The organism is Subtercola vilae, assembly GCF_004923255.1.
GTDB lineage: Bacteria > Actinomycetota > Actinomycetes > Actinomycetales > Microbacteriaceae > Subtercola > Subtercola vilae.
The window spans coordinates 1-47,420 of sequence record NZ_QYRT01000029.1 but is presented as its reverse complement, the minus strand read 5'-3'; the positions used below and the strand labels follow the sequence as shown (position 1 = coordinate 47,420).

The window sequence follows — 47,420 nt, the reverse complement described above, 5'->3', positions numbered from 1 at the left end:
CCCTACGATCCGCGTCGTTAGCGCCCGGACGGTTACCGTCCTCTATATCGGCACGTTTCAACCAGTTCGATAACGTGCCCTCGGAGATCCCGAAGTCCTTCGCGATCTGAGACGCGTTGCCCTGGCCTCGCCGGACCACCGCCACGACATCATCGCGGAACTCTTTCGGATATGCCTTTGCCATGACTGACATCCTTCCAGCGAGAATGAAATCTCACAGGTCAGGTGACAACCAAACCCTGGGCAGACCCAGCGTCAATTGTTGTCATTGCAGTCGAGGGACCCTGGCTTAGCTGGGTAGGCGGTGGCAATCTGGTCGTTATTTCCCCAGGCAACGCAGACAATATAGGTGTTTTTATCCACGACCTGTCCGGTATCCCAACCTGCCCAAAACACATGCGTACTAATAGTCGCAGTGCTTCCGTAGACCCATTTATCACCTGGATGCATTGGGGCGTCTTTCCACTCTGGAGCTAGTAGTGTCTTTGCCATTTGGTGATACATGAGGCTTTCCCAATCGGTTATATCCGGGGGTAGATCTCGTGCGGTTCGAGCTTGAACAAAACGCATCTGCCAGTCGGCCTGATGCTCGGCAACAATATGAGTCAGGGCGCCAGAACGAAGTTGTGTTGTGATGTATCCAAGCGAATTGGGCTCTGCAGTTTTAAAATTTCGGTAGTAGTTGTTATTGCAGGCAGTAGATCCGCAGTCTTGCCGGTTGCCGGTGAGGTCGAACTTGTTGATGGGGTCGCCGGGGTAGTTGTACGAGTCGGAGTTGCCGCCCTCGACGGCGTCGGTGCTGAGGAAACGGCCGAGAGCTGGAACGTATTGGCGGGCACCCATTTCGATGGTTGCGATCGAGCCTTGGTGTTCGTAGAGTTTGCTACTGCCGCCGACCCAGGCATTGTCGGCGGTGCCGGGGAGGTTGTCTGGAACGCTGCTGTCGCTGGTAGTGGTGCCGATGACGCCGGTGGGGCTGATGGGCTGGCCGTAGGGGTCGTAGCGGTAGAGCGCCGACCGGATGCCGGCCTGGGTGGCGGTGACGATGATGTCGCCATGGATGTTCGGATACGACCAGGTTTGGGGCCCGGTTGCAGAGATGGTGACATTGACGCCTCCCGGGAGGCTCAACATCCGGCTCAGCGTGCTCGTCGAACCGTCTTTCACCATGACGGGTGAGCCGCCGGCGGCGTAGAGGTAGTACACGGTAGAGGTACCAGTTCCGGTGCCAGTTCCAGGAACGACCGTTGTCCGGGAAATGACTCGGTCGCTTGAGTCGCGTTGGTAGGTGATGGTGGTGCCACCGGTGAGGCTGGTTTTCATGTGCCGATTCGCGACGTCGTAGCGCAGGGTCTGGTCGGCGAGGGTGGTGGTGTTGCCGTGGGAGTCGTACGCGAGCTGGCCGGCCGGGAGGCCGGCGTTGCTGCTGTCGGCGCCGGTCACGGGGTTGGTGACGGTGCTGGAGGTGAGCATGTCGGCGTTGTCGTAACAGTAGTTCGTGGTCGTCGTCAGAGAGGGGGCGGTGGTGGTGTCGGTGACCGAGGTGCGGTTGCCGTCCATGCCGGCCGCGGTGTTCACCCCGCAGCCACCGGATGCCGCGAACCCGTAGCTGAGCGTATGCCCGGCCGTCTGCGCGCCGGTCAGCCGGCCCGCAGCGTCGTACCCATAGGCCGATGTTTGCGCGGCCGTGGTGCCATCTTTGGTGGTGTCGGTGAGGATCCTGCCGGACTCCGATCGGGCGACCGTGTCGGTGAGGCCGGGCTGCCCGGCGATGAAGGTCCATGCCATGCTGCTGGATGCGCCGACGCTGTTGCGGGTGAGTGCCAGTGCCGATCCGTTTCCGCCCGCACCGGTGCCTGCCGGGTAGCTGACGCCGGTGAGCTGCCCGGCGTTGATTCCTGCGGTTTTGTCGCCGTACGCGGGAACCGCGATGACGGCGCCGTTAGCGGTGATCTGGGTGACTTTTCCGTCAGGGTCATAGGTCGCCGCCTGCACCGACGGGCTTGTCGATCCGTTCGCCAGGGTCGAGGTTGAGGTGACCTGGCCGATTGCGTTGTAGGTCGGCGTCGTCACGGTGTTCCACACGTCGGTGTAGTTCACGGTTCGGCCGAGTAGGTCGGTGGTGGTGCTGATTTTGCCTCCGGTTGTGGTGGAGGCGATGGAGTCGTCGGTGACGGAACCTTTGAGCGGGTTGCCGGTCGCCGCACCGGTGTCGGTGAACGAGACGGTCACCGTTCGCGCGGGCTGACCACCGTACGCGGGATACACCGTTTTGGTGGCCCGGTTTCGGCTGTCGTAGGTGATGCACTGCCAACCGCTGTCGGTGGATGCCTGGCTTCCCGCGATGCGGCCGTAGCTGTCATAAACCACGGAAGAGACAGTATTTCCGCCGCCCGCGGTCGTCGGGGAAGGTGTGCTGGTTGATTGCAGCATCCCGTATTGCGGGGTGGTTCCCAAGGGGACACCGCAGACGGGTGTTGTGAGGGCGGGTTTGTACGAGGTCTCGTACCCGGAGGTGTTCGAGTAGTAGCTGTACGTCGATGCGGCGAAGGCTGCGCCCGTCGCGGTCGCTGCGGGAAGGGTTTTCCCGTTTCGGCGCTGGTACCCCGCAGCAGTTGTCTCGTACGTGGTCGTGGTGGTCAGGTTCAGTTTCCCGGCCCCGGGGTCGATGGTGTTGGTCGCGGCCATGCCGAGCCACGGGCTCGTACCGTACGTCGTCGAGGTCGTGAGGGATGTCACGGCGGTTGTGCTGACTCCGGTTGTTCCGGCGGGTACTGCGTCGTCGGTGGTGCTGGAGGTGGCGAGGCCGTAGTCGGGGCTTAGCGCCTGGTGTGGGATGACGTCGAAGGAGCTTTTGCCGGGCATGATCCACGTCAGCGCGAGGTACGCGCCCGGGCCGGCCTGGTTGGCGTAGTCGAGCCGTACCGGGAGTACGGTGCCGGGGTCCTTGATCGTGACCATTCCAAGGGGTGACCAGTGAACACCGGAGCTGATGTTGTCGTTGAAGAGCAGGGTGTTGTCGACCCACAGTACGGTGCCATCATCAGCCAACGTTTGCAGCGTGTACGTGCCGGCGGTGGGGAACGTGATCGTGCCCGTCATCCGCGCAGACCACGATGCGGCCGGGATCCCGGGCATCGGCGAGCTGGTGTTCCAGTCCATGTTCACGTCGCCCGCGGTCGCCGTGCCGGGGATACCCAACGAATACGCCTTCGGAACACCGGTCCACGACGGGTTGTCGTAGTAGGTGCTGTTCAGGGCTTGCAGGTTCTCGTCGTACCCGGTGTGCGTGTGCGCTGTCGTTGACGCGCAACTGGTCGTGGGCGTGCGGTCTTGGTTGAAGCAATTGGTTGCTGCCGGGCCGTAGCTGTCGGTGGCTCGGTTTCTGGTGTTGTAGAGAGTGGTTGTTTCCAACCCCTGCGCGTTCGTCACAGACTGGGTTTGGTCTTTTTCATTCCATTCGGTTTTGGTGAGGAGACCCATTGCACTGGTACTTGTTAGGGTGTGAAGTCCGCTGTCGTAGGTGACGGTTTCGGCGTGCCCGGTACCGACACGCGTGTTCGGCAGCGGTGTGCCAGCGCTGTCGACACTGTCGACGTACGTGGTGTTGACGACTGCGGGGCTGAGGGTGTCGCCGTAGGTGTAGAGCTTCGTGGGTTGAGCTGACGCGGTAACGCCGTCGGGGGCGGGCAGTGCGACCTTCGTCGCCCGGCCTCGAGTGTCGTAGCTGATTGTCGTCGCGTTTGTTGCTGTCGCTGTCCGCGCCGGGGTGGCCGCGGGAAGCGCGGTGAGCCAGTCGTTCTGCAGCACGTTCCTGATCACGCTGACCCGGCCCTGCGCGTCGTACGCGAACGTCGATTGGGCGTTGCCGGGATTCGTGATTTTCGTGAGTTGCCCGTTGGGGTTGTATTCGATCTCGGTGTAGTCCTGCACACCAGGCAGATGGCCGGGGTAGATGATCCGGCAGAGCAGCGGCCCGACCGTCAACGCTGCGGTGCCCGTGAAACTTTTGGGATCTGTGTTACAGACCTTTCCGTTCACGATGTCGTCGTTCTTTCCGGCTTGGGCGGCGGTATCGGTGGTGTATACGAAAGTTACTTGTCGCCCATAGGTTGTGTCGGATCCTGTAGTGGTCGCGGAGAGCGGGTCGCCGATCAGGTCCATCAAGCCTGAATCGGGCCGGAAATGGACTTTAGGCGCTGCCGGTTTCAGAACTTCCTGCGGTGATGAGATCTGGGCGACGACCCCGGCGGCGTTGAACAGGTACACGGTGCCGGCCTCATCGGTGAGGCTGACTTGCTTCGAGGCGTCGACGGTGAGAATGCCCGCCTCGCCTGCCGGGGGCGTGTAGCTGCCGCCGGGCTTGCTGACGTACGTGTGCACGGCACCGGATGCGTCGGTGAGAACCACCGACGTGTCGTTGACCTGTGCCTTCGAATAGAACCCGGCCGGCCCGGCAATCGGCGTCGACGCCGACCAGCCCGTCGGGAGTGTCGCCACGGTACGGGTGAACCATGATGGGGGTACGACCATCCCGGGTCCGGTGTCGCCTTGTTTTCTGACGAGCAGCACCATGGTCGCGCCGCTGGTGTTCTCGTAATAGTTCACCGTGATCGCTGACGGGGTCGTCGACAGAGCAGTCGCGCTGCCCCAGCTGACCTGCGCGGCGGTGTTCCACTGATCAACGACGGTCGCACCGCCGACGAGTACTTGCGCGCCGTCGTCGCGGGCGTACCCGAACTGATACTGGGTCGCCGCCGCGTCGGGGCTCTGGATGAACCCTGTCCACCGGGCGAGGAAGTGATCGGTATCGACGAGGCCCGGCGCCGGTGAACCGGGTGTGCCGCCGGTGCCGTCGCCCCAGTTGAAGTTGATCTGCGGGTCGACCCTCGAGAGCACCTTCGTCGCCCCAGCGAAGTCCGCGGTGGGATTCGTCGGCGTGGCGGGCATGCCATTGAAGTACTCCGCATTGAGCCCGGCGTTCGAGGGGGCCTCTGAGTTGTAGGTGAACCCCATTCCCATCGCGCCGCCCACAGTGCTGACCGTCGGCGAGCTGAACGACATGTTCACGTTGCCGTTGCCGAGGTTCACCGACACCGGGCCGGCCGCATCAGAGGGCGATGGGCCACCGGTGCCGAGGCGTTTGTTGATGCTGAACGTGTTCACGAATACCGGCCCGTACGTATCGACGCTGTTCTTGATCAGCACGCTCCACGAATAGGTTCCGCCGTCTTGCAACGATGTCGGATCCGGGGTCCAAGTGTTGCTTGATTGCCAGGGCGACGCGATGACTTGGCCGCTGATCGCATCGGTGCTGGTTGTGATCTTGAACTGATACTGAAAGGCCAGGCCATCGGGCGCGGTTGGTACGCCGATAGTAAGGATCGGCTGAGTCGTCGTCACGACGGCATGATCTACTGGTGTGGCGGTGGTCTTGTCTGGTTTGGGCGGGCTGTCGGTGGTGAAGCTGTACACCGGGGTGTTTGGCCACACCGGATAGGCCGGGTAGTACATCGCCGCGTCATCGGCGACCCAGGACCGCCAGTAGTAGGTCGTCGAGGGTTGCAGGAGAGCCTTTGGAACAGTGACCGCACCGTCTTTCACCCAGCCGGTATCAACAATGGGGTTGATTTCGGGGTTCGGGTTCGTGCTCACCCGCGTCCACCTGATCAGTCCCGCCCCATCGGGGTCGTAGCTGTTGCCGACCCCGAGGGTTGGGGTGAGGATGACGTTTGAGGCGCCGGATGCGACGGTCGGCTGATCTCCAGCTGTCGGGTAGTCCTTATATGCGATGTACAGCCGGGAGTCGAAGACTTTCAGGGTGTATTGCCCCGGTGTTTCATCGCCGCCGAACGCGAAACCGTATCCGGTTGTGTTCGTGCGAACCCAATCGGAAACTTGATATGAGATTCCCGTGCCTGCAGGGTCGGTCATGCCGCCCGAATTGTTATCGACGGTGAAGTTGCTAAGTGCCGCTCCGGCGCAGTTCGGGCCATCGCACGTCGCAGCGTTGACCGACACCGAACGCGCGTCTTGGCTATATTCCGCAGAAACGCGGGTAAGAGCGATGTATGCCCCGACGATTTGTTTGCCGAACAATTGTTCGTAGTTGTAGTGCACGACCGAACGCCACACACCGTTGCCGTTGGAATTCCCGACCCACACGTGGTTGTTCGTGTTCGTCAGGTTCGTGTTCACCCCGTCGGTGGTGCGGTACGCCAGTTCCCGGTCGTTGTCAGGTCCGACGCTGGGGTCAACTGATACCGGGTAGACGCGCGCCGGGTCCGCGAGCCATGCTTTGTCGGGGGCGACGGAGACGAGGTAGCTGTCGCCTTCTTTGAGGAGGTTCAACCGGCTGCTGCGGCGGCGTCGGCTTTCTTGTCGGTGCCGGCGGAGTCCCACATGGTGGGTGCGGGGATCGAGAACGCGGTAGCACCAGCAGCATCGCTGAACGTGATTCCGCCGTCGGCGTCTTTGACCGCGGTGAGTCCTGGTGCGTTGACCTGCCACCTCCAGACGGGCGCGGTGTCGGGTTTGCTGTTCAGGCGGAGGAGCTCGTTCACGCCCGCAGTGGTGACGTCGTACACCAGGTCCGTGCCACCGAACACGTTTTTGTACTCGAGGTGGTTCTTCGTATCCGACGACGGTGCGAGGTCGCGTTCGAGAACGGAATGGCTCGCGCCCTGCAAGGTGAACCCGATCGTGTTGGCGTTCTTCGCCAGCTGCAAAACGTTGGCGTCGTCTGCGTATTGGGAGAACTGTGGGTGCAGTGGGTGCTGATCAACTTTCGCACCTCCCTGGCCAAGCCAGGACCACACCCCGGTGGTCTGCAGATCGGTCTGGATCGGCGCCCACCCGTCCGTGGCATCCGGGGCTGCAGCGTCTTGGACGTTGATGGGCGTCGCAGAAACGGAGGAAATCTTCGTACCATTCGGGCCCGCGTAGGTGTCGCTGAACTCAGTCGACGCGATGACCTGTTTCCCGGCAGGGTCGAAGTTCTGCACCGCAGTCTGATCCGCACTCTGGTCGGAAGCTGACGCCGTGGACACAGGCGCCGGCGGGACCGTAATAGAGCCCGAGTCCGTGGTGGGTGCGGCGTCATCGGTGGCAGGCGCGGCGACTTGAGCTGCAGGGACCGGAGATTGTTCCAATGGCGCTTCGACCGGGGTACTCACCACCGGCGGAGGGGTTGGGATGTCGTCCGCGAACGCAGGCACCGAAATCCCTGTCACGAGACCAGCGGTCACGATCATCGATACAAGTACCGTGGAAAAAGGGTGTTTGAACACCATAAGAGCAGCCCAACTGACCCCACGCACGAACCGTGCAAAAGAATCTGCAGAAGAAAAGCCGAAGGTCCCCCCCGGACAACTCACAATCTAGGGTGCCGGGAACCCTCCAAATGACGCTGAGGCGAAAGCGTGTTTCTGAGACGGTTCACCGGACCGGCCCTTCGGACTGGGAATTAGATCCAAAAATGCCCAGAACTACGGCAGAAACCTGTCGAAAAGGTCACTTTCAGGCCGCATCTTTCCAGCGTCCCAAGTGTGAACACTCTCATGAAGATTGTGCCGGAACCGGCCAAAAATGATGATCCAGAAGCATTACAGACACATCGGTCGGCGTTCCGTTCTCGTTGGGGTGGCTCGTGAATTCGTGAAATCTGCGGCGGTAGCGTGGGGGTGCGGGTGAGGTGTTGTGTGTTCGTGTGGGTCTGGTGGGCAGTCGTGTTGAGGTGTGGCGGCTGGTCGAGATCGACGCGAGCTTGTTGTTGGATCGGGTCCATGCGGTACTGCAGGTCGTGATGGGGTGGGAGGACACACATCTTCACGCTTTCGCCGATGCCGACCCCGACACGGGGGTACGGTCGGGTCTGTCGGGTCTGTCGGGGCCGCGCCGATGGGGGCCGGGGTTTCTCCGGGAGGATGACGAGGATCTCCTCCTGGAAGAAAACATCACGCTGGGCGTGGTGCTGAGCGTGGATCGGCCGTTGTTCTACGAGTACGACTTCGGTGATCAGTGGCTCCACCGTCTGGACGTTATCGAGATCCGTTCGGCAGGGCCTGCCGAACGGCGGGTGGTCGTGGTGAGGGGTGCTGGGCGGTGCCCGTTGGAAGACCGTGGCGGCGTCGATGGTTATGAGCAGCTCCTCATGGTCCTCGCTGATCCGGCCCATGAAGAACACGGCGAGTACGCCGAATGGGTTGCAGCAATGACGGGGCAACCGGCATCCCAGTTCAACCCGGCGCTGTTCAACCCTGACGTAGCAAATCGGCTCCTCCGGGAACGGTTCCCCGCATCCGGTCCAGCGGCGCAGTAACGGACGTAGCGTGTCAGCGCAGTGCTTGCACGGTGGAAGCAGCGAGTTTGTCGAGGGAGGTTTGGTGATCAAGCCCTGGTGTTGGTTTCATCATCGGCGGCAGAACACTCATGAAGTCATAGTGCCCGACATTCGGGTGCACGGTGATGGATGTCACGGCAGGTGACGTGCGAAGAATTTCCGCCGTGGCCGGTGGTGTGATGATGTCTGCTGCGCCGACGTGCACGGTGATCGGCGCTGTGATGTCATCAAGTGCGGCAGGAGCCTGAAACCAGCCGACGCTCGGGGCGAACAAGACCAGCCTCGTGACGCGAGGCTCGCTAGTAACAGGGACCGGTTTACCGTCTCTGCCCCAGGGGTGTGCACCGGCAAGGCAAAGAGCCGCCCACCCTCCGATGGAGTGACCGACCACGCTCACTGGCAGGTCACGACCGGGATTATCAGCCAGAGCGTTCCGTAAGTCATCGACGCGGGCTTGGAGTTGCGTTGTGGTCACCGTCTGAGGACTAAACCGCTCTCCTGGAGGGGCTATCACGACAAACCCGGCGGCCGCGAACGCATCCAACAGCACGGAATACCGGCAGGGGTCCCCGCCCGCACCGGCTCCAAACAGAACGATGCCAAGAGGGTTGGCTGGACTGAGCATGCGAGAACTCTATCGAGCCGTCGAGCCTGAAGCTCTCTTCGCGTTACCGTAATGGTGCCGTTGGCCAACGCTGGAACGCTGCTCACATGAAAGCCATGTGTCCAGCAGTAACCCAGACACACCCAACCCCACCGCAATCACTAACGTCGGATATTCCACCAATTCACCAGCCACCCCTGAAGGAACTGGCAGGCGTGATTCTTGACAAACCTGGATGCGACAGACGCCGAGCTGGCCGTGGCCGGTCTGGGAGTATCTGCCGCCCGGCTCGAGATACTTCGCTTCATTTTGTCAAAGCGTGAGGTCAGCGTCACTGCGATTATGGTCGAGGTCGGCATGACCCGGAACGGGGTTCGACGGCATCTGGAGGCCTTGCAACACTCGGGGCTCATTTCGGAGCGGCGAACAACTCATCCTCGCGGTTCCGGACCAATAACGTACTTCAGCGCTAACGAGGATTCCGTAGCCGAAGCCTGTGGAGTTGATCGCTCGGTGGCGGCGTTTTGTGATCGCTTTGTGTCGTTAGTTGCCGATGACGAGGATGCTGGCTGCGGCTTCGATGACGTCGTCGGTGATCGTATCCAGCTGGTTGATCTTGAGCACGCGGTTGATCTGGGGGAAGAGCCGTTCGAGGAGACGGAAGTTGCCGCGGGTGATGCGTTCGATGGCGGCGATGGCCTGTGCGTCGGTGAAGTCGTCGGGGTCGAGGGTCTTGCCGAGTCGTTTCCAGTGGCGGTCGAGGACAAACAGGAGTTCTTCGCGCCCGAGTGCCCGGTAGTGATGTGAGAACCCGAGCCTGCTGTAGAGCTGGGGGTAGTGGCGGAATCGTTCGTCGATGCCGGGCATGCCGATCAGGATCATCGCGAGGTGGGTGCGGTCGTGTCGGTCACGGAGGAGTTCGAGGGCCGTGGGGGTAAGTCGTTCGGCTTCGTCGATGATGAGCAGTTCGACAAAACGAGTCACATCGTGCTGCTTTTCGGCCGCTGCTTCGGGGCTGAGCGAGCGGACATGCTCATCGGCGCAGATTCCAACTTTGATCTGCCAGTGCATCAGCTCGTTCATGAGGTCCTTCGGCCTGCAGAGGACTTCGGGTGTGTAGAAGACGGTGCGGGACCGGTCCGCCATGGCGTAGTGCTTCGCGTCGTGATCGCCTCTTGGTCCCCACTCGTTGATGTAGGGCTCGAGAGCGTCCCAGTTCGCGTAGCGGCGGGCGGAGTTCGTTTTACCGACGCCGGCTGCGCCGTGGCAGATCCCGATGGTCTTTTCTTTCCGCACGGCGTTGGCGAACTCGGTAAAGCGCCGGTGTTCTTTGGTGACGATGAATGCCTGGTTCATCACTCGTCCTCTTCATAGGTGCGGAGCTTCGTCCGCCGCTTGATTGGTTCTGGGGTGCGGGGTTCCTCGCGGGTAGCAACGGTCGGGATACGGTCATTGATCGCCCGTCGCAGCTGCTTGCGTCTGGCCCGGCGAGCAGTCTCGATGTCGCGAAGACTGAGGCGCAAGTTCGGGTGGGCTTCATCAATGGCAGTACAGATGAATGTGTCTCGGTCGTAGACGCGGATCTCGGAGACGTCGCGGGGGTCGTACCGGATCGTGATGGTGTGCCCGACGAAGGGGGCGAGGGTCGGGGCGAGGTAGCGTTGGCCTTGGAAGTGGATGCCGTCGCGTTGCACGACCCGGTGCTTCGGAACAGTGAGAAGGAGCCCGTCGAGTTCTTGCAGACTCTCGGGCATCCGTGGCAGCCATCCGTCGCCAACCCACGCATCTCGGGGCGAGATTCCCAGCTCACTGTGGGTTCGGTCGTTGTAGGTGCCAATGAATTCACTGACCGCACGGTCAAGGCCAGCGAGATCCAGGACAGGCGTCGGTGTCCGATTTCCAGGCCCCAGGTGGCCCGGGAGCGCGGCCAAGAGTTCGGTATTGACAGTTCCAAAGAACCTCTCGATTTTTCCCCGACCCTGAACCGTCCCTGATTTCGTGCCGTTTTCTTTCTTTGGAAGGATTCGGATATGCCCAACAAATACCCTGCGGAGGTTCGGGAGCGCGCAACGAGGATGGTGCTTGATCGGTTGACCGATTACCCATCGACGTGGGCTGCGTGCCAGGACCTCGGCGCCAAGCTCAACGTCGGCGCTGAGACCTTGCGGAAATGGATCGTTCAGGCGCAGGTCGACGCGGGCACGAAGACCGGCCCGAGCACTGAGGAGCTCGAAGAGATCAAACGGTTGAAGAAAGAAAACCGTGACCTCCGCGAAACGAACGAGATACTCAAGGCGGCAGCGTCTTTCTTCGCGAGGGAACTCGACCCTCGCAACCGCGGATAGTCGCTTTCATCGAGCAGATGAGAGCGTACGGCCACGGGGTCGAGTCGATCTGTGACGTCCTGCGCATGCAGGGCGTCCAGGTCGCCCCACGGTCGTACCGAGCATGGAAGACAAGGCCGCCCGCACACCGCACCATCAGCGACGCGACACTCGTCGGGCAGCTGCGCACGCTTCGGCAGCGTGACGCGAAGGGCCGCCAGAAACCCGAGGTGCTCTACGGTCGACGAAAGATGACCGCGTGGCTGGACCGGAACGGGTTCGACGGCATTTCGAAGCACACCGTCGATCGGGTGATGCGTGCCGAGGGGATGACGGGCCTGGTGCGCGGCCGAAAGACTCGCACAACGATCGCGGGGAAGAACGGTGAACGTGCCGGGGATCTGCTGAACCGCGAGTTCACGGCCCCGTACCCGAACCACAGCTGGGTGACCGATTTCACCTATGTGCCGACCTGGGCAGGGTTCGTGTATGTCGCTTTCGCGATCGATTTGTACTCCCGCGCGATCGTCGGTTGGCAGTGCTCGACGATCAAAGACACCCCGTTCGTGGAGGCGTGCCTGCAGATGGCGTTATGGCGGAGGGATCACACCGGCCGGCCCGTGAATCGCGGAATGATCCACCACTCGGATGCAGGATCCCAATACACATCCATCCGGTTTACCGACACCGTCGCGCTGGAAGGCCTCGTCGCGTCGATTGGATCCGTCGGTGATGCTTACGATAATGCCGCCGCAGAGACCGTGATGGGGCTGTACAAGAACGAAGCAATCGCGAAGGGATCACCGTTCCGGACCGGGCCGCTGAAGAACCTCGCATCGGTAGAGGAAGTCACCTTCGACTGGGTCGACTGGTACAACAATCACCGGCTGCACAGCTACCTCGACTACCAAAGCCCAGAGCAGCACGAACAGAAATACTATGCTTCAAATATCGGCGCCCAAACCGGTGACGCCGCCAACAAAAAGGCGGCATGAAAACCGGGACGGTTCACCCTGTGGTCGACCCACGGTCGAGTGGATGATCCTGATGTGCAGGGCGATGGCGGTCTGCTCGAGGTGATGACTGATGAAGTCGGAGCCGTGGTCGACGTGCAGGATGTCGGGAATGCCGCACATCGCCCATGTCGGGTCAGTCTTTCGCCAGATCGCTTGCCGAAGCGCGAGGGCGGTATTGATAGCCGAGGGAGCCCCGGTGAAGACCATGTATCCGCAGATGGCGCGGGCGTAGTCGTCCATCACGGTCGTCAGCCATGGCCGGTCAGGTTTCCCGTCAGCGCCGACGATGAGGATGTCGAGCTCGGTGTGGTCGGACTGCCAGGTTTGGTTCGGGTGTTCAGCGCGGCGCCGGAAGACGAGCTCGTGCTTGTCTCGGTACGAGACCGGACCCTCCAGCGCCAAAGTGACAAGAGCCGGATCGAGGGCCTGGACGATTTGCCGCACGGTTGCATAGCTCGGCGCCGGCAGTCCACGCGCCCGCGCGTCGATGACGGCGAGACGATGCAGTGTGGCGAGACTCGGGCGCGGCCGACTGAGTGCCAGTTGTTCGATGAACGCGACCGTCTCTGCTGAGGTTCGTCGGGCACCTTTGTCTATACGCGCATGGGGGTCCAGGGCTGCGACGCCGCCTGCCCGGTAGAGCTGGTTCCAACGTTGCAGGGTCCGAGCGGAGATCCCGGTCTCCCGGGCAAGGACGGCGAGCGGGATCTGGTCTTCGACATGCAGCCGAAGAACACGCCACCGCTCACCCGCGTCCACGAGACACCTACACGGTGGCGTTTTCGCGCGCTGCGAGGGCCTGCTGGTGGCGGTAGAGAGTTGCGCGGCTCCACCCAACGAGCTTCGCCGCGTCCTCTGCGGTCCGACCCTTCGCTCTCGCCTCGGAAACGAGCTTGAGTTTGTCGGCAATCACAACGGGATCTGACAGCGGCCGGCCAAACTTCGTGCCGCCTCGCCGGGCGGCCGTGATCCCAGCATTTACGCGTTCCGTGATCAGCTCGCGTTCGTATTCCGCCAGAGTCGCGAGCATGTTCAGCATCAGTCGGCCTGATGTTGTCGTCGGGTCGATGCCATCCGAGATGCTCTTCACCTGTATGTCTGTCTGCTGAAGCAGCTTCACCGTGTTCAGCACATCGATCAACGATCGTCCGAGTCGATCGACCCGCCACACAACTACGGTGTCGCCCGGCTGGGCATACTCGAGGAGTTTCTTCATCCCGGGGCGAGAGATCGCGGTCCGACTGCCCGAAGTGACATCGGCAAAAATATCACGCTCCTGCACGCCGGATTTGACCAGAGCATCGACCTGCAACCTCGCGTCTTGGCCTCTGGTGCTGACCCGCGTATACCCAAGATGTCTCACCACCCCATTCTGTCTCAGAAAACGCTAAAAGTGCCGCGCGAAAGACATTTCGCGGTAAGACATGTTTCCGAGACAGACCGTGCCCCGGCAATCCGCCGCTCCTCCGCCCGAGGCGGAAGAGAGTTAGGGCGTCTTGGAAAGCTGTAGTTTTCCGAGACGTCAGTGAGACTGTGCTGCAGATGTGTTTGTGCCGTTAGCCGTGATCATTCGGCAGGAGAACTCACGCGGTAGAGGATCTCGCCGTGGAGGATGGAGCTCCAGCCATCTTCGTCTTCGGCCCATTCCTTCCAGGCGTCGCTGATCCGCTCGAGGTCAGCTTGCGTGGCCAGGTTGGCGCCAATGAGTTGGTGTTCGATCGCGGAGTTGAGCATGCGGTCGGCCCACATTCCTCCCCACCACGCGCGCTCGGCCGGCGCGGCGCAGCAACAGGTGATTAAGGTGGCGGCGACCTCTTCCAAACCAGCGGCGTGCGCCCATAGGGCACGGGTGCCTTCTAGCGGGTTGGGCAGCCTGGGGCGTTGGGTGTTTGGGTGGTCGGGTTCAGCATTGGTGTTCCCTGGATCGTGGGGGTTCCGTAAACGCCTGGGATGCCGGTGAAGGTTGCGGTGACGGTGTTGGTTTCGCCTGGTGCGAGGTCGACGAGGTATCGGGCGACCGGTCGTCCGAGGTCCTCTGACGGGGAGCGGACATCCGCGTTCACGCTGGAGGTGCCAGCGGTCGCATTGGTGAGAACCGCTCCGACGGGACCGTAAACGTATACTTCGGTGCTGAACTTCTTGCCGTGAAAGTTGCCGCCGACGACGAAGTCTGGAAGCGAGTCGGCTTCTTGTTGGGTGATGCTCGAGTGCAGGGTGACCGTTTCGGTGAAGCTCGGGTTCTGTTGATTGGTACAGGCATCGGTGGCCAGGGTTGTGCTGGTGTGTAACCAGTAGTCGGTTTTAGACACCGATACGTCGCGGAAGTATGTGCCGACCAGGGTGGTTTTGGTGTTGTCGTTGGGGAGCACTCCTTGCAGCCGGGAGCCGGTGAGGAGGTTCTCTTCGTCAGGATTCGCGCTCCACGCCAGCAGGTCACCGGATTGGATGCTCTTGTTGACGGCGGTCAGCAACTGGTTGGGGTCGGCGGTGGTCGTTGTCAGGCCGGTGAAGACCGTTTTGGCAGTGTCGGTGAAGAACGGGTTGGTGTCGGTCTCGATATCCGCTGGCGGGTAGCGGAGGTAGATGTCATGAAGCAAGAGAGGAACCGCGTTCTGGGCGGTCAGGACGTCGCCCGAGGCTAACGTCATCGGACCGGTCGCTGCCAGGATGTCTGCGAGTGCGATCGGGTCGACCGTAATGACACCGTCGACGGTGCCGCCTTTATATTTGTCCCAGAACGCTTTCATAGTCAGTGCTGCGGTTGGGAAGTCGGGTCGGCTGGTTGACCAGTTCAGGGTCGACGCGATACCGGGTGAGAACATGTTCAGCAAGTTCTGATCCATCGGACGCACCGGACCGTCGGTGAGCGGGAAATCACCGCTCGTCCCAGAAGCCGTGATGCTGACCGCCCCATCATCAACGGTCACCATCGACAGCGCGGCTGGACCCCCGCCAAGGGCCGTCGTTTCAGCGTTATTCAAAAAGCCCAGGAGGTAATGCCGTGGACCATTCACGCCGAGAATATTTTGGGCCTGACCGATCGCTGTTTGGGCTTTACCAAGCTGCTCGCCAGTTTTGCTCAGCGTGTTGACGAGTTGAGTTTTCGCTGCACCGATCTCTGAGACGGTGCCACTGGTATCGATCTGCTGGACGCTCGCTGAGGCCGTGGTCAGCGCGCCCTGAACGGTGGTGATAGTCGCGCTGGCTTTGGCCAGAACGGCGACGTCCAGTTTGCCGTTCACCGGACGCAACGAATTGATGCTGAGCGTGTTCGCGAAGGTCACAGCAGGGGATACGGCCCCGCTTCCAAGTCCGGCCAGGGTCGCCGAAACCTGTTGCACCGCCTTCAGATTCGGGCCGAGGAAAGGTATCCATTCCGCTGCGACGAACAGCGGCCCGGAGGTGTCGTTCTCGGCCTGCTGGGTCTCGGTTTGGAACTCGGCTGCCGCGTCGGACGCCGCTGCAGCATTCAGCGATGCTGCGGCGGTTTGCAGCGCGACAGCGGAGGTTTGCGCGTTCTGCAACGCTGTTTTCGCGTCCAAGACCTGGGATGTCACGAACGCGGCCCACGCCGCAACGATCAGCACAGTCAGAGCGACCACACCGATGACCACCCGCCGACGCCCAATGGTCCGACGCCGTCGGGCCTGGGGGCGGTGGACTGCATGTTTACCGGCGGCTATCGCACTGTGGCTCATTCCCTGCCGCTCCCACCGACGCGGGGATCGGCCCGCTCATCAGCGGATACCCTACCAACCTTCACCTGAAAGATAATCCGCTTCCTGGCCTCGTTCCCTGGCCGAGTTAGTGGTGACGGTTTTATTGGATGGTGATGGGGGTGCCGAGGGGCAGGAGCGCGGCGAGGGTGCTGATGTCGGTGTTGTTCATGCGGATGCAGCCGTGGCTGACGGCGTGTCCGATGCTGGAGGCATCGTCCGTGCCGTGCAACCCGATTTGGCCTGGCCCGCCTCCGAAGCTGGTGAGAGCATCGGAGAACGCGGAGAGCCCGAACGCGTACGGTCCGTAGCCGCTGTTCGTTGGTGCGAGGAGTTCGAGGAGGTAGAACGACCCGTGCGGGGTGGGCGTTCCGCCTGTTCCGGTCGCCACCGGGTAGGTGTTCAGGACGGTGTCATTCTGATAAACGGTGAGCGTGTTCTGCTCGGTGGATACTTGGACACGGTAGGTGAGGTTCGATTCGGTGACGCTATCGGACTTGATCCAACCGGTACTGCCGTTGGGTCTGACCGGGAGCTGCACTTTCAACCACCCAGGCTTCTCGCCCTCGACGAGGTAGCTCAAGGGGGCACCGGAGGGTCCCGGGTTCGTCATCGTCACCGTGACGGTGCCTTCGGGAGTGTCATAGACATCGACGCTCGTACCGGTAGCGGTCGCCGCTATCCCGACCGATGCTTGCGGGGTCAGTGTAGGCCTGGGTGTCGGGCTCGGAGCAGATGCTGCTATCGATGTTGGTGGTGCTATCGACGTGGGTGTCTGCGCCGCGCAACCAGTGACTGACCCAGCCGCAAGGCAAAAGGTGAGGCACAGGAGGACCGCGAGTCGCCTCGGCCGCACGCCACGGTTGACCAGCGGACCCCTCATCCGGCGTGGACGCGTCAACCGGTGAATGATGCCGTGCCCGTCACAGCTTTCGCCGGTGTCGCTGCGGGCACCGCTGGTGCCGGCACCCCGGTCGAAGTCGGAGCAGGCGTCGGTGTCGGTGTCGGTGTCGGTGTCGGTGTGGGGGTGGTTATAGGTGTGGTGGCGGCGGTGAACAGCAGCCCTTTGGGTTGGATGGCGGCGAGCTCACTGATCGGGCTGAGGCTGCCGTCGGTGAGGCTTAGTGTGGCGAGCGAGTTCGCGCCCGAATCGGGGGTGAGGGCCGAGACGGCTTGGCCGGATGCGAACGGCCCGGTCACAAGGTCGACACTGTTGTTGCTCGGGTCGGTCAGCCAGAGGGTCTGGTTTGTCGCTGTCGCGAACGCGGTGTCATCGATCGGGGTGCCGATCGAGAGAGCGCTGAGACTTTGCGCGGGAGTCCCGACGTTGTGCGCGAAGATCAGCTGCATATCGGCTTGACCGTCGAGCATGAAATCACCGCCGAACGAGGTACTCGTCGCGGGAACGACAGCGTTGGAGTCCGGGTCAGTCAGCGCCAGAGTGATGCTCTTACCGGCTTGGGTTCCGTTCACCGCGGTCGCTTGCGCATCATCGGTGAACACCGGGGTGAGCGCCGCGGTACTGCCAGCCAACGCGACGGAGTAGACCGCCGGTTTGCCTGTCACTGTTGGGTTTGACCCGCTGACCAGGATGACACCGTTATCGATCGAGATCGCATCCGTTCCGCCGCCATGAGTGAGACCGGTGTAGGTGTATTTCGTCAGCGGCGTCGCAGCGCCCGGCACCAGGGTAGAGAAGCTGGAGTTGCCGTCCTCGTTCGCGGTCAGAAGCAGCCGCGAGTTCGTCGGGTCCGCGGTCAGCCCGTCAACCCGGCCCACCACATCCCAGGACTGCCCAGCCGTCCCGTCCAAACCGAATTGCTGGATCGTGCTCGACGTCGTACCGGTACCGGATGCTTCACCGAGCGGGCCGACCCCGTTCTGGAACGTGACATAAATGCTGTCGCCAAGCCGGGTGATGTCATCAGGCTTTGACTCCTTCCCCACCGCTGGGAACGTCTTCACGGTGTATGCCCCGGTATTGCCGAGAGTCATGGGTGATGCCTGCGCGGACAAAGCCGTCAGGGTGATGGCGCCGACGACGAGGGCACTGCCTGCGGCGAGGATCGCCGTACGGTTCTGTGGGCGAGTCCAGTTCATGACATTCTCATCTCGTAGCGGAGGCAGCTGACCTACCTGACATTACGAAACAGAGCTGCCGTCCGTCCGAGCATCTCGTGGCCACCTTGTGGACACCAGACGGCTAGAAGGTGAACAAGCTCGTGGCTCGCGGTGAGGGTTGCCAGCGTTTCCCGGAATCCGAAGATACCGGAACACCACAAGACTCCGGGAATGACTCGGCTCTCACGCTGCGGTATCCACAGGTGGCGGCCGAGTAACCTGGGCTAACTAGTGGGAGGTTGCTATGAAGGTGGTTTGGGCGAAAGATCCGCAGCCCCACGATTACCCGGCAGCGGTCTCATATCTTACGTTGTTGGGCCGCCCTGTTGACGCGGATCGGTTGGTCGCGGCTTTAGCGCGCACCCCGATCGTTTTTCACCCCGCGAAAGATCTTCTGCGAGCATCCCGGCTCGGTCTTTTACCGCTCGATGACCCGTCGGTGGCTAGGGATCTGAAACGGATCCGGAAAGGTAAGCAACTCAGCCCGGTTTTGCTGCTCCGCGGCAACCTCCTGGGCGTTCCGTTAGAAATCCTGGACGGTTACCACCGGGTTTGTGCCTCCTACCATCTCAGCGAGGACACGCCGGTATCCGCTCAGATCATCTCTTTGGATGACGCAGCGGCAATCTAAATAGAGGCTCGTCGGGTTAAGGGTGTGGGCTGAGGGATCCTTGGGCTGCCTTCCGGCCGGAACGTCCGCCGCCGGGCCCGCGCAGAATGTATGCGATACCCACGGCAAGACCGGTACCGATCAGTGGGCCGGCGGTGTAAACCCAGAACCCATCGAAGTTCATGCTGATCAGGTCGGGTCCGAAGGTGCGGGCGGGGTTCATCGATGCCCCACTCACCGGGCCAGCCCAAAGCCCAGCAGCGAGGATGTATGCCCCGACTGCGAACGCGGAAAGGTGTCCGACGTTCTGCGCCCCAGATGCCGTGCCAAGGATAGTGCTGACAAGACCCAACGTGAGGAGGGTTTCGATCACGAATGCCTGCGGGTCGGTGAAACCGGTGCCGGGATGGGTCCTGCCGGTCCCGCCGGTCTGGCCTAACACACCAAGCAGCAGCAGCGACGCGGCCGCCGCGCCGAGGAGTTGGGCGATGATATACGCCGGAACGCGTCGCCAGCTGAAGTCTCGGCGCAGCGCAAACGCGATACTCACAACAGGGTTCAGATGCGCACCAGACACAGCACCCATGAAGAGGATGATCGCGATCACGGTCAAAGCGGGTGCTGCGACCGACTCGACCCGGCCGACCGAGCCGTGGGTGAGGGTGTTGACGATGTCCCCACCTGCCGCGACGAGGACAAGAAGAAATGTTCCGAAGACCTCCGCGAATAGTCGCCGCCATTCCAGGGATGGGTAGTTGAAGTCTCGGATCAGGCGCTGATCATGAACCGATAAGGCCGCATGCACTTGCCGCAACGCAGGTGCACCGTCAGCTCCTCCCGCTTCGTTGGCGCTCATTTTGCTGGCACCCGGGATGTGGGACCGGTCCGCTGAGCGCGACGTCGATGCAGCTCGGGCATCCTGCGCGGAAGTGGATCGCGGGTGTCTGTCTCACGGCTGAGGGAGAGCACGATCCCGATGGCGAGAAGCGAGCTGATCAGTGCTGTGCCGCCTGCCGAGATGAGAGGCAACGGTACTCCCAGCACGGGGAGCATGCCGAGTACCACCGCGATGTTGACCAAAGCCTGCCCGACGATCCAAACCAAAATCGACGCCGTAACAACGCGCGCGAATGGGTCCGGTGTAGCCCGGATGATGCGAAGGAAAGCGACCCCGAGGACGATGATCAGTATCAGCACGAGGCAGCCACCGATCAGCCCGAGCTCTTCGCCGATGACGGCGAAAATGAAGTCGGTGTCCACCGCGGGCAGCCATGACCATTTCGCCTTGGAGTTGCCGAGACCGACCCCGAAGATTCCGCCGTCGCCGAGCGCGAAGTAACCGTTCTGGATTTGCCAGCCGGTGCCGCTGTAATCCGCTGTGCTGGGCTGCAGGAATGCCAGGATCCGGCTGACCCGGTTCGGCCTTGACAGTGCCGTAAGAATCGCGATCGTTGCTGATATCGCGGTGAGGAGGGCGAGGTGTCTGAGCGGTATCCCGGCGAAGAAAAGGGCGCCTAGAACTATTCCGATCAGGATGACAGAGGTACCCAGGTCACCGCCGATAGCCACGAGCACGATAGCGGTCCCTGTGACGAGGATTGTTGGCATGAGGGCTTGGGAAAACTGGGCGATACGGTGTTGTTTTCTGCTCAGGAACATCCCAAGCCACAGCACGACGCCCACTTTGATGAGTTCGGAGGGTTGCAGGGCTGGAAGAGAACCGAGTTGGAGCCAGTTACGGTTCCCGTTCACCGTCACACCAAGCGGGCTGGCGATGACAAGCAGTTGTAACAGGCAGCCGCCGGCGAGAACGATCCATGCGGAGCGTTTCCAGAACGTCGACGGCAACCGGGAAGCAACCAGAAGCAGAGGAATACCGACAAGTGCGTACGTGCCTTGGCGGAGGAAAACCGAAAACGAGCTGCTGTCATCGATTTTGGAGCCAACCGAGGAAGACGAAAGCACCATCATCAGTCCGAACGCGACCATGAAAAGTGTCACTCCGAGAAGAAGGTAGAAATTCGACGACACCATCGGGGCCGCTTTCGCCAAGGTGATTCGAGCTGTGCGCAGACCCACAGATACGGAGGACGGGACGGCCTGGGGTCGCGGCTGGAGGCTACTAATGACCGGGTCGCGGCTTGTTAGCGTCGCGTCTTTTTTGTTCATTCGTTCTCTGTTTCCATCGGTACGGTGTCGTCCGCGCGCACTCGTCCGCGCGCCAAAGCGTCAACGACCGCGTCTTCGGCTGCCGAAGCAGCCTCCCTCGACATGGCGTAATGGCCCGCACGTGCTATCACGCGACCGTAGTGCCGGTAGCCGGCCGCACAGAATGCAGCGAACAGAAGGCTCGCGCCCAGTAGGGCCAGACCGCCCCACGGGGTAGCCGCTCGTACGATTTGTGCCACACTATCGACGCTCATGAGGACGTACGCGATGGTCAGGGCGGCCCAGAGCCAGCGTCCGGACGGTCTAGTGCGTTCCATGAAACATGACCCTACGGGCGGAATGATCAGACGGTTGAAGCCACGCCTAGGGGCGGATCGACCGTGAGTAAAGTGCGATCAATAATGTCCGTATTCACATGAACTTTCGGGGCCGCGGTTGCTAGGTTGCGGGAATGACTTCTGAGTCGACCATGCGCCACGCACGAACCCGGAACGGTAGCACCGTCGGGCGGGTGGTCAAACTGATCGCCCTTGCTCTGACCGTTGCTGTCGTCAGTGGGGCATGCGTGGCCGGGATTGCGGTGTGGCAGCTCACCGGAAACGTAGGTCAAGGAGTGCACCTCGCGCTGCTGCCCGGCCAATCCGCACCCCCCGTGCCGGGCGTGGGTGCCATCGAAGGGGGTGTGAACCTGCTCCTGGCTGGCACCGACACGCGAACCGGGCAAGGTTCAGCGTTCGCTGACCCCGCTGACCTTGCCGGCAGTTCCGGGGCTGGCAGCAACGATGTCACGATGGTGTTGCACATCTCAGCCGATCACAGCAACGCGTCCGTGATCAGTATCCCCAGAGACCTGATGGCCCCGATCCCGGACTGTCCAAGCCCAGACGGGAAAAGCACGATCCCCGCAACCGACTACGGCATGTTCAACACCACGCTGTCCCGAGGCGGCCTGCCTTGCATCGTACTTACCGCAGAGAAACTGACCGGGCTGAGCATCCCGTATGCGGCGCTGATCAGTTTTCAAGGCGTCAGTAGCATGTCCTCCGCCGTCGGCGGCGTCACCGTGTGCCTCGCCACCGATGTCAACGACGACTACTCCGGGCTGCACCTCAGCGCCGGGCAACAAACCATTTCCGGAGACACCGCCCTCGCGTTCGTGCGCAGCCGGCACGGTGTCGGAGACGGCAGTGACCTGGGCCGGATCAGCAACCAGCAACTGTTCCTGTCCGCTTTGGTTCGAAAGATCAAAAGCGGCGACGTGCTGAACAACCCCGTCACTTTGTTCTCGCTCGCCAACGCGGCGACGAAGAACATGACCCTTTCGGACACCCTCACCAACCCCACGACACTCGTTGCGATCGCGTTGGCTTTGAAGAATATAAGCCTGGATAACGTCGTCTTCGTTCAATACCCCACCATCGCCGATCCGAACGACCCCAACCGGGTTGCGCCGAACGACTCTGCGGTCACCGCCTTGGATGCGGCACTGAAAGCAGACCAGCCCCTGCAACTCAGCGGATCCGTCGGCGTCGCAACCCAACTCGATCCGTCCGCGACAAACACCCCAACACCGTCAGCAGGGACGCCGGCACCCACCGTTACCGGGACGGCGACCCCAACGCCAGCTCCGACCGGCGCGCTGCTCCCCGCAGCAGTGACCGGGCAAACCGCAGCCCAGGTCACCTGCACGAAAGGAAACAACTAATATGACCGGCCCTTCCTACAACACCATCAGGTACCGTGCCGGACTTCGCATAGCGGTGATGGCCGCCGCTGGGATCGTTGTCGGCCTCTGCGTTGGATTCTTCGCGTCGTGGACGTACGCGCCGGCGCTCGGCTGGTCTGCCGCGGCGATAACGTTCTTGATCTGGGTCTGGGCGACGATCCGCCCCATGGGCCCAGAAGAAACCGCAGCGCACGCCACCCGCGAAGACCCCAGCAGGTTCGCCTCCCACCTCCTCGTCCTGATCGCCACGATCGCCAGCTTCGGCGGAGTCGGGCTGCTCTTGATCGAAGCCACCAACGCAACCGGAATCGCCAAGGCCGGAATCATCCTCCTGGCACTATTCACCATCGCGCTCTCTTGGCTGATCACCCACACCCTCTTCACCCTCCGCTACGCCGCGCAGTACTACCAAACGGCCAGCGGAGTGGACTTCAACGAAAACGAAAAGCCTCGATACAGCGACTTCGGCTACCTCGCATTCACGATCGGAATGACATTCCAAGTCTCCGACACCGACATCAAAAACCATCTCATCCGCGCAACCATCCTCCGCCACGCCCTGCTGTCCTACATCCTCGGCGCCCTCGTCCTCGCGACCACCGTCAACCTCATCTCCGGACTCACCGCACACTAAAACCGGACTCGACAGCCGCAACGTCGACACGCGGCCGATGGTCACGTCAGGCTTTCACAACACTCGATCACCCCGGTCAGAACCGAAATGCCCTGAAGCTCGACCCAGAAATTTGACACACCATAAAGCTCGGGAGTTGGTGGAAGGTTTAGCTGACCCGTTCGCTCCCATGAGTCCTGATCTTGTGCTTAGCGCTGGTGCAAGTCTTCGACTCCCGGGGTTGTTGGAGCCGAATATGTGCGCCGAAAGCGTGGGAGCGTTGTCGATCGGTGCCCGGGCAGGACCGGGGTAGCGCCGGATGCAGCGCAAAAGGCGAGGAGCTTCGGTGGTGCGGGAGTAGACCCCCGACTGCGAACCGCAAACAGTGAGTCGATCTCGGCAACGTCGATTCCGTGCGCGAAACATGGAGCCTGTCAACCCGTGTTGGCACGCTGAGGGTTAGCGATCTCGCTGAGTCGGGTCATCACGGCGCGGGTTGGGGCGATGACCACAATCGACTGCCGCTGCAGCAGCATTGGCACGATGCGATCTTCGAAGAACTCTTTGAGGGTGGGACCGTCGGTTAGACGATCGTCCACGATGATTTCCTGAGGAAGCTTTTGGAGCTTCTCAAGCGTCCGGTCCGCCAAGACGCTTTCGCGTGAATTGTTACCGATCACGATTATGTCAAGCTGTATCCCGCTCGAGGCGATGGCAGCGGCTAATCTACCTGCGGCCTGGCCTAGATCTGAGTTTTTCAGCGCATCCGAGGTCAGCAGCAGCAGGTATCCGAACGTGCTCATGTGCTTTTTCCCTTCCGAGTTCAGACAAGCACATGCGTGTCCGCTCGGCCAGGCAGGGTAGGCGATCCTCATCCGGCAGTGCCCCTTTGCGCGGGTTTGCGGGAGCTTCGATCACGGCGTATAGTGATCGCCGCAAGGTGCTGTTCGTTAGCTGAGGCTCCTTCGCGGAAATATGCCAGCGACCCTAAACGTCGAGAGACGCCTCGGGTCAGGACAGGCCATCCCGGCTTAAGGGGTAGCCCCGATTGGCTCCCAACCGTAAAGTTGGGTCGACGCCGCGAAGTGCCAAAGGTCTTACGAGGACAGGTTGTCACCAGCCAACAGGTTGGGGTCTGTCGGGTGCCGCCGAAAGTGCGGGAGGTGGACCTGATGAGTCCGAGCCATAGTCCCGCGCGCAGAACACCCTCCAGCTGCCAACGTCAACGCCCTATTCACCCAAGGCGGTTAGCTTCTCCAGGTGAGAGTGTTTCGCGCTGCCCAGCGCCTCGATAGGACCGAACCTTCGCGGCGATTCACACTTGCTCTGACCCCGCTAACAGCGGGAGGAAGTGACCTCTGATGAGCTCACCTATCGACACTGAACCAACCGCGCAGCCGAACTCCGCTCTGGACTCCGCGCACGTCGGAAACATCGAAGGCGCCTTCGGCACCATCGCTCTGGGTGATGATGCGCCTCGCACGAAAATGTCCGCGAAGCTCCGTACCCTGGTCGCGATTGTTGGGCCTGGCCTGATCGTGATGGTCGGCGACAACGACGCCGGTGCGTTTGGTACTTACACGCAGGCAGGCCAGAACTACGGAACCAGCCTGCTTTGGGTTCTGGTGCTCCTGATCCCCGTGCTTTACGTGAATCAGGAGATGGTCCTCCGCCTCGGAGCTGTCGCCGGGGTCGGCCACGCGAGGCTCATCCTGGAACGGTTCGGGAAGTTCTGGGGCGCGTTCAGCGTCATCGACCTATTCATCCTGAACGGCCTCACGATCATCACGGAGTTCATCGGCATCAGTCTGGGACTTACCTATCTGGGGATTCCGAAAGTCCCCGGAATCATCGTCGCCGCACTGTTCGTGATCGGGGCTGTCAGTACCGGGTCGTTCAAACGGTTCGAACGTCTTTGCATGATCCTGATCGCCGGATCGCTGCTGCTCGTACCCCTTGTGATTATCGTTCACGCACCGATCGGTGAGGTCGCAGCCGGGTTCCTGATTCCCGGGTTCCCGCCCGGTGCGGAGCTGTCCACGGTGACCTTGCTGATCATCGGGATCATCGGCACGACCGTCGCGCCGTGGCAGTTGTTCTTCCAACAGTCCTACGTCATCGATAAGCGGATAACCCCCCGGTTCATGAACTACGAAAAAGTCGACCTCTGGATCGGAATCGCCATCGTCATCGTCGGCGCGGCCGCTCTGATGTCCGTCACATCCGGGGCGTTCACCGGTACGCCGCTGTTCGGGAACTTCACCGACGCGGGCGGTGTAGCCACAGGCCTAGAACAGTACGTAGGAAAAACGGCAGGCATCCTCTTCGCCGTCGCACTCATCGACGCGTCAATTATCGGTGCGGCCGCGGTCGGTCTCTCCACCTCCTACGCCCTCGGTGACGTTCTCGGACTGAAGCACTCCTTACACCGGAAAGTCTCCGAAGCGAAAGGCTTCTACGCCGCGTTCGCCGGGATCCTCGTGGTCTCAGCCATCGTCGTTCTAATCCCTGGCAGCCCACTCGGGTTAATCACCGTAGGCGTGCAAGTCCTCGCCGGAGTTCTCCTACCCTCAGCAACCGTATTCCTCCTGCTGCTCTGCAACGACAAAACCGTACTTGGGCCCTGGGTCAACGGTCGGGCACTGAATATCTTCACCGCCGCCGTGATCGCCGTCCTCGTAATCTTATCCATCGTGCTCACCGCGAGCGTCTTGTTCCCCTCGATCGGATCCGCCGCGATCATCGCGATCCTCGCTATCGGAGGCGGAGTCTCCCTGCTGGCCGGCATCGCCTTTGCGGTGTACCGCATCATCCGGCCCGCGGCCCCGTCCCCGGACACGGTCGACCGCCGCGAACGTCCCACCTGGCGGATGCCGCCGCTGTCGCTCTTGAAACCACCGAACCTTTCCGCCGGCAGGCGCCTTGGCCTCACGGTTCTTCGCACCTACCTACTACTAGCCATGATTCTCGTCATTGTCCGTATCATTCAGTTGGCCGCGAACCCGGCGGGCTGACATCGTGAACCCTCACCACCAAACCCACTTATCGTGCTGTAACCCCCTCCGAAAGGCCCTCCGATGACTTCCATCACTACCCAGCCGGGCGTGCCTGCTGTGGTCTATCTCTCCTCGATGCTCCGCGACGCCGTCGTCGATGTCGATGGCAAAGGAATCGGCACCATCGCCGATGCCATCGTCCGCCTCGGCCCCACCGGGCACCCGCACCTCACCGGACTCGTCGCTAAAGTCGGACAAAATAGGGTCTTCGTACCGATCACCGTCGTGAGCAGTATCGTTCCCGACCGGATCATCCTGAACACCAAAACACTTGACCTACGCCCGTTCGAACGCCGGGACGGTGAAGTCCTCCTCAAAGAAGCCGTCCTCGGACACCGCGTCATCGACGTCGAACACGCCAGACTCGTCCGCGCCTACGACGTCACCCTCACCAACACCCCAACCGGATGGGCTGCCACCGGACTGGACGTACACAAACGTAGCTGGCTCCCGGGCAGTAAACACGACCAGCACACCCCCCGCGACTGGAACGAATTCGATGCTCTCATCGGGCACGAAGCATCCGTGAAAGTCCGCACCGGGTTCGGTCGTCTCCGCGGGCTCCGGGCAGCAGAAATCGCGGACATCATCGAAAGCGCGTCCACCAGAGAACGCGACGACCTCCTCGACCACCTCCACCACCACCCCGACCTCGAAGCAGACGTCTTCGAAGAACTCCAAGACACCCACCAAACCCAACTCCTCAAAACACTCAGCACCCCAGAGATCGCCGCGGTCCTGACCCGGATGAGAACCGATGACGCCGTCGACGCGATCATTGACCTCCCCCAAGATCGCCGCCAACCCGTCATCGACGCCCTCCCCACCCTGAAACAGGCCGACGTGATGCGGCTCATGAGATACCAAGAATCCAGCGCCGGCGGACTGATGGGCGTTGAATACCTCGCCCTGGGCGAGAACGCGACCATCGCAGAAGTCCTCGATCAAGTCCGGACGTCGACAACCGTGCAACCGGAGGCGCTCAGCACGGTCTACAGCACCAACACCGACCTGCAACTCACCGGATCACTGAGCCTCGTACGCGCCATCCAGGCAGACCCGAACGACCGTCTCGGAGACATCGCCGACCCCGACCCAGTCCACGCCGACCCCCGCGACGACATGATTGACATCAGCAACATCATGGCCGACTACAACCTCCTCACCCTCCCCATCCTCGACGGCAACCACCGAATCCTCGGCGTCATCACCGTCGACGACGCCCTCGAAGCAGCCATCCCCGAAGACTGGCGACGACGAGCACGCCACCAACACGCAACCAACCAAGAACCCACCAACACCTAAAACGAAGACACCAAGCCCCACACGACAAAAAGCGATCACAAAACGCCGCCACGAAGCGATCAAGTTCACACATTGCCCGTGTCCGAGACCTATGTACTGCCAGGTACCTCAGGGGTACAGTTAGAGAGTAGGTGAGGTCAACACCACCCCCGTTCTTCGCCCACGAATACCGGCCCCTCACCCCAGACGAACTCACCGCCGTCCTAACCAGCCGGCTTCCCGCCAGCGACACGGCAACGGACGGCGGAATCGGTCACGCCACAGCAATCGCTACCATCGTCCGGATCACCGGCGGCAACTTCCGCCTCGTCGACCGGCTGGCCACTCAAATCGAACGAATCCAGGCGCTAAACAACCTCGTCGCACTCACACCCGAGGTCGTAGACGCCGCCCGAGAAGCCCTGCTCATCGGCCACTAAACGATGCGCAAATCACGCCACTTACCGCTGCCACTCACACCCACCAGTTTTTTCGACCGACGAGACGCCTCACAACCGTAGGGATACGAGACAGGCATGATGTTGTGAGTATTAGCGCTTCTGGGGGCCACTGTTATTGACGTTGGGGGCCACTGGTCGATGCGGTCGGTGGCGTGGTTGGGGGTCACCGAATATTGCTGTTGGGGGCCATCTGCTTAGCTCCTTCTGCCGTGTGTAGAGGCACGCGGCAGAAGGAGTAATGAAATGGTACGAAGGATTCAAGCGGGACTGGTGCTTCGACTCCGCGCCGAGGGTATGACGGGGCGCGCGATCGCACTCGCGCAGGGCATGTCGCGCAAGAGCGTGCTGGCCGTATTCGATGCCGCTGACCAGGCTGGGATCGGCGGTACCGATTTGGCAGACCGCAGCGATGCTGAGCTGTATACGTTGTTGTTCCCGGGCCGGGGCGATCACGAGAGCGTGTTCGTGCAGCCCGATTGGGAAGCGGTTCACAACGAGCTCGCCAAGGTCGGGGTGACGTTGAAGCTGCTGCATGGTGAGTACGTCGACGCGTGCGCCATGACGGGGCAGCCGGCGATGGGTTACGACCGATTCTGCAAGACGTATGCCGCGCATACGTTGATCACGGGCGCGGCGTCGCGGGTGGGCCACAAGGCTGGGCGGACGGTCGAGGTCGACTGGTCAGGGCCGACGATGCAGCTCATCGACCCGGTGACCGGTGAGTCGTCGCGGGTGTATTTGTTCGTGGCGTGTCTGCCGTTTTCGCGGTATGCGTTCGTCGAGCCGGCGTTGGATATGCGGCAAGATACGTGGCTGCTCGCGAACGTGGCGATGTTTGAGTGGTTCGGCGGAACGGTTCCCCGAATCGTGCCCGACAACTTGAAGACTGGGGTGATCAAACACCCTCGCGAGGGCGAGATCGTGTTGAACGACGCCTACCGTCAGATGGCTGCGCATTACTCGGCCGCGGTGCTCCCGGGCAGACCTCGGGCACCGAAAGATAAGGCGTCGGTGGAAAATACGGTCTCTCATGTCGCGACCTGGGTCATCGCCGGCTTACGTCTCCAGAGCTTCGGAACGCTGCCTGAGCTGCGGGCCGCGATCCGTGAACGGATGGATGCCTATAACCGGGAACCGTTCCAAAAACGCGCCGGCTCCCGCCTTACCGTGTTCGAGACGGAGGAGAAAGCACTACTGCGGCCGCTGCCGGCGACGCCGTATGAGATCAGCCGGTGGATTATCGGGCGTCGGGTACAAAAGAACGGGCACGTGGTCTGGGGAAAGAACTTCTACTCCGCCCCATACGCCCATGTTGGGCAGAGCGTCGACCTGCGCGTCACCAGCCAGGTGCTGGAGGTCTATCGCAACCATGAAAGGCTCACCAGCCACCTGTTGTTCGGTGAGCATGTCGTGAACGAATACCGCACGAACGATGCCGACCAACCGCAGGGCGAGAAATATCGGGAATGGGACACAGAACGGATTCGGGTATGGGCGGAGCGGGTCGGCCCGAACATGGTGACCGTGGTGAACAGGATCTACGAGGCTGTGGCGGTGGAGGAGCAAGGCTTCGACGCTGCCCTGGCCGCGCTGCGGCTGTCCCGCCGATACTCCGCTGAGAGGTTGGAGAGAGCATGCCAGATCGCGCTCGAGGGTCGAGTCCGCTCGCCCCGGTATGCGCACCTGCAACCGATTCTGGAGACCGGGCAAGACAAGAAGAGCACCCGCAGGATGCCGCGGTTCGAACCCACTGAACCCGAACCCGGCGGCTATATCCGCGGCGCCGACTACTACGCCGGAGGCGGTACCCGGTGAGCCGGATCGATATCGAGACCAAACGCAAACTCCGCGAAATGGGTGTCGCCACCTTGTTGGACGCGTTCGATGCCCAGGACGATGTTCTGACGCTGGGGTTGACGTTCGAGGAAAAGCTCAAAGTCGCCGTCGATGACGCCCACTCCGTCTTCACCCAAACCAAGGTCGAGGGACTGATCCGCCGGGCGAACCTGCGTTACCCGAACGCTGACCTGCGCCGCCTGGACCTCGTCGAGGAACGCGGCCTTGACCGGTCCATAATCGCAGGCCTCGGCACGTGTTCATTCATCGACCGGCAGCAGAATGTCGTCTTCCAAGGCTTCACCGGGTCGGGGAAATCATATCTGGGGTGCGCGTTGGCGAAAGCGGCCTGCTCGCACCGGGTACGAGCGCACTACATCCGAATGCCGGAACTCGAAGAGGCGTGGCAACTGGCCCGCGATAAGCCCTCCGGGACGACCAAATTTCTGAACAAGTACTCGTCGTTCACTCTGTTAGTGATCGATGAATGGCTCCTCGACGAACCCGACGAGTCCACCCGGAGCATGCTGCTAGAGCTCCTCGAACGCCGCTACGACCAAACATCAACAGTGTTCTGCACCCAATACGCCCAACGCGATTGGCACCAACGCCTCGGCTCCGGCGTTCACGCCGACGCGATCATGGACCGCATCGTGCACAACACCATCTGGGTCGAGACCGGCGGCCACAACATGCGAGAACACACCGCCGGACGGGTCACGGCATAACTGCTCGCGCGGTCGGGCGACCGTGGCCCCGACCGCGCGACAGCCCGGCCCCCGAAGGCAATACCCGTGGCCCCCAAAGGCAATATCCACTGGCCCCCACACAAGCAAATACTCAATGTTGCCGTTATCCCTCCGCTTACTGTGCATCGTCACCAGACGAGCCAAACCCGCAGCCTCATGTTGGCAGGCATCGGACCACCCAGACTTCGGAGGTCGTGTGGTGGGCATCGGCCCTTCGCGTCGCTAACTCGAGGGCAGACTGTGCCTTGGTCTACCCACGAGTAATCCGACACCATTGGTTAGCGCCGCGGCAGGCCACCCAGCAGCGATTGGCCGCCACCTCCGGATCGGGCAATCCGACTAGAGAGTGATGATTTCCTTGTCAGAGAACCACTCGTTGTCGATCGCGAATCTGCGCACGGCTTGGGGGTCGCTCGTGTACGCGACAATTGCGAGGGCTTCAGAGGCTCTGCTCGCCGTGACATACATGAGGCGCCTGGTGCGACTCAGGGACGAATCCTTCCCCTTGGCTGCGTTCGAAATATCGGTTGCCGTCAGTCCCTTGGCGCCCAGCAGCTTCTCGTAGCTGAACATGAACCCACCGGCTTCCTCATCACTGATGACGACCATAACGCGAGGGAATTCCAGACCCTTCACGCCCTGATGAGTTGCGAACGGTGTTTCACCGGCAAAGTAGCGCCCGTAGCGCTCAACTTGGCTGAAGGATGAGTTTAGGCACCGTTGCCATGATTCGATGCCAGCAGTTGAGGCTTCGGCCTCACCTTCCACTTGGGCCGCCATCAGTGCCGTTTTGATGGAAGTGGGCAATGGGAATAAGCGAGTTGCTTCTAGAACCCCAGCAACCTGCCCGAGTGTGGGAACCAGGTTTCCACTCCAAAGGTTCGTGAGCTGGTCTACTGCGGCCTGGCACTCCGAAAGGATCGCTCGAAGGATCCCCGCTTCCGAGGAGACTTGATTAAGGCGCTCCCTCGTCATCAGCGGGGAGTTCTCACGCACGATTCGAGCGACGGTAAATTTGTCGCCACGCTGATGGGCTTGAATCAAAGGAACGACCTGATTCAAGAAGACCTGCAGTTCGGGTACTGACCCATCCAGAATGCTTGTGTTGTCTCCTGGTACGGATCTCAGGGCGGCGAATATCTCCGCAAATCCAAATCGTTGGGCGGCCATGCTGTGCTCAAGAATCAGGCGTTTCACTGCCGGATTCTTGCCTGTTCGAACGTCGTCTGTTGCGGAGATGGTCCAGTCGGTGTCGCCGGTGATCTCGGCCATCATTTCGGAGGCGACCGTCTCGACAGTGACGGTGTCCGAGCTAGCCGCCGCGAGGAACAACCTGACGGTCCCAGTTCCTCGATCTTCTCGTGACTGCTGCGCGTGGTCATCTACATCAGCTCGTATGCGATTGCCTAATTCGACGATGCGTTCGGGACTGCGGTGGTTCATGACTTTGGCCGGCGTTGCCCACGACGTCGGGATGGAAGTTTCAATGTCGGTCTTGCCCTCGTTGTAGATGCGCTGCATCGTGTCGCCGAATAGACCCAGCACAAACCGTCCCTCCCATTCCACGGCCACGTGCATGAAGGCCTCCAGAAGGGTCTTGTTCGTGTCCTGACTCTCGTCAATAAAGAGGATCGGATGCCTTGTCACGAGGATGTGAGCAAGTGTGGGTTTGCTTACGAGCAGATGCGCTGTCAGCTTGATCACCTGAGAGTGATTGAGAGCTTCTCTTTCACGATTCTCACCCGCTGGGTTGTATGTAAACCGCCGAATGCGATCGATCGTCGCGGTGCGCTCTAGATCCCGTTCCAGTCGGTCGATTCGGTCCGCCTCTTTCTTTGTGCCGGACTTGCTCGGGGAAGCCTGCAGCGATGCGACTGACGCTTGGAGTTCACGCTTCATCCAGTCGCGGATGTCTTCTTGGAATTCGTTTACGAGGCGCCAGGCGAAAGAGTGAATTGTGGAAACGGTGATCAGAGGATCGAAGTCGAGGCGGCTGGAGATCTCGTCGGCGGCGGCATTGGTGAAAGTGATAACCGCGATCTGTTGCCCCCGAAGGGTCAGGTCGTGTCCTCGCTTTCTTGTTGCATCCTGGAGGGCCAAAACGAGTGATCGCGTTTTGCCCGAGCCGGCACCCGCATAAAGGAAGAACGACCGCGCAGCTTCGGGTGTGAGGTACTCAGCGATCTCAGCATCGACCTTGTCGTCGACCGAGGGGTCACTCGGCATCTGTGTCACCGTTGACGGTCAGTTCCTGCTTCTGCATCCGCTCCTCCAGCCACGTAAGTCCTTCGTCGATGTAACGAGGCGGCGTCATCTTCTCAAAATCGACCGACATCATGATGTCGAGGGCGAATTCCGCCTTACTCCCGGAGGTCAAGGCCGCGTGAAGCTTCGCCGCCGCCGATTTGACATCTGTTTCGGTAGTGAGAATATCTCTGAACTTTCTGGTCAGCCCGGTACCCGCTAGCGTTCGAAAGAAAGAAACGTTTTCGAAGGCAAGGGCATCTTCAAACGTGCTCGGGAGAGCTTCTTCCGTGGTCGTATCAAGCGAGACGGTAACGGCGGTCTGATAAGCGAACCGGACTGCGTACTGGTCGTCGCCCTTTTTGATCTTGGCCTCTGTGTGGGCTTCCAAAAGGGAATCCACGTCGGAATCAAGGTCGGACCAGTTCTTCAGTGTCGGATTGCCGCTAATTTGCTTCACTCCCCGTTGAGTGGGCGCGTTTGGACCACTCTCGAACTTCGGATCGAGATCCGTTACGACCAGAGTGGGGATTTTGAGAGCGTCGATCAAGGGCTGAAGGCGGTGGGCATGGCTGCCACCGATCTCGAGCATCGTTACGTATGCCTGATAAAGGGCCGGGTGACGGTGCTTGATAAAAAGCGGAACAAGCATCTTCTCGGCACTGCCCTCCACCAAGATCAATGCGTCGGCGAAGAATATGTCGGCGTGCTGAACGCGGAGATAACGCTGGACGAAGCGCTGCGTGTCCTGCGTGGTGCCGTAGGCCAGGTCCACGTTGATCACATTGGACGTGGGTACGTTGACCCCATTGGCACCAGCTTCGAGTCTTCGGAAGTAGCGCAGGCTCTCGTACGGTAGTTCGTGAGCGATGTGGCTCGAGTGAGTACTGATGACGAGTTGCGTCGTTAGTTCCGACTTGTCAAGAAGATCAATGTGATTGCGGAGCACGTCGAACGCCTTTTTCGCGAAGACCTGCTGAACCTGGACGTGTAGGTGAGCTTCCGGTTCCTCTACGAGGACGAGATGGATGGGCTGGATCGAAGCATCCGACATGGGTTTGGCGGCCTTGCCCACGTGCAGCCATCGATCTCGGAAACTCATGAGGCGGAAGACCATCGAGATCAAATTCTGATAGCCCAAACCGTTCTGTCCTTCGGGCAGGTACATCTCGCTCGTAGCGAGGCCACCAGTTCCTTTCAGCTCAAAGGAAACTGCGGATTCATGCCTGAGACTTTCTGCGGCACTCAGTTTAGAGGCCACTCGAATCCGGGGGTCGGTTACGCCCGGATAGCTCAGACCCGCCATCTCATCAAAGGCGACCTTGAATGCCTGCTTCAACCTGGCGTCGAAATCCTCTTGGGCCACGGCAATCGTCTGGAGCGCATGGAGGTCTTCCGGCCCAGGATTCTCGGCTGGGTCGAGGTGCTTGGTGTAGTAATCGCTTAACTGCCGAGACAACCTGGCCGTGTCGGAGATCCGACCCGTTGACGCATCCGCCGCGTGCTCTCCAGCGTCGCCGAGTCCTCGCTGAGCGTTGATCTCGTCTATAAGAACGATGTCAGCTAGAGGATTCGACGCCAGCGGTTCCGAATCTCGAGGCAGGTCTTGAACGCATGCGCAGTCTTTCATCGGCGGCTGAAACTTCTCGGGATCCAGTACGTAATGCCGCAGCACTAGGTGAGTCTGAAAGTATTTCGAAAGAAAGTCGATTAGATCATCTGGCCAGAGAGACAAATCGCGCGGTTCTGGCGCACTCAATAGCGGTTGGTCGGTCTGCACAGCGGATACGTGGTCCGCCCCATAGTCCACCGCCTCGTGTCCGACGTTATGGTTGGTCGATGCGCTGGACAATATAACAGGCGCCGTTTCTGCGGGTAAGCGCCAGGCCGCTTTAAGTGCCTGCGTCGCGGTCCAGGCGTCGTGGAAAGTGCGAGCCAGATTCTCTTCATCCTTTGGTTCTAGAGCGAAGCGAACCCCTACTCGGCCGCCGGTCCAGTCAAGGGTAGGGATGAGAGGACTTACGCGATGAACCTCGTCGTCCTCGACATGGAGCCAAACGTCGAGGCTGGGCAAAAGGCCGGCCCAGGTTCCGGGCAATGTGACCGAAGGGTCCACTGCCCAGCCTGCACCAATGTCATTGACTTCTTGCCATCTCGACAGCGTCAAGTCGTTTTTACTAAAGGCCGAGATCCCCTGCTTGAGGAAAGAACGGAGAGCGATCAACGCTGACGTCTTGCCGCTGTTGTTAGCCCCGACGAGGAGCGTCGTTTGTTTGGAAAAATCCAAACGGACGGAAGCCAATTTACGAAAGTTTCGAATCTCTACAGCTTCGATGCGCATGCCCCATGCTGGCATAGCTGATTGGCAAACCTCGTTAAATGCTCGCATCCAGTCGTCGCCGGCTCGACTGATCAATCGACCGCGTCGCTGATCCAGAGCATCGCGTTGTCAGCAACCAGGTGTTTCGTTACCGATGCAACATTCGGCTATTCAGCGCAAAGAATCGTCATTATCGCCGGGTTTTGTTGAGCCGGCGAGACGCCTCATAACCCATGGGCGATCCAAGACGGGTTGGGGCGTTGGGGTCTGACCAGTACAGGAACGATGGTTGGCGGTAAGGGCTGGCTCAGTGGCTCAGGTGGGCAAAATTGAGGACTTAACCGCTAGCTCTGTGTCCAGAACCAATATCAAAACAGCGACAGGCTCGCTAGGGATCCGAGATGGGTTCTGGACACATCACCTAGGGCAGGCGGCTCGTCGCTGCGGTCGTCGCACAATCCAAAGATTTTGAACACGGAACACCAGCCATCGCGCCCCGTTCAAGCCTTACCGCCAATGGCCGTCCCGCTACTGGTCAGACCCCAACCCGGAGACATCAGCGACTGACGCTTTCGGCAAGGTTCACGGCGCTCGACGCATCTACGTCGCCGACGGGTCACTTCACCCCACCAATGGAAGCGTGAATCCCACCTTAACCCTGATGGCGAACGCATTCCGCGTCGCCGAGCACCTGCCCGATCACTCGCCACGGTGAAGCCTTCGAGAGCTGCGGGGTTTCACAACACTGGACCTTCATTCGGCTGAAGCAGGTGGTCCAATAGCGCCAATGATCGACGCGGATCCACTGCCTCAGGATCGACCAGCCACTGCAGCTGCAGGCCATCGGATGCGGCCGTCACCAGCGCGGCGACATCCTCGGAGTCGAGATCGGCTGGCAGGTCGCCCGAAAGCTGGCTCTCGCGAACCTTCTCTGACAATTCTGAACGAACGCGCCGAAACCGATTCAGAATGAATTCGTGGGTCACAGGATGTCGGGCCGCGTGGAGGGCGTCCGTCGTCAGCGTGGCGTAGAGCTCGACGAGTCCTGGAATGCTGGCATTGCGTTCAGCGCTTCTCGTCATTGAGGCCACGGCTGAAGCGTGTCGTGGTGCTGGCTGCTCTCGCCGTTCGTTCTCATGAGAACGGTAGACCTCGACCAACAGTTCGTCTCGCGACGCGAAATAATACCGAAGCGCAGCGTGCGAGACCCCGATGGCACCGCCGATCGCGCGAAGCGACGCATCAGTACCCTGTTCCGCGAAAAGGGTGATCGTGTGTTCGAGAATTTCGGCACGCCGCTCGGCGCTTTTCGTGCGTCGGAGGCCACCTTCCGTCGGAATGTGCTTTGCCATGGTGCCATGGTACGGAGTTCCCACCAGATACCGAATCAAAACTCTTCCAATGTAAGAATTTTGGTAGAATTAGCCATGTAAACCAATGATCATTCGCCGCAACAGGTGCACGTGAAGGAGATCTTCAATGACAAAGCCGTCGGTACAGTCCCTGACAAAGCCATCGGTACAGCTTTACTCGATTCGAGACGCCGTTGACGAGAACATTGATCGGGCAATCGAGCGCCTCGCTGAGATCGGATTCGCCAGCGTTGAGCCGTATGCGTTCCACCTTCGAATCGACGACTACAAGCGAGCCTTTGCCGCTGCGGGCGTGACTGCGCCGTCGGGGCATGCCGCGACGATCGACGCACCCGACGCCAGCGTGATCTTCGATGCGGCCGCTGAGCTTGAAATCAGCCTAGTGATTGATCCGTTCATCCCGACCGAACGCTGGCAGAGCGTCAGCAGCGTTCAGGCACTCGCCGATCGCGTCAATGCTCTGGCAGAGCAGGCGGCGGAGCGGGGGCTGCAATTCGGCTACCACAACCATCAGTGGGAATTCGTGAACCGGATCAACGGGCGCCCGGCATACGAAATATTCCTCGACCTCCTCACACCCAACGTCGCTCTCGAGGTCGATACGTTCTGGGCGACGGTGGGCAGCGCTGATGCTCCAGCGCTCCTGCGTCAGCTCGGTGACCGCGTTCAGGCGCTGCACATCAAAGACGGAAAGATCAGCGAAGACATCGCCACCATCCTGCCGAGCAGCGAAGATGCTCTTGTCGTGCCTGCCGCATTGAAGGCGGCGTTCGAGAACCAGACACCCGCAGGGCAAGGTGATGTCGACGTCATCGGAGTGCTCCGTGCCGCTCCTCACGCGCTGCGAGTGGTCGAGTTCGATGCGTACTCGGGAGATGTCTTCGCCGGAATTGCCGAGTCCTTTGCCTGGCTGAAGCAGAACGACGCCGAGGTGACCGCGTAATGGCCTCGACCTCAGCCGGTGTGGTTGGCGTCGGTATCATCGGTGCTGGCGTCATCTCGACGCAGTATCTCGACAATCTCACCCGCTTCCCCGACGTCGAGGTGCGGTTCATCGCCGACCTCAACCTCGAACGCGCGAGCACCCAGGCGAACACATACGGCATCGCTGCATCAGGAACCGTCGATGAACTCCTGGCTCGTGACGACATCGAACTGGTCGTGAACCTGACCATTCCCGCGGTACACACGGAGGTCGGCCACCGCATCATCAAAGCGGGAAAGCACGTGTGGAGCGAGAAACCGGTGGCTCTCGATCACGAATCTGCCGCCGACCTACTGCGAGCAGCTGAGGAAGCGGGTGTTCGGGTGGGATGCGCCCCCGACACTGTTCTCGGCGCGGGCATCCAAACCGCCCTGCGTTTGATAGCGCGTGGCGATATCGGTGAACCATTGACCGCTACAACGATGTTCCACGTGCCGGGCCCGGAGGCGTGGCACCCCAACCCGGACTTTCTGTTCGCCCACGGTGCAGGGCCGCTCTTCGACATGGGCCCCTACTATGTGACGACGCTGGTGCACGTCTTCGGCGCTGCGAACCGCGTTCAGGCGGTGTCATCGCAGTCGCGCGCAACGCGCACGATTGCGACGGGCACGCGAGCCGGCGAAGAGTTTCCGGTCGAAGTACCCACCCACCATGCTGCACTGATCGAATTCGGCCCGGGGCGATCCGCGCAATCCACGTTCTCGTTCCAGCATGCACTGCCTCGGATGGGTTTCGTCGAAATCAACGGCACCGACGGAACGATCAGCCTTCCCGACCCGAATACCTTCGAAGGAAGCAGCCAACTCTGGCGTTATGGCGACAGCGAACCGACGATCATCGAAGCAGAGGGTGCGACGTATGGTCGTGGCGCGGGAATCGTCGATATGGTGCGTTCTCTTCGGAGAGGTGAGCCGTCGCGTGCTGCAGGCGCACTCGCGTCGCATGTACTCGACGTGCTGTTGGGCATCCGTGACGCGGCCGAGAGTGGCAATGCGGTGAGCATCACGTCGAGCGCGACAGAGATTCCGCCCCTTCCTGTTGGTTGGGACCCAGCCGCTGCCACGTTCTAAGCTGCTGCTGACAGCAGAAATCTGCTGTCGCACGTTTGCGACCGCGGGTTTTCTTTGCCTGGAGGCGCTAGCGACCGGCTAGCGACCCGCCGATACCTCCGACGCTGAAGTACCTGTTCAGCAGTGCGAAAAGGATGACTGGGGGCAACATCATGATGACGGCTACTGCCATGACCAGGCCCCAGTTTGTCTGGTTCTGTTGGAAGAACGACTGCAGACCGATTGGAAGCGTGTAGTTGTCGTTGGAACGAAGGAACACGACGGCGACCAGATAGTCGTTCCATGCGAGCAGGAACGCGAAGATCGCGGTCGAAAGCACGCCCGGAAGGGAGTTCCGCAGCACTATTCGTGTGAAGCCGCCGAAAACCGAGGCTCCGTCCATCCACGCAGCTTCTTCGAGCGTGACCGGGATCGAGTCGAAGTACGCTGCCATCATCCAGATTGCCACCGCCATAGTCGAACCCACATAGATGATCGTGACGCTGGCCAGGGTGTCGACTAGGCCGACTTGGGCGAATAGGAAGAACAGCGGGATGACTGCCGTGACGACGGGGAGCGACTGCACGACGAACAAAATGAGCGAGTAGCCGGAAACGGCCCTACTTCGACCGCGGGAGAGAACATATCCAGCGGGTGCGGCAACGATCACCGCAACTACAACGGTGATGAGGGTGACTATCAGGCTGTTCTTGAGCCAGGTTGCTACGTCTGTCTGGGTGAAGACATTGACGAAGTTCTCGAATGTGAGGCCCGTGGCGGTGCTACCGAGCGCGGGTGACAGGGCGAGAAACACAACGGCCACGATCGGTATCACCACGATGACCGTGATGATCAGGATGGCAAGGAACCGCCACCACTTGCCCTTCTCCTGCATCTGCGTCAGCGTTGGGCGCTTCATCGATCGCGCTTTCGCCTCGGACCGTACACCCGCCTCCGGGCGTACGCCTGCGATGGGTCGACCGGTAATTACGGAACTAGTCTGCGCGGTCATTCGATGTTCACCTTTCGGATCTGGCGGTACAGCAACGTGGAGATGATCACAAGCACGATGGTCATCATGAAGGCGATCGCGACACCCGGGCCCGTCTGGAAGTTCTGGAACACCGTCGTGTACGCCAACACCACGAGTGTCTGGGTGGAGTTGACCGGGCCACCACCGGTGAGCAGGAAGATACTCGGAAAGTCATTTACGCAGAAGATCGTCATCAGGATCCAGCTGATGTACGTTGTGCGCGCAATCATCGGAAGCGTGATTCGAGTAAACGTCTGTACCGCGGTTGCACCATCGACTTTCGAAGCCTCGTAGACGTTCACATCTACTGACGTCAGCGCCGACGCCATCATCATCATCATGAAAGGAAAGCTGATCCACACCTTGAAGACGCAGACCGTGATCTGCGCGAGGAACGGGTTCGCGAGGAACAGAACGTTACCAAACCCAAGTGCCTGGGCGAGCATCGGGAGTGGTGACTGGGGGGTAGCCACGAGCCAGTTCCATGACATTGCCGATACGACAATGGGAACGACCCACGGAAGCAATAGCAGAACCTTGAATACACCGTTAGCCGGGATGCGCGTACGCAACAACAATGCCAGTGATATCCCCACGATCCAGCTGCCGAACACACCGACGATCGTGAAGACGACAGTGAAGATCGCAGCGTGCCAGAACTCCGGGCTCTGCAGAACCGCAATGTAGTTCGCCAGTCCGACGAATTCGCCAGCACTCAGCAGATCTCCGTTGCTCAGCGACTGGATGCCCGCATAGATAACGGGGTACAGGTTGAGCAGGATGACCAGGATCAGTGACGGGAGGAGAAAGAGGAAGAATATGCGTGAGTGAGAAAATCGACGCTTGCTGTTATTCGCCGATCGTCCAGGTCCGGCATTCCCCACGCCGCTCCGCGCCCGCTTGAGGGCTCCGATCGCCGTACCGGTCGTCATCTGTTTCTCCTTTGAAAGATTTTGCTAAGCCTAAAAGGGTGGGCCCGGCTTTCGCCGACCCACCCCGAATTCGTGAGTTATTTCATAAGGCCCGTGATCGAGCTCTGTAGCGTGTTGAGAGCATCCGTTGCCGTCGTGTTCCCCAGGAGGATCGACTGCGCAAAGGTGGTCATCGGTGCGGTTCCATCGACGGTGTTCGCGATGTTGTAGAACAGGCCAGTTCCGCCGGGAGCGGCCCAGGTCTTGAAGATCGGCTGCCATTCCTTGACGATCTTGACGTTGTTCGAGTCTGCCTGGAACTCAGGGGTTGCCGCGATCGACTTCAGCGGTGGCAGGCCGATACCCGTGTTCTTCGTCCACAGCTGCTTCATGTTCTGGTAGTAGTACGTCAGAAACGCCTCAGAATTAGCCTGGTTCGGCGTGTTCTTGTACATCATGATGTTGTTCGGGAGGTACAAGCCCCCGGTCTTGCCGCTATTGCTCTTAAGCGGGTCTCCGACAACCATGTCTTTTACGACGTCGCCTGTCACGCTTGCTGCGAGGCCAGCGCCATCCCATCCGAAACCGAATGTCTTGGCTGCCCACTGCGCCTGCACGTTCGCGCTGGTGTAGGTGGCGGCGGCGGGGTCGCTGAAGCCGCTCTTCACGAGGTCGAGAACGAATTCCATCGCCTCGACATTCTCGGGAGTGTTGCAGGCTGGCTTCTGGTTCTCGTCGAAGAGCCCTCCGCCGTTGTTGATCATGAACGCGGCGAGAATGTGGCTGCCGGTGAAGTTACCGGCACCGGAACCCAGGCCGAAGCCGTACACGCCGTTCTTCTTCAGAGCCGCGCACACGCTGTGGTACGAGTTCCAGTCTGTCGGCGGTTGAACGCCAGCCTCGTCGAGCAGCGCCTTGTTGTACCAAGACACACGCACGTCCAGGTTGTACGGTACTGCTGCGTAGCCGTCAGGCGTCTTCAGCGTGTCGACGAGACCGTCAAAGAAGTCGTCATAGATGCCGTTGCTCTTCCAGCTGGAGAGCAGGTTATCTGCGTACGCAATCTTGCCCTGTTGGGCGAACTGGAACGCCTGCGTTCCACCGCCAGAGCTGACTGCCGGACCAGTGTTGGAAGCTACGGCCGAGGAGAACGTCTGGGTGAAGTTCGCCCACTGAACTTCCTGGTATGTTGCCGCCCCGAGCCCACTGGCGGGAACGTAAGCCTTGGTGATCTGTTCGTCGAGCGGGTTAAACGCGGTGCCACCCCACGGCATATTCCAGAACTTGATAGCCGCTGATGAGCCGCCTGATGATCCCCCTCCGGTGGAACACGCCGCAAGAGCGGCTGTAGCCGCCGCAGCCCCCGCGAGGCCGATAAACCCCCGCCTTGAGAAAGAAGATCCTGTGAATGACGCCATGACATTTTCCTTTCCAGCCGCCGTCGCCTGTGGCGGCGGCCATGATTCTTCTTTGGATGCATGTGTCGCTCTGGGAGTGAAAATGTTTCGTATTGCGACGGCATTATTATTTGACTATTCGCGAGAGTTGTCAACTGATCTCGGCCGGTTGTTAGCGGACTGTATCCCCCGCTCCTACAGAAAGCGACAGCCGAGTCGGCCCCACAGAGCTAGCGAAGCCGCCGAAGGCCGTTACCATGAGCGCATGAGTTCACAAAATGTTTCGTCCGGACGGGCAACTCTCGCGGAAATCGCCCGCGATGCGTCCGTGTCGATGTCGACTGTGTCGAAGGTACTCAATGGTAGAAGCGGCGTCTCAGATGGTGTGCGCGAACGGATCGAAGGGCTGCTTCACACCGCGGGGTACAGCCGGCGCGGCACCGTGGTCGACCAGGAGAGGCTGATCGAGCTGGTGTTCGCCAGCATCGACAGTGAGTGGTCGCTGCAGATCATTCGTGGGGTGGAGAGCGTCGCCCGCGAAAACGGTCTGAATGTCATCTTGACGGAGAGTGGCGGTCGTCCGACCGGAGAACCGGGATGGATCGACGGAATTCTGCGGCGTCAACCTGTTGGCGTGGTTTTGCTCTTCTCGAACCTGCCTCTCGAGTATAAACGCCAGCTGGCTATACGAAATATTCCTTATGTGATACTCGATCCCGCAGGCGAACCTGACGCGGACGTCTCGTCGGTAGGCTCGAGCAACTGGTTAGGCGGCCTCACTGCCACGCGGCATCTGATCGAGCTGGGGCACCGCAGAATCGCCATGGTCACGGGGCCTAGAGAAATGATGTGTTCACGAGCTCGCCTGTCCGGGTATCACTCTGCGCTCGACGAGGCTGGCATCCCGTTCGACCCGACGCTCGTCGATGCCGGACAGTTCGACTACGAAGACGGTGTTGCCGCTGGAACGAACTTCCTGACACTGCCGGAGCGGCCGACGGCCATCTTCGCGGGCAACGACATGCAGGCCTTTGGAATCTACGAAGCGGCGCGCCTACTCAGGCTCGCAGTGCCCGACGATATCTCGGTGGTCGGCTACGACGACGTTCCCAGTTCCGGCTGGATGTCACCCAAGCTGACGACCATTCATCAACCCTTGATCGAGATGGCGGAGGAGGCGACTCGGCTGGTTATGGCATTACGCAATGATCCTGACCGGCGACTCACCCGCATCGAGCTCGCGACCAGTCTCGTGGTTCGGGCGAGCACGGCACCACCACGCCGAGAGAGGTACGAGAATGAACAATACGTTTCTGGAAAGATAGAGAAAACTTGCGCCAACTTTATGGACTGAGTTATGGTACAGACGCGTATGAACGGTCGGAATTCGGCCATGCGGATGAAGGAGTCTGTGCAGATGAGTCAACCCCCGTTGCGTGTGGCGCTCGTCGGCTACGGTTTCATGGGCGCAGCTCATTCGCAGGCATGGCGCGTGGCCCCCCGATTCTTCGATCTGCCTGTCGAGCCGCAGATGGCCGTGATCGTGGGCCGTGATCGCGTCCGTGTCGAAGCCGCTGCCGAGCGATTCGGTTGGGCCGAGAGTGAGACCGATTGGCGGCGGGTCATCGAGCGCGACGACATCGATCTCATCGACATCTGCAGCCCTGGGGTCACGCACGTCGAAATCGCGATTGCGGCGCTCGAAGCCGGCAAGCACGTGCTCTGCGAGAAGCCTCTGGCAAACACTGTCGAGGAAGCCGAACGGATGGCTGACGCGGCGACGCGCGCGGCCACGAGGGGCGTCTACGCCATGGTGGGCTTTAGCTATCGGCGGGTGCCCGCGATCACGTTTGCCCGCGACCTCATCGCTGAAGGCCGAATCGGTGAGCTGCGTCAAGTGCGGGCTCTCTATCTCCAGGACTGGTTGGTTGATGCTGATGGCCCGATGACGTGGCGCCTCGACAAGGATCGCGCAGGCTCGGGATCGCTCGGCGACATCGGGGCGCATGCAATCGATGCAGTCCAGTTCGTGACGGGGCGTCAGGTGCAGAGCGTGAGCGGAATCCTAGAGACCCTTGTCAAGGAGCGACCACTGCTTGGAGAATCGACTGGGCTCAGCGGCACGTCTTCAGAGGAGCGAGGTCAGGTGAGCGTCGATGACGTGGCGTTGTTCACCGGCCGCCTGGACGGCGGTGTGCTCGGTTCTTTCGAAGCGACCAGATATGCGACTGGACGAAAGAACGCATTTCGGCTCGAGTTCAGTGGTTCGCTTGGCGCCATCGCATTCGATTTCGAACGGATGAACGAACTCGAGTTCTACGACAGCACTGACCCTGTCGGCTTGCGTGGGTTTCGCCGTATTCTCGTGACCGAGCCTGAGCACCCCTACATGTCGGCCTGGTGGCCGACCGGGCATGGCATCGGTTACGAGCATCCGTTCTCGCACCAGGTGCGCGACATGCTTGTCGACATCACTGCGGGCGTGCAGCCGCGACCGTCGTTCGATGACGGGCTTCAGGTGCAACGGGTACTCGGTGCCGTCGAGGCTAGCTCGGCGGCTAACAGCTCGTGGATTTTCGTCAACAACCAGGGTTCAGCCCTGAAGTTCAGAACCAGTGAGCGGAAGTAAGGCTCGGATAAGGAGGAGTCGATGACTTCGGAAAATTCAGGTGAGCGCAAAGTGCTCATCGTGCGCGGCGGCTGGGATGGGCATCAGCCCGTCGAGACCACGGACTCGATGATTCCGTTTCTCGAGAGAAACGGATTTTCGGTGCGTGTCGAGGAGTCGACCGGCATCTACGCAGATACCGACTACCTGACGACCGTCGACCTCATCCTGCAGATCAATACCATGGCCTCGATCACCAAGGCCGAATTCGCCGGTCTTCAGGCTGCGGTTGTGAACGGTACGGGCATGGGCGGTTGGCACGGGGGAATCGCTGATTCGTATCGTGACAACGCCGACTATCTGCACATGGTCGGCGGTCAATTCGCGCATCATGCGGGCAAGGATCCGGCCGAACGCACCGGAGAGCAGTCCGACAACTACATTCCCTACATTGTCAACATCACGGAGCTGGGTCGTTTGCATCCGATCACTCAGGGCATAGACGACTTCGATCTCGTGAGCGAGCAGTACTGGGTGCTGAGCGACGAGTACAACGATGTGCTCGCGACCACCACGCAGTCCGTTCGACCGTGGGATGCATGGAACCGCCCCGTCACAGCGCCGGCCATCTGGACCAGGCAGTGGGGAAAGGGGCGAATATTCGTTTCTGCACCCGGACACCGTCTCGACATTCTTGACAACCCGAACGTTCGCACGATCGTAGAGAGGGGCCTGCTGTGGGCAGCGCGCTGAATATCGGAATCATCGGAGTGGGCACGATCAGCGCCCAGTACTTCGCGGAGTTTCCCAAACTCGAAGGCCTGAACCTGGTCGCCGTCGCCGACGTCAACGAGGCCCGTGCGGCAGAGGTCGCCGCAGAGCAGAACGTCGAAGCGCTCAGCGTGAGCGCACTGCTCGCCAACCCGTGTATCGACGCCGTGCTGAACCTGACGATTCCCTCAGCTCACGTCGATATAGCGACGCGCGCGTTGCAAGCAGGAAAGCACGTCTACGGAGAGAAGCCTCTAGCGCTCGACCCCGAAGAAGCGATGCCGATGCTCGAACTCGCGCACCAGCTTGGCCTCCGTGTGGGTAGTGCTCCGGATACCGTGCTCGGCACGGGTATCCAGACTGCACGTGCACTCCTGGATTCCGGAGCCATCGGTGAGCCGGTTGCTGCTGCGGTCCACTGGAGCTCGGCAGGACACGAGCTCTGGCACCCCGCTCCCCAGTTCTACTATCAGCCGGGTGGCGGGCCGCTGTTCGATATGGCTCCGTACTACCTCACCGCCCTCATCACCCTGTTGGGGCCGGTGGTCAGAGTTTCCGGAGTCTTGTCGCACTCCGATCGCGAACGCACGGTAGCTACGGGAGGGCAGGCCGGAAGCATCATTCCAGTCGACGTTGATACGCATGTCAGCGCGATTCTCGAACACGAAAATGGGGTGACTTCGACCCTGACAGTGAGCTTCGAGTTGTGGATCACACGTGCTCCACTGTTCGAGCTGTTTGGCACGACTGGCACGATAGCGGTGCCAGACCCCAACCGGTTCTCTGACCCGGTCGAGGTCTGGACAGTTGAGAAACCGGAATGGACCAAGGCTCCTGCCACCGCTGGATATGCGGACGCCGGCCGCGGATTCGGGCTGGCGGACATGGCGCGTGCGATCGAGACCGGTCGACCACATCGGGCATCCGGAGACGTCGCATTCCACGTGCTCGAGATCATGGATGCCGTACTTCGTGCAGGGCGTGAGCACCGCGTCGTCGAGATCACCAGCACAGTCCTGAGGCCGGAACCGGTGCCGCTCGGTTCCACCCCGAGCACCTGGTAGTTTTCGGGGTCCGAGGAGAATCGGTACAGGATCTGGCGTTATGGGCGGGTTCGTTTGTGCGGGATTGTGGACTTTGCCGCTCTTTGGCGGCGTTCTGTGACCGCTAAATGGCGTGTCGATACGTACGGTAACCATCCCTCAGCGGGCAGTTTGTGGGCCGGCAGCGAACGTGAGCCATTCCTCATCCAGTTCGTATCCGACTGCTCGATTCGCGGCAATGCTTGCAGGGTTGTCCATCGAACCGCCGGTGCGGAAGATCCTATGACCGGCATCAACGAGCGCGATGACGGAGGCTGCTTTGACTGCCGTCCCAAGCCCACGGCCACGCCACCCTCGATGGACCACGGTGAAATGCGTTTCTGCTCCGTGGCTACCGGACTCTACGAATGTCATAGCCACGAGACGGCGGTCGCGCGCGAAGGCACCCCAGCCACGATGGTCGATGGTCGGTGATGCTTGCGCAGGAGTCAAGGCGGAATGAGACGTGGCGACGTCGCCAGGGTAGTCGTCGGCTGTCTCCCGATCCAAAGCGAGGACCGCTCCGGCGTCTGTGGGCCCAAGTTCGCGGATGGTCGCGATGGCATTCACTCGATCAATCAGTATTGCCAGTCGCTCGATGCTCCTGTTATCGGTCTCGAGTCGTGCACCCCATGAGCGGGCAATGACCACCCAACCCGCCGCTTCAAGCTCAGGTCGATCGGGTGAATCCGTTTTGACCACTCTGCGTTCCTGCACCGGCACATTAGATCACGGCGTCCCACCAGGCACAGCATCGCCGGGCACGGATAAGCGGATGCCCGCTCGTGGATCGGCGTAAGGGCACCTCGCCGGTCGCGACGACACAGGCCGGACATCCCAGCTGACGCAACAATCCACCGTTACACGCTCAATTTGGCCATTTGGACCCGCGCGCGACCCGTCCGACGAGACGCCTCGTAACCCATGGGTTGCGAGCCGCCGCGACACCGCAGCATCGCCCGTTCTCGGACAACAGGTCGGTGAGTTGGGGCAGACTCGCCGTTACCAGCCCCAAAATCGT

The 47,420-nt window shown here is 60.8% G+C and carries 38 protein-coding genes, 2 pseudogenes and 1 riboswitch; of the genes and pseudogenes, 18 read left to right on the top strand and 22 right to left on the bottom strand.

Features of this window, described 5'->3' with window-relative positions:
• The 3 genes from D4765_RS13630 to D4765_RS13620 form a co-directional block, all read right to left on the bottom strand.
• A partial coding sequence (locus D4765_RS13630) for a transposase (protein ID WP_161580448.1) occupies nucleotides 1-184 on the bottom strand: 184 nt, incomplete at its 3' end.
• A 71-nt stretch (nucleotides 185-255) separates the two neighbouring features.
• Complete coding sequence (locus D4765_RS13625) at nucleotides 256-6,351, bottom strand: PA14 domain-containing protein (RefSeq protein ID WP_136642852.1); 6,096 nt, start codon at nucleotides 6,349-6,351, stop codon at nucleotides 256-258.
• Nucleotides 6,348-7,004 (bottom strand): hypothetical protein, encoded by a 657-nt coding sequence (locus D4765_RS13620; protein WP_136642851.1) that lies wholly within the window; start codon nucleotides 7,002-7,004, stop codon nucleotides 6,348-6,350. Before D4765_RS13620 ends, D4765_RS13625 begins: the two co-directional genes overlap by 4 nt.
• 689 nt (nucleotides 7,005-7,693) lie before the next feature.
• Here D4765_RS13620 and D4765_RS13615 point away from each other — a divergent pair.
• Nucleotides 7,694-8,320 (top strand): plasmid pRiA4b ORF-3 family protein, encoded by a 627-nt coding sequence (locus D4765_RS13615; RefSeq protein ID WP_136642850.1) that lies wholly within the window; start codon nucleotides 7,694-7,696, stop codon nucleotides 8,318-8,320.
• Between the two features lie 13 nt (nucleotides 8,321-8,333).
• On the opposite strand, the gene D4765_RS13610 is transcribed toward D4765_RS13615, so the two are convergent.
• Nucleotides 8,334-8,966: an alpha/beta hydrolase gene (locus D4765_RS13610; RefSeq protein WP_136642849.1), complete on the bottom strand. Its 633-nt coding sequence runs from the start codon at nucleotides 8,964-8,966 to the stop codon at nucleotides 8,334-8,336.
• 237 nt (nucleotides 8,967-9,203) lie between these two features.
• On the opposite strand from D4765_RS13610, the pseudogene D4765_RS20170 reads away from it, so the two are divergent.
• Nucleotides 9,204-9,350 (top strand): annotated as a pseudogene (locus tag D4765_RS20170) (helix-turn-helix domain-containing protein); the annotation flags it as partial.
• A gap of 138 nt (nucleotides 9,351-9,488) precedes the next feature.
• On the opposite strand, the gene D4765_RS13600 reads toward D4765_RS20170, so the two are convergent.
• Both D4765_RS13600 and D4765_RS20035 read right to left on the bottom strand, forming a co-directional pair.
• On the bottom strand, nucleotides 9,489-10,301 hold the full coding sequence (locus tag D4765_RS13600; RefSeq protein ID WP_136642847.1) for an AAA family ATPase: 813 nt from the start codon (nucleotides 10,299-10,301) through the stop codon (nucleotides 9,489-9,491).
• Nucleotides 10,301-10,699: a Mu transposase C-terminal domain-containing protein gene (locus D4765_RS20035; RefSeq protein ID WP_338054639.1), complete on the bottom strand. Its 399-nt coding sequence runs from the start codon at nucleotides 10,697-10,699 to the stop codon at nucleotides 10,301-10,303. Before D4765_RS20035 ends, D4765_RS13600 begins: the two co-directional genes overlap by 1 nt.
• Before the next feature lie 276 nt (nucleotides 10,700-10,975).
• Between D4765_RS20035 and D4765_RS13590 the strand changes: the two genes are divergently transcribed.
• Nucleotides 10,976-12,264 (top strand): IS3 family transposase gene (locus tag D4765_RS13590; RefSeq protein WP_136642846.1). Its coding sequence is split into 2 segments (ribosomal slippage): nucleotides 10,976-11,246 and nucleotides 11,246-12,264, totalling 1,290 coding nucleotides; the frame shifts between segments, so codons are not numbered across the junction.
• Here the strand turns inward: D4765_RS13590 and D4765_RS13585 are convergent.
• From D4765_RS13585 to D4765_RS19245, 6 genes are all read right to left on the bottom strand, one after another.
• A complete protein-coding gene (locus D4765_RS13585) occupies nucleotides 12,214-13,044 on the bottom strand; it encodes a DDE-type integrase/transposase/recombinase (protein ID WP_338054638.1) in 831 nt (276 codons plus the stop codon). The genes D4765_RS13590 and D4765_RS13585 overlap by 51 nt on opposite strands.
• A gap of 7 nt (nucleotides 13,045-13,051) precedes the next feature.
• The gene (locus tag D4765_RS13580; RefSeq protein WP_136642845.1) at nucleotides 13,052-13,648 is read right to left on the bottom strand and encodes a recombinase family protein; all 597 of its coding nucleotides are present in this window, start codon (nucleotides 13,646-13,648) and stop codon (nucleotides 13,052-13,054) included.
• Between the two features lie 203 nt (nucleotides 13,649-13,851).
• Nucleotides 13,852-14,106: a hypothetical protein gene (locus tag D4765_RS13575; RefSeq protein WP_136642844.1), complete on the bottom strand. Its 255-nt coding sequence runs from the start codon at nucleotides 14,104-14,106 to the stop codon at nucleotides 13,852-13,854.
• Nucleotides 14,107-14,141: 35 nt separating this feature from the next.
• On the bottom strand, nucleotides 14,142-15,899 hold the full coding sequence (locus D4765_RS13570) for a DUF4012 domain-containing protein (RefSeq protein ID WP_161580447.1): 1,758 nt from the start codon (nucleotides 15,897-15,899) through the stop codon (nucleotides 14,142-14,144).
• Nucleotides 15,900-16,104: 205 nt separating this feature from the next.
• Nucleotides 16,105-16,614, bottom strand: coding sequence for a L,D-transpeptidase (locus D4765_RS13565; protein WP_237280436.1), 510 nt, complete (start codon nucleotides 16,612-16,614; stop codon nucleotides 16,105-16,107).
• A 284-nt stretch (nucleotides 16,615-16,898) separates the two neighbouring features.
• Nucleotides 16,899-18,101, bottom strand: coding sequence for a hypothetical protein (locus D4765_RS19245; protein ID WP_161580446.1), 1,203 nt, complete (start codon nucleotides 18,099-18,101; stop codon nucleotides 16,899-16,901).
• Between the two features lie 265 nt (nucleotides 18,102-18,366).
• Here D4765_RS19245 and D4765_RS13555 point away from each other — a divergent pair, with 265 nt between their 5' ends.
• The gene (locus D4765_RS13555; RefSeq protein ID WP_136642841.1) at nucleotides 18,367-18,753 is read left to right on the top strand and encodes a hypothetical protein; all 387 of its coding nucleotides are present in this window, start codon (nucleotides 18,367-18,369) and stop codon (nucleotides 18,751-18,753) included.
• 16 nt (nucleotides 18,754-18,769) lie between these two features.
• On the opposite strand, the gene D4765_RS13550 is transcribed toward D4765_RS13555, so the two are convergent.
• Complete coding sequence (locus tag D4765_RS13550; RefSeq protein ID WP_136642840.1) at nucleotides 18,770-19,588, bottom strand: MIP/aquaporin family protein; 819 nt, start codon at nucleotides 19,586-19,588, stop codon at nucleotides 18,770-18,772.
• Nucleotides 19,585-20,901 carry a putative lipid II flippase FtsW gene (gene ftsW / locus D4765_RS13545; protein WP_136642839.1) on the bottom strand — a complete coding sequence of 439 codons (1,317 nt, stop codon included), beginning with the start codon at nucleotides 20,899-20,901 and terminating at the stop codon, nucleotides 19,585-19,587. The genes D4765_RS13550 and ftsW overlap by 4 nt, the downstream gene beginning before the upstream one ends.
• 511 nt (nucleotides 20,902-21,412) lie before the next feature.
• On the opposite strand from ftsW, the gene D4765_RS13540 reads away from it, so the two are divergent.
• Together D4765_RS13540 and D4765_RS13535 are read left to right on the top strand one after the other, a co-directional pair.
• Nucleotides 21,413-22,606, top strand: coding sequence for an LCP family protein (locus D4765_RS13540; RefSeq protein WP_237280435.1), 1,194 nt, complete (start codon nucleotides 21,413-21,415; stop codon nucleotides 22,604-22,606).
• Between the two features lies 1 nt (nucleotide 22,607).
• Nucleotides 22,608-23,261 carry a DUF1345 domain-containing protein gene (locus D4765_RS13535; RefSeq protein ID WP_136642837.1) on the top strand — a complete coding sequence of 218 codons (654 nt, stop codon included), beginning with the start codon at nucleotides 22,608-22,610 and terminating at the stop codon, nucleotides 23,259-23,261.
• 413 nt (nucleotides 23,262-23,674) lie between these two features.
• Here the strand turns inward: D4765_RS13535 and D4765_RS13530 are convergent, their stop codons facing one another.
• Nucleotides 23,675-24,043, bottom strand: a complete 369-nt coding sequence (locus tag D4765_RS13530) for a hypothetical protein (RefSeq protein ID WP_136642836.1) — start codon at nucleotides 24,041-24,043, stop codon at nucleotides 23,675-23,677.
• 136 nt (nucleotides 24,044-24,179) lie between these two features.
• Nucleotides 24,180-24,353: riboswitch (M-box (ykoK) riboswitch) on the top strand.
• A gap of 248 nt (nucleotides 24,354-24,601) precedes the next feature.
• Here D4765_RS13530 and D4765_RS13525 point away from each other — a divergent pair.
• The 5 genes from D4765_RS13525 to D4765_RS13505 all read left to right on the top strand — a co-directional run bounded on the left by D4765_RS13525 (nucleotide 24,602) and on the right by D4765_RS13505 (nucleotide 30,605).
• A complete protein-coding gene (locus D4765_RS13525) occupies nucleotides 24,602-26,254 on the top strand; it encodes an Nramp family divalent metal transporter (protein WP_136642835.1) in 1,653 nt (550 codons plus the stop codon).
• A 63-nt stretch (nucleotides 26,255-26,317) separates the two neighbouring features.
• Nucleotides 26,318-27,601, top strand: a complete 1,284-nt coding sequence (locus D4765_RS13520) for a magnesium transporter MgtE N-terminal domain-containing protein (RefSeq protein WP_136642834.1) — start codon at nucleotides 26,318-26,320, stop codon at nucleotides 27,599-27,601.
• A 131-nt stretch (nucleotides 27,602-27,732) separates the two neighbouring features.
• Entirely contained in the window at nucleotides 27,733-28,020 is a 288-nt protein-coding gene (locus D4765_RS13515; RefSeq protein ID WP_237280434.1) for an ATP-binding protein, read from the top strand.
• A 264-nt stretch (nucleotides 28,021-28,284) separates the two neighbouring features.
• A complete protein-coding gene (gene istA / locus D4765_RS13510) occupies nucleotides 28,285-29,856 on the top strand; it encodes an IS21 family transposase (RefSeq protein WP_136642833.1) in 1,572 nt (523 codons plus the stop codon).
• A complete protein-coding gene (locus tag D4765_RS13505; protein ID WP_136642832.1) occupies nucleotides 29,853-30,605 on the top strand; it encodes an ATP-binding protein in 753 nt (250 codons plus the stop codon). The genes istA and D4765_RS13505 overlap by 4 nt, the downstream gene beginning before the upstream one ends.
• A 360-nt stretch (nucleotides 30,606-30,965) precedes the next feature.
• On the opposite strand, the gene D4765_RS13500 is transcribed toward D4765_RS13505, so the two are convergent.
• Complete coding sequence (locus tag D4765_RS13500) at nucleotides 30,966-32,852, bottom strand: UvrD-helicase domain-containing protein (protein WP_136642831.1); 1,887 nt, start codon at nucleotides 32,850-32,852, stop codon at nucleotides 30,966-30,968.
• Nucleotides 32,842-35,211, bottom strand: coding sequence for an AAA family ATPase (locus D4765_RS13495; RefSeq protein WP_136642830.1), 2,370 nt, complete (start codon nucleotides 35,209-35,211; stop codon nucleotides 32,842-32,844). The genes D4765_RS13500 and D4765_RS13495 overlap by 11 nt, the downstream gene beginning before the upstream one ends.
• A 535-nt stretch (nucleotides 35,212-35,746) precedes the next feature.
• Between D4765_RS13495 and D4765_RS20165 the strand changes: the two are divergent.
• Nucleotides 35,747-35,905 (top strand): annotated as a pseudogene (locus D4765_RS20165) (GMC oxidoreductase); the annotation flags it as partial.
• A gap of 22 nt (nucleotides 35,906-35,927) precedes the next feature.
• Here the strand turns inward: D4765_RS20165 and D4765_RS13485 are convergent.
• The gene (locus tag D4765_RS13485) at nucleotides 35,928-36,542 is read right to left on the bottom strand and encodes a TetR/AcrR family transcriptional regulator (protein WP_136642829.1); all 615 of its coding nucleotides are present in this window, start codon (nucleotides 36,540-36,542) and stop codon (nucleotides 35,928-35,930) included.
• 127 nt (nucleotides 36,543-36,669) lie between these two features.
• On the opposite strand from D4765_RS13485, the gene D4765_RS13480 reads away from it, so the two are divergent.
• Both D4765_RS13480 and D4765_RS13475 read left to right on the top strand, forming a co-directional pair.
• On the top strand, nucleotides 36,670-37,506 hold the full coding sequence (locus D4765_RS13480; protein WP_136642828.1) for a sugar phosphate isomerase/epimerase family protein: 837 nt from the start codon (nucleotides 36,670-36,672) through the stop codon (nucleotides 37,504-37,506).
• Entirely contained in the window at nucleotides 37,506-38,618 is a 1,113-nt protein-coding gene (locus D4765_RS13475) for a Gfo/Idh/MocA family protein (protein WP_136642827.1), read from the top strand. Before D4765_RS13480 ends, D4765_RS13475 begins: the two co-directional genes overlap by 1 nt.
• Nucleotides 38,619-38,685: 67 nt before the next feature.
• On the opposite strand, the gene D4765_RS13470 is transcribed toward D4765_RS13475, so the two are convergent.
• The 3 genes from D4765_RS13470 to D4765_RS13460 all read right to left on the bottom strand — a co-directional run bounded on the left by D4765_RS13470 (nucleotide 38,686) and on the right by D4765_RS13460 (nucleotide 41,815).
• The gene (locus D4765_RS13470) at nucleotides 38,686-39,516 is read right to left on the bottom strand and encodes a carbohydrate ABC transporter permease (protein WP_136642826.1); all 831 of its coding nucleotides are present in this window, start codon (nucleotides 39,514-39,516) and stop codon (nucleotides 38,686-38,688) included.
• An 89-nt stretch (nucleotides 39,517-39,605) separates the two neighbouring features.
• Nucleotides 39,606-40,562: a carbohydrate ABC transporter permease gene (locus D4765_RS13465; protein ID WP_136642825.1), complete on the bottom strand. Its 957-nt coding sequence runs from the start codon at nucleotides 40,560-40,562 to the stop codon at nucleotides 39,606-39,608.
• Nucleotides 40,563-40,639: 77 nt separating this feature from the next.
• The gene (locus tag D4765_RS13460; protein WP_237280433.1) at nucleotides 40,640-41,815 is read right to left on the bottom strand and encodes an ABC transporter substrate-binding protein; all 1,176 of its coding nucleotides are present in this window, start codon (nucleotides 41,813-41,815) and stop codon (nucleotides 40,640-40,642) included.
• Between the two features lie 130 nt (nucleotides 41,816-41,945).
• On the opposite strand from D4765_RS13460, the gene D4765_RS13455 reads away from it, so the two are divergent.
• The 4 genes from D4765_RS13455 (at nucleotide 41,946) to D4765_RS13440 (ending at nucleotide 46,381) form a co-directional block, all read left to right on the top strand.
• The gene (locus D4765_RS13455; protein WP_338054637.1) at nucleotides 41,946-43,292 is read left to right on the top strand and encodes a LacI family DNA-binding transcriptional regulator; all 1,347 of its coding nucleotides are present in this window, start codon (nucleotides 41,946-41,948) and stop codon (nucleotides 43,290-43,292) included.
• A gap of 63 nt (nucleotides 43,293-43,355) precedes the next feature.
• Nucleotides 43,356-44,567: a Gfo/Idh/MocA family protein gene (locus D4765_RS13450; RefSeq protein ID WP_136642822.1), complete on the top strand. Its 1,212-nt coding sequence runs from the start codon at nucleotides 43,356-43,358 to the stop codon at nucleotides 44,565-44,567.
• Nucleotides 44,568-44,588: 21 nt separating this feature from the next.
• Nucleotides 44,589-45,299, top strand: coding sequence for a ThuA domain-containing protein (locus tag D4765_RS13445; RefSeq protein ID WP_136642821.1), 711 nt, complete (start codon nucleotides 44,589-44,591; stop codon nucleotides 45,297-45,299).
• Nucleotides 45,284-46,381 carry a Gfo/Idh/MocA family protein gene (locus tag D4765_RS13440; RefSeq protein WP_136642820.1) on the top strand — a complete coding sequence of 366 codons (1,098 nt, stop codon included), beginning with the start codon at nucleotides 45,284-45,286 and terminating at the stop codon, nucleotides 46,379-46,381. The genes D4765_RS13445 and D4765_RS13440 overlap by 16 nt, the downstream gene beginning before the upstream one ends.
• Nucleotides 46,382-46,519: 138 nt before the next feature.
• Here the strand turns inward: D4765_RS13440 and D4765_RS13435 are convergent, their stop codons facing one another.
• A complete protein-coding gene (locus D4765_RS13435; RefSeq protein WP_136642819.1) occupies nucleotides 46,520-47,116 on the bottom strand; it encodes a GNAT family N-acetyltransferase in 597 nt (198 codons plus the stop codon).
• Nucleotides 47,117-47,420 lie beyond the last annotated feature (304 nt).

Bases quoted from the DNA above. Each gene is read 5' to 3' on its own strand.
- D4765_RS13610 (WP_136642849.1), bottom strand. From the start codon at position 8,966: ATGCTCAGTCCAGCCAACCCTCTTGGCATCGTTCTGTTTGGAGCCGGT.
- D4765_RS13600 (WP_136642847.1), bottom strand. From the start codon at position 10,301: ATGAACCAGGCATTCATCGTCACCAAAGAACACCGGCGCTTTACCGAG.
- D4765_RS20035 (WP_338054639.1), bottom strand. From the start codon at position 10,699: ATGCCCGAGAGTCTGCAAGAACTCGACGGGCTCCTTCTCACTGTTCCG.
- D4765_RS13565 (WP_237280436.1), bottom strand. From the start codon at position 16,614: ATGACGAACCCGGGACCCTCCGGTGCCCCCTTGAGCTACCTCGTCGAG.
- D4765_RS19245 (WP_161580446.1), bottom strand. From the start codon at position 18,101: ATGAACTGGACTCGCCCACAGAACCGTACGGCGATCCTCGCCGCAGGC.
- D4765_RS13555 (WP_136642841.1), top strand. From the start codon at position 18,367: ATGAAGGTGGTTTGGGCGAAAGATCCGCAGCCCCACGATTACCCGGCA.
- D4765_RS13550 (WP_136642840.1), bottom strand. From the start codon at position 19,588: ATGAGCGCCAACGAAGCGGGAGGAGCTGACGGTGCACCTGCGTTGCGG.
- ftsW (WP_136642839.1), bottom strand. From the start codon at position 20,901: ATGAACAAAAAAGACGCGACGCTAACAAGCCGCGACCCGGTCATTAGT.
- D4765_RS13535 (WP_136642837.1), top strand. From the start codon at position 22,608: ATGACCGGCCCTTCCTACAACACCATCAGGTACCGTGCCGGACTTCGC.
- D4765_RS13530 (WP_136642836.1), bottom strand. From the start codon at position 24,043: ATGAGCACGTTCGGATACCTGCTGCTGCTGACCTCGGATGCGCTGAAA.
- D4765_RS13525 (WP_136642835.1), top strand. From the start codon at position 24,602: ATGAGCTCACCTATCGACACTGAACCAACCGCGCAGCCGAACTCCGCT.
- D4765_RS13520 (WP_136642834.1), top strand. From the start codon at position 26,318: ATGACTTCCATCACTACCCAGCCGGGCGTGCCTGCTGTGGTCTATCTC.
- istA (WP_136642833.1), top strand. From the start codon at position 28,285: ATGGTACGAAGGATTCAAGCGGGACTGGTGCTTCGACTCCGCGCCGAG.
- D4765_RS13500 (WP_136642831.1), bottom strand. From the start codon at position 32,852: ATGCCGAGTGACCCCTCGGTCGACGACAAGGTCGATGCTGAGATCGCT.
- D4765_RS13495 (WP_136642830.1), bottom strand. From the start codon at position 35,211: ATGCGCATCGAAGCTGTAGAGATTCGAAACTTTCGTAAATTGGCTTCC.
- D4765_RS13485 (WP_136642829.1), bottom strand. From the start codon at position 36,542: ATGGCAAAGCACATTCCGACGGAAGGTGGCCTCCGACGCACGAAAAGC.
- D4765_RS13480 (WP_136642828.1), top strand. From the start codon at position 36,670: ATGACAAAGCCGTCGGTACAGTCCCTGACAAAGCCATCGGTACAGCTT.
- D4765_RS13475 (WP_136642827.1), top strand. From the start codon at position 37,506: ATGGCCTCGACCTCAGCCGGTGTGGTTGGCGTCGGTATCATCGGTGCT.
- D4765_RS13470 (WP_136642826.1), bottom strand. From the start codon at position 39,516: ATGAAGCGCCCAACGCTGACGCAGATGCAGGAGAAGGGCAAGTGGTGG.
- D4765_RS13465 (WP_136642825.1), bottom strand. From the start codon at position 40,562: ATGACGACCGGTACGGCGATCGGAGCCCTCAAGCGGGCGCGGAGCGGC.
- D4765_RS13460 (WP_237280433.1), bottom strand. From the start codon at position 41,815: ATGCCGTGGGGTGGCACCGCGTTTAACCCGCTCGACGAACAGATCACC.
- D4765_RS13450 (WP_136642822.1), top strand. From the start codon at position 43,356: ATGAGTCAACCCCCGTTGCGTGTGGCGCTCGTCGGCTACGGTTTCATG.
- D4765_RS13445 (WP_136642821.1), top strand. From the start codon at position 44,589: ATGACTTCGGAAAATTCAGGTGAGCGCAAAGTGCTCATCGTGCGCGGC.